The organism is Acidithiobacillus ferrooxidans ATCC 23270, assembly GCF_000021485.1.
Lineage (GTDB): Bacteria > Pseudomonadota > Gammaproteobacteria > Acidithiobacillales > Acidithiobacillaceae > Acidithiobacillus > Acidithiobacillus ferrooxidans.
Window position 1 is genome coordinate 340,001 of the sequence record NC_011761.1, and the last position, 54,902, is coordinate 394,902.

At 62.7% G+C, this 54,902-nt stretch carries 61 protein-coding genes and 1 pseudogene (3 of these 62 only partly in view); 30 read left to right on the forward strand and 32 right to left on the reverse strand.

The window, feature by feature from the left end; genetic code table 11:
* The 7 genes in view from nusA to AFE_RS01880 are tightly spaced (at most 58 nt apart) and all read left to right on the forward strand, a layout consistent with a single transcriptional unit that may run on beyond the window.
* On the forward strand, positions 1–379 hold the end of the coding sequence (nusA, locus tag AFE_RS01850; protein ID WP_009567337.1) for a transcription termination factor NusA. 1,103 nt of this gene lie to the left of the window's left edge; 379 of the gene's 1,482 nt are visible here — the last part of the coding sequence; the start codon falls outside the window, past its left edge; the stop codon is at positions 377–379.
* A gap of 58 nt (positions 380–437) precedes the next feature.
* Positions 438–3,065: a translation initiation factor IF-2 gene (infB, locus tag AFE_RS01855; protein ID WP_012536117.1), complete on the forward strand. Its 2,628-nt coding sequence runs from the start codon at positions 438–440 to the stop codon at positions 3,063–3,065.
* A gap of 7 nt (positions 3,066–3,072) precedes the next feature.
* Positions 3,073–3,459, forward strand: coding sequence for a ribosome-binding factor A (locus AFE_RS01860; RefSeq protein ID WP_012536118.1), 387 nt, complete (start codon positions 3,073–3,075; stop codon positions 3,457–3,459).
* On the forward strand, positions 3,456–4,337 hold the full coding sequence (gene truB, locus AFE_RS01865) for a tRNA pseudouridine(55) synthase TruB (protein ID WP_009567340.1): 882 nt from the start codon (positions 3,456–3,458) through the stop codon (positions 4,335–4,337). Before AFE_RS01860 ends, truB begins: the two co-directional genes overlap by 4 nt.
* Before the next feature lie 38 nt (positions 4,338–4,375).
* Positions 4,376–4,645, forward strand: a complete 270-nt coding sequence (gene rpsO / locus AFE_RS01870) for a 30S ribosomal protein S15 (RefSeq protein ID WP_009567341.1) — start codon at positions 4,376–4,378, stop codon at positions 4,643–4,645.
* Between the two features lie 16 nt (positions 4,646–4,661).
* On the forward strand, positions 4,662–6,734 hold the full coding sequence (gene pnp / locus AFE_RS01875; RefSeq protein ID WP_012606548.1) for a polyribonucleotide nucleotidyltransferase: 2,073 nt from the start codon (positions 4,662–4,664) through the stop codon (positions 6,732–6,734).
* A 42-nt stretch (positions 6,735–6,776) separates the two neighbouring features.
* Positions 6,777–8,063, forward strand: a complete 1,287-nt coding sequence (locus tag AFE_RS01880) for a M16 family metallopeptidase (protein WP_012536119.1) — start codon at positions 6,777–6,779, stop codon at positions 8,061–8,063.
* Between the two features lie 2 nt (positions 8,064–8,065).
* On the opposite strand, the gene gloB is transcribed toward AFE_RS01880, so the two are convergent.
* Positions 8,066–8,818 carry a hydroxyacylglutathione hydrolase gene (gene gloB, locus AFE_RS01885; protein ID WP_009567344.1) on the reverse strand — a complete coding sequence of 251 codons (753 nt, stop codon included), beginning with the start codon at positions 8,816–8,818 and terminating at the stop codon, positions 8,066–8,068.
* Positions 8,819–8,926: 108 nt separating this feature from the next.
* Here gloB and AFE_RS01890 point away from each other — a divergent pair, with 108 nt between their 5' ends.
* The 3 genes from AFE_RS01890 to dnaQ are packed head-to-tail and all read left to right on the forward strand — an operon-like array spanning position 8,927 to position 10,919.
* Positions 8,927–9,724, forward strand: a complete 798-nt coding sequence (locus AFE_RS01890; RefSeq protein WP_009567345.1) for a class I SAM-dependent methyltransferase — start codon at positions 8,927–8,929, stop codon at positions 9,722–9,724.
* Positions 9,706–10,182 (forward strand): ribonuclease HI, encoded by a 477-nt coding sequence (rnhA, locus tag AFE_RS01895; RefSeq protein WP_009567346.1) that lies wholly within the window; start codon positions 9,706–9,708, stop codon positions 10,180–10,182. Before AFE_RS01890 ends, rnhA begins: the two co-directional genes overlap by 19 nt.
* The gene (gene dnaQ, locus AFE_RS01900; protein WP_012536120.1) at positions 10,173–10,919 is read left to right on the forward strand and encodes a DNA polymerase III subunit epsilon; all 747 of its coding nucleotides are present in this window, start codon (positions 10,173–10,175) and stop codon (positions 10,917–10,919) included. Before rnhA ends, dnaQ begins: the two co-directional genes overlap by 10 nt.
* A gap of 4 nt (positions 10,920–10,923) precedes the next feature.
* Here the strand turns inward: dnaQ and AFE_RS01905 are convergent, their stop codons facing one another.
* The 13 genes and pseudogenes from AFE_RS01905 to AFE_RS01960 form a co-directional block, all read right to left on the reverse strand.
* Positions 10,924–11,349 (reverse strand): roadblock/LC7 domain-containing protein, encoded by a 426-nt coding sequence (locus tag AFE_RS01905; protein WP_009562800.1) that lies wholly within the window; start codon positions 11,347–11,349, stop codon positions 10,924–10,926.
* 76 nt (positions 11,350–11,425) lie between these two features.
* Entirely contained in the window at positions 11,426–11,833 is a 408-nt protein-coding gene (gloA, locus tag AFE_RS01910) for a lactoylglutathione lyase (protein WP_009562802.1), read from the reverse strand.
* Positions 11,834–11,843: 10 nt separating this feature from the next.
* Entirely contained in the window at positions 11,844–12,161 is a 318-nt protein-coding gene (locus tag AFE_RS01915) for a pyrimidine/purine nucleoside phosphorylase (RefSeq protein WP_009562805.1), read from the reverse strand.
* A 4-nt stretch (positions 12,162–12,165) separates the two neighbouring features.
* Entirely contained in the window at positions 12,166–13,365 is a 1,200-nt protein-coding gene (locus AFE_RS01920) for an argininosuccinate synthase (protein ID WP_009562807.1), read from the reverse strand.
* Positions 13,366–13,368: 3 nt separating this feature from the next.
* A complete protein-coding gene (gene argF, locus AFE_RS01925) occupies positions 13,369–14,304 on the reverse strand; it encodes an ornithine carbamoyltransferase (RefSeq protein WP_009562810.1) in 936 nt (311 codons plus the stop codon).
* Positions 14,301–15,467, reverse strand: coding sequence for an aspartate aminotransferase family protein (locus AFE_RS01930; protein WP_009562813.1), 1,167 nt, complete (start codon positions 15,465–15,467; stop codon positions 14,301–14,303). The genes argF and AFE_RS01930 overlap by 4 nt, the downstream gene beginning before the upstream one ends.
* Positions 15,467–16,693, reverse strand: a complete 1,227-nt coding sequence (locus tag AFE_RS01935; protein ID WP_009562815.1) for an aspartate kinase — start codon at positions 16,691–16,693, stop codon at positions 15,467–15,469. The genes AFE_RS01930 and AFE_RS01935 overlap by 1 nt, the downstream gene beginning before the upstream one ends.
* A 107-nt stretch (positions 16,694–16,800) precedes the next feature.
* Positions 16,801–17,022, reverse strand: a complete 222-nt coding sequence (locus AFE_RS01940; RefSeq protein WP_012536121.1) for a YgaP family membrane protein — start codon at positions 17,020–17,022, stop codon at positions 16,801–16,803.
* Positions 17,023–17,165: 143 nt separating this feature from the next.
* On the reverse strand, positions 17,166–17,651 hold the full coding sequence (locus tag AFE_RS01945) for a tetratricopeptide repeat protein (RefSeq protein WP_012536122.1): 486 nt from the start codon (positions 17,649–17,651) through the stop codon (positions 17,166–17,168).
* 119 nt (positions 17,652–17,770) lie between these two features.
* Entirely contained in the window at positions 17,771–18,016 is a 246-nt protein-coding gene (locus tag AFE_RS01950) for a hypothetical protein (protein ID WP_009567200.1), read from the reverse strand.
* Between the two features lie 35 nt (positions 18,017–18,051).
* A pseudogene (locus tag AFE_RS15445) lies at positions 18,052–18,246 on the reverse strand (Txe/YoeB family addiction module toxin); the annotation flags it as partial.
* 45 nt (positions 18,247–18,291) lie between these two features.
* On the reverse strand, positions 18,292–18,669 hold the full coding sequence (locus AFE_RS01955) for a type II toxin-antitoxin system VapC family toxin (RefSeq protein ID WP_012536123.1): 378 nt from the start codon (positions 18,667–18,669) through the stop codon (positions 18,292–18,294).
* A 5-nt stretch (positions 18,670–18,674) separates the two neighbouring features.
* Positions 18,675–18,920, reverse strand: coding sequence for a type II toxin-antitoxin system Phd/YefM family antitoxin (locus tag AFE_RS01960; RefSeq protein ID WP_009567197.1), 246 nt, complete (start codon positions 18,918–18,920; stop codon positions 18,675–18,677).
* 558 nt (positions 18,921–19,478) lie between these two features.
* On the opposite strand from AFE_RS01960, the gene AFE_RS01965 reads away from it, so the two are divergent.
* The 4 genes from AFE_RS01965 (at position 19,479) to tal (ending at position 22,001) form a co-directional block, all read left to right on the forward strand.
* Positions 19,479–20,015, forward strand: coding sequence for a prepilin-type N-terminal cleavage/methylation domain-containing protein (locus AFE_RS01965; protein ID WP_012536124.1), 537 nt, complete (start codon positions 19,479–19,481; stop codon positions 20,013–20,015).
* 42 nt (positions 20,016–20,057) lie between these two features.
* Positions 20,058–20,348, forward strand: coding sequence for a hypothetical protein (locus AFE_RS15930; protein ID WP_146235837.1), 291 nt, complete (start codon positions 20,058–20,060; stop codon positions 20,346–20,348).
* Between the two features lie 239 nt (positions 20,349–20,587).
* Positions 20,588–20,803 (forward strand): hypothetical protein, encoded by a 216-nt coding sequence (locus AFE_RS01970; RefSeq protein ID WP_009565218.1) that lies wholly within the window; start codon positions 20,588–20,590, stop codon positions 20,801–20,803.
* Between the two features lie 106 nt (positions 20,804–20,909).
* Positions 20,910–22,001, forward strand: coding sequence for a transaldolase (tal, locus tag AFE_RS01975; protein WP_012536126.1), 1,092 nt, complete (start codon positions 20,910–20,912; stop codon positions 21,999–22,001).
* A 33-nt stretch (positions 22,002–22,034) separates the two neighbouring features.
* Here the strand turns inward: tal and AFE_RS01980 are convergent, their stop codons facing one another.
* Positions 22,035–22,808 carry an enoyl-ACP reductase FabI gene (locus tag AFE_RS01980; RefSeq protein WP_009562995.1) on the reverse strand — a complete coding sequence of 258 codons (774 nt, stop codon included), beginning with the start codon at positions 22,806–22,808 and terminating at the stop codon, positions 22,035–22,037.
* 24 nt (positions 22,809–22,832) lie between these two features.
* The gene (locus tag AFE_RS01985; RefSeq protein ID WP_012536127.1) at positions 22,833–24,671 is read right to left on the reverse strand and encodes a LysM peptidoglycan-binding domain-containing protein; all 1,839 of its coding nucleotides are present in this window, start codon (positions 24,669–24,671) and stop codon (positions 22,833–22,835) included.
* A 224-nt stretch (positions 24,672–24,895) separates the two neighbouring features.
* On the opposite strand from AFE_RS01985, the gene gltX reads away from it, so the two are divergent.
* From gltX to AFE_RS02025, 8 genes are all read left to right on the forward strand, one after another.
* Complete coding sequence (gltX, locus tag AFE_RS01990) at positions 24,896–26,296, forward strand: glutamate--tRNA ligase (protein ID WP_012536128.1); 1,401 nt, start codon at positions 24,896–24,898, stop codon at positions 26,294–26,296.
* Positions 26,297–26,407: 111 nt separating this feature from the next.
* Positions 26,408–28,345: an aconitate hydratase gene (locus AFE_RS01995; protein WP_012536129.1), complete on the forward strand. Its 1,938-nt coding sequence runs from the start codon at positions 26,408–26,410 to the stop codon at positions 28,343–28,345.
* 2 nt (positions 28,346–28,347) lie between these two features.
* A complete protein-coding gene (gene icd / locus AFE_RS02000; RefSeq protein ID WP_012606555.1) occupies positions 28,348–29,634 on the forward strand; it encodes an NADP-dependent isocitrate dehydrogenase in 1,287 nt (428 codons plus the stop codon).
* Between the two features lie 9 nt (positions 29,635–29,643).
* On the forward strand, positions 29,644–30,807 hold the full coding sequence (sucC, locus tag AFE_RS02005) for an ADP-forming succinate--CoA ligase subunit beta (protein ID WP_009564695.1): 1,164 nt from the start codon (positions 29,644–29,646) through the stop codon (positions 30,805–30,807).
* Position 30,808: 1 nt separating this feature from the next.
* Positions 30,809–31,153: a hypothetical protein gene (locus AFE_RS02010; protein WP_009564696.1), complete on the forward strand. Its 345-nt coding sequence runs from the start codon at positions 30,809–30,811 to the stop codon at positions 31,151–31,153.
* Positions 31,150–32,022: a succinate--CoA ligase subunit alpha gene (sucD, locus tag AFE_RS02015; protein WP_012536131.1), complete on the forward strand. Its 873-nt coding sequence runs from the start codon at positions 31,150–31,152 to the stop codon at positions 32,020–32,022. Before AFE_RS02010 ends, sucD begins: the two co-directional genes overlap by 4 nt.
* Positions 32,022–33,671: an NAD+ synthase gene (locus tag AFE_RS02020; RefSeq protein WP_012536132.1), complete on the forward strand. Its 1,650-nt coding sequence runs from the start codon at positions 32,022–32,024 to the stop codon at positions 33,669–33,671. The genes sucD and AFE_RS02020 overlap by 1 nt, the downstream gene beginning before the upstream one ends.
* On the forward strand, positions 33,668–34,006 hold the full coding sequence (locus tag AFE_RS02025) for a P-II family nitrogen regulator (protein WP_009566205.1): 339 nt from the start codon (positions 33,668–33,670) through the stop codon (positions 34,004–34,006). Before AFE_RS02020 ends, AFE_RS02025 begins: the two co-directional genes overlap by 4 nt.
* A 33-nt stretch (positions 34,007–34,039) precedes the next feature.
* On the opposite strand, the gene AFE_RS02030 is transcribed toward AFE_RS02025, so the two are convergent.
* The gene (locus tag AFE_RS02030; protein ID WP_009566207.1) at positions 34,040–34,795 is read right to left on the reverse strand and encodes an outer membrane protein assembly factor BamD; all 756 of its coding nucleotides are present in this window, start codon (positions 34,793–34,795) and stop codon (positions 34,040–34,042) included.
* 28 nt (positions 34,796–34,823) lie between these two features.
* Between AFE_RS02030 and rluD the strand changes: the two genes are divergently transcribed.
* Genes rluD through def form a run of 8 tightly spaced genes read left to right on the forward strand, consistent with a single transcriptional unit; the run spans position 34,824 to position 40,533 of the window.
* Positions 34,824–35,783, forward strand: coding sequence for a 23S rRNA pseudouridine(1911/1915/1917) synthase RluD (rluD, locus tag AFE_RS02035; RefSeq protein ID WP_012606556.1), 960 nt, complete (start codon positions 34,824–34,826; stop codon positions 35,781–35,783).
* On the forward strand, positions 35,773–36,525 hold the full coding sequence (pgeF, locus tag AFE_RS02040; protein ID WP_012536135.1) for a peptidoglycan editing factor PgeF: 753 nt from the start codon (positions 35,773–35,775) through the stop codon (positions 36,523–36,525). The genes rluD and pgeF overlap by 11 nt, the downstream gene beginning before the upstream one ends.
* Before the next feature lies 1 nt (position 36,526).
* Complete coding sequence (locus AFE_RS02045; RefSeq protein WP_009566209.1) at positions 36,527–37,075, forward strand: 1,2-dihydroxy-3-keto-5-methylthiopentene dioxygenase; 549 nt, start codon at positions 36,527–36,529, stop codon at positions 37,073–37,075.
* Complete coding sequence (locus AFE_RS02050) at positions 37,072–38,244, forward strand: RuBisCO large subunit C-terminal-like domain-containing protein (RefSeq protein WP_012536136.1); 1,173 nt, start codon at positions 37,072–37,074, stop codon at positions 38,242–38,244. Before AFE_RS02045 ends, AFE_RS02050 begins: the two co-directional genes overlap by 4 nt.
* On the forward strand, positions 38,244–38,897 hold the full coding sequence (locus tag AFE_RS02055; RefSeq protein ID WP_009566261.1) for an HAD-IB family phosphatase: 654 nt from the start codon (positions 38,244–38,246) through the stop codon (positions 38,895–38,897). Before AFE_RS02050 ends, AFE_RS02055 begins: the two co-directional genes overlap by 1 nt.
* Entirely contained in the window at positions 38,887–39,507 is a 621-nt protein-coding gene (gene mtnB / locus AFE_RS02060) for a methylthioribulose 1-phosphate dehydratase (RefSeq protein WP_012536138.1), read from the forward strand. Before AFE_RS02055 ends, mtnB begins: the two co-directional genes overlap by 11 nt.
* 1 nt (position 39,508) lies before the next feature.
* Positions 39,509–40,030, forward strand: coding sequence for a glycine cleavage system protein R (locus AFE_RS02065; protein WP_009566264.1), 522 nt, complete (start codon positions 39,509–39,511; stop codon positions 40,028–40,030).
* The gene (gene def / locus AFE_RS02070; protein ID WP_009566266.1) at positions 40,030–40,533 is read left to right on the forward strand and encodes a peptide deformylase; all 504 of its coding nucleotides are present in this window, start codon (positions 40,030–40,032) and stop codon (positions 40,531–40,533) included. Before AFE_RS02065 ends, def begins: the two co-directional genes overlap by 1 nt.
* 73 nt (positions 40,534–40,606) lie before the next feature.
* Here def and AFE_RS02075 read toward each other — a convergent pair whose 3' ends face one another.
* Positions 40,607–42,193 carry an APC family permease gene (locus AFE_RS02075; protein ID WP_012536139.1) on the reverse strand — a complete coding sequence of 529 codons (1,587 nt, stop codon included), beginning with the start codon at positions 42,191–42,193 and terminating at the stop codon, positions 40,607–40,609.
* A 163-nt stretch (positions 42,194–42,356) separates the two neighbouring features.
* Positions 42,357–43,496, reverse strand: a complete 1,140-nt coding sequence (gene rfbB, locus AFE_RS02080) for a dTDP-glucose 4,6-dehydratase (RefSeq protein ID WP_009566268.1) — start codon at positions 43,494–43,496, stop codon at positions 42,357–42,359.
* Positions 43,497–43,515: 19 nt separating this feature from the next.
* Positions 43,516–44,385 carry a dTDP-4-dehydrorhamnose reductase gene (rfbD, locus tag AFE_RS02085; protein ID WP_012536140.1) on the reverse strand — a complete coding sequence of 290 codons (870 nt, stop codon included), beginning with the start codon at positions 44,383–44,385 and terminating at the stop codon, positions 43,516–43,518.
* Between the two features lie 29 nt (positions 44,386–44,414).
* The gene (locus AFE_RS02090) at positions 44,415–44,921 is read right to left on the reverse strand and encodes a hypothetical protein (RefSeq protein ID WP_009567321.1); all 507 of its coding nucleotides are present in this window, start codon (positions 44,919–44,921) and stop codon (positions 44,415–44,417) included.
* The gene (locus AFE_RS02095) at positions 44,921–45,253 is read right to left on the reverse strand and encodes a DUF3579 domain-containing protein (protein WP_009567322.1); all 333 of its coding nucleotides are present in this window, start codon (positions 45,251–45,253) and stop codon (positions 44,921–44,923) included. The genes AFE_RS02090 and AFE_RS02095 overlap by 1 nt, the downstream gene beginning before the upstream one ends.
* A gap of 64 nt (positions 45,254–45,317) precedes the next feature.
* Entirely contained in the window at positions 45,318–46,214 is an 897-nt protein-coding gene (gene galU, locus AFE_RS02100; protein ID WP_009567323.1) for a UTP--glucose-1-phosphate uridylyltransferase GalU, read from the reverse strand.
* 77 nt (positions 46,215–46,291) lie between these two features.
* Positions 46,292–46,987, reverse strand: coding sequence for a DUF502 domain-containing protein (locus AFE_RS02105; protein WP_009567324.1), 696 nt, complete (start codon positions 46,985–46,987; stop codon positions 46,292–46,294).
* A 72-nt stretch (positions 46,988–47,059) separates the two neighbouring features.
* Positions 47,060–48,445, reverse strand: a complete 1,386-nt coding sequence (locus AFE_RS02110; RefSeq protein WP_012536141.1) for a sigma-54-dependent transcriptional regulator — start codon at positions 48,443–48,445, stop codon at positions 47,060–47,062.
* A 1-nt stretch (position 48,446) separates the two neighbouring features.
* Positions 48,447–48,953 carry a hypothetical protein gene (locus AFE_RS02115; protein ID WP_009561492.1) on the reverse strand — a complete coding sequence of 169 codons (507 nt, stop codon included), beginning with the start codon at positions 48,951–48,953 and terminating at the stop codon, positions 48,447–48,449.
* On the reverse strand, positions 48,953–50,437 hold the full coding sequence (locus tag AFE_RS02120; protein WP_009561490.1) for a HAMP domain-containing sensor histidine kinase: 1,485 nt from the start codon (positions 50,435–50,437) through the stop codon (positions 48,953–48,955). The genes AFE_RS02115 and AFE_RS02120 overlap by 1 nt, the downstream gene beginning before the upstream one ends.
* Before the next feature lie 162 nt (positions 50,438–50,599).
* Positions 50,600–52,276 carry a DNA repair protein RecN gene (gene recN / locus AFE_RS02125; protein WP_012536142.1) on the reverse strand — a complete coding sequence of 559 codons (1,677 nt, stop codon included), beginning with the start codon at positions 52,274–52,276 and terminating at the stop codon, positions 50,600–50,602.
* Positions 52,276–53,163, reverse strand: coding sequence for an NAD(+)/NADH kinase (locus AFE_RS02130; RefSeq protein ID WP_012606559.1), 888 nt, complete (start codon positions 53,161–53,163; stop codon positions 52,276–52,278). Before AFE_RS02130 ends, recN begins: the two co-directional genes overlap by 1 nt.
* 79 nt (positions 53,164–53,242) lie before the next feature.
* Positions 53,243–53,968: a type III pantothenate kinase gene (locus AFE_RS02135; RefSeq protein WP_009562817.1), complete on the reverse strand. Its 726-nt coding sequence runs from the start codon at positions 53,966–53,968 to the stop codon at positions 53,243–53,245.
* A protein-coding gene (locus AFE_RS02140) for a biotin--[acetyl-CoA-carboxylase] ligase (RefSeq protein WP_012536143.1) crosses the window boundary here: on the reverse strand, positions 53,965–54,902 show its 3' portion. It continues 4 nt past the right edge of the window; 938 of the gene's 942 nt are visible here — the last part of the coding sequence; its start codon lies off the right edge, out of view; its stop codon occupies positions 53,965–53,967. Before AFE_RS02140 ends, AFE_RS02135 begins: the two co-directional genes overlap by 4 nt.
* Positions 54,887–54,902 carry the final stretch of a glutamate-5-semialdehyde dehydrogenase gene (locus AFE_RS02145; RefSeq protein ID WP_012536144.1) on the reverse strand. 1,241 nt of this gene lie beyond the right edge of the window, so the window shows 16 of its 1,257 coding nt (coding positions 1,242–1,257); its start codon lies beyond the right edge, outside the window; it ends in the stop codon at positions 54,887–54,889. Before AFE_RS02145 ends, AFE_RS02140 begins: the two co-directional genes overlap by 20 nt.

A 54,902-nucleotide genomic window follows, 5' to 3' on the forward strand; every position in this document is an offset into this window, starting at 1 on the left:
TGAGGATCTGGCCGCCCTGCTGGTCAGCGAGGGTTTTACCTCCATTGAGGAGGTGGCCTATGTTCCGGTTGCCGAAATGATGGAAATCGATGGTCTGGACGAGAACCTCGTCGGCGAATTGCGGCGCCGTGCGCGTGACGTCCTGCTCAACAAGGCCATTGCCCAGGAAGAACAGGTGGCGCTCAGTGAACCCGCGGAAGATTTGTTGTCCCTGAAAGGTATGGATAAGGGTTTAGCGCACTTACTGGCCAGTAAAGGTGTTGTCACTTCCGAGGACCTGGCGGAACTGGCTGCGAGCGAGCTATGCGAGATGGTCGGTGTGGATGAAGAGCGGGCCAAGGCTCTCATTCTGGAGGCGCGTGCGCCCTGGTTTGCTTGATACAGACCCTGGCCCGGCGATGTATGTCGCGGGGTAGCGGTTTCGGAGAATGAGGATTATGACGGTAACTGTCGCCAATTTTGCTGCTGAATTGGGTGTAACGAATGCTCGGTTGTTGGAGCAGTTGAACGCTGCGGGCATTTCCAAGAATACGGCCGAGGATGTGGTCACTGAGGACGACAAACATCGTCTTCTGGCTTCGTTGCGCAGTGCGCACGGAGAGGGTGGCGGTGAACCGCGCCGTATTACGCTCAACCGCACCAGTACCACCGAAATCAAACAATCCGTAGGCGCAGGCAAGTCGCGCACGGTACAAGTGGAAGTGCGCCGCAAACGGACTTACGTCAAACGGGAAGCGATAGCCGAAGAGGCTACCGAGTCTGTTATACCGGAACAGTTGCCGGCCGATGCTCAGGTGACCACCGCTTTGCTGGAATCCGCGCCAGTCGTGGAAGCGGTCTCCGCAGGCGGGCCCGCGCCGGTTTCTGAGGAGCCGGAGCCGGTGGAGGAGGTTGTCGGTCAGCCGGAGCAGGTGCCGTACGATGTGGCGGCAGCGAGCGGAGAGGTGGCGGTGGTACAAGAGGCGCCACGTTCCGAAGTGAAGCTCGCGGCAGCTCCCTCACGCACCTCCGAGCGACCTGCCCCGGATCGTGGCAGGACATCGACGGCCGGTACGGATCGTGCACGTCCCGCAGCAGCGCCGGCCAGCAGAGCGCCTGCGGCAGCGCCGCCGCCAAAAGGCAAAAAAGCGGGGCCGGCTGGACGCGGCGGCGACGATGACGCCCGCCGTGGCGGTGCTGCTCGGCGGGGCGGGCGGCGTAGTGAAGACGGTGGCAATGCCGATGCTCTGGCACGGCGCCGTAAGTCCGCAGACAAACGAAACCACGGCCGGGGCGGTCCTGCGGTCAGCGAATGGGCGGTGGCACCGGTCATCCGCGAAGTGGCGCTCCCGGAAACGATCACCGTGGGTGAACTGGCCAGCCGGATGGCGATCAAGGCTACCGACGTGATCAAAACGATGATGAAGATGGGGGTGATGGCCACCATCAATCAGGTGATCGATCAGGAAACCGCCGCAATCGTCGTGGAAGAGTTGGGACACAAGGTGAAGCTGGTGGGAATCACCAGCCCTGAGGCTTTTTTGACGGAAGACGGGGCGGCAGAGACGCCGGTCATGGGCCGGCGGCCCCCCGTGGTGACCGTCATGGGGCATGTGGATCATGGTAAAACGTCGTTGTTGGACCGGATTCGCTCTACCCAGGTAGCGAGTGGTGAGGCCGGGGGTATTACCCAGCACATCGGCGCCTACCACGTGGAGACGCCCAAGGGCATGGTGACCTTCCTCGATACGCCTGGCCACGAGGCGTTTACGGCGATGCGGGCCCGCGGCGCGCAGGCGACGGATATCGTCGTGCTGGTGGTGGCGGCCGATGACGGGGTGATGCCCCAGACGATCGAGGCGATTCACCACGCCAAGGCGGCCAAGGTGCCCATCGTGGTGGCCGTCAACAAGATCGATAAGCCCTCCGTGGATCCGGAACGCATACGCCAGGAACTCGCCGGCCATGATGTGGTGCCCGAGGAGTGGGGCGGTGACACGCAATTCGTGAATGTTTCGGCAAAGACCGGGTTGCATATCGACGATCTGCTGGACGCCATTTTGTTGCAGGCGGAGATGCTGGATCTGGATGTTCAGATCAACGGTCCGGCGAAGGGGGTGGTCATCGAGTCCCGGCTGGATCGTGGACGTGGTGTCGTGGCATCGGTGCTGGTCCGTCAGGGCACCCTGCATACGGGTGACATGCTTTTGGCCGGCGCGCAATTTGGACGTGTACGGGCGCTGGTGGATGATGCCGGGCGACCTGCACAATCGGTGGCTCCGGGCATGCCGGCGGAGGTGCTCGGGCTGGGAGATGTCCCCCAGGCTGGTGACGAGGTGGTCGTGGTGGCGGATGAACGCAAGGCTCGCGAAGTGGCGCTCTTTCGCCAGGGCAAGTTCCGTGATGTACGTCTGGCGAAGAGTCAGAAGGCGACGCTGGAGAGCCTGTTCGAAGCGGCAGCGGATGGCCAGTTGCAGCAGTTGAATCTGCTGATCAAGGCGGACGTACAGGGTTCCGCCGAGGCTTTGACCACTACCTTGGAACGCCTTTCCACCTCGGAGGTCAAGGTCAATGTCATCCACTCCGGGGTCGGTGGAATCACGGAGTCCGATGTGAATCTTGCCGCAGCGTCACAGGCGGTCATCATCGGCTTCAACGTGCGTGCGGAAGCTCCCGCGCGGCGCCTGATCGAACATAGTGGGGTGGATGTTCGTTACCACAGTATCATTTATGACGCCGTGGACGAGGTGAAGGCCGCCATGAGTGGTATGCTCGCGCCGGAAATCCGTGAGCGTATTCTGGGTCATGCGCAGGTGCGTGAGATATTCCGGGTGCCCAAGGTGGGCATGGTCGCCGGCTGTATGGTTACCGACGGCCTCCTGCGGCGCAGCGCGAAGGTTCGGGTGATCCGTCAGGATGTGGTCATCCATTCCGGAGAAATGGACTCGCTGCGGCGTTTCAAGGAAGACGTCAAGGAAGTGCGTGAAGGCTTCGAGTGTGGCGTGGGTATCCGCAACTTCAATGACCTGAAGAATGGTGACGTCATCGAGGCGTTTGAAACCACTGAAGTGGCGCGAACGGTCTAGGAGGCAAATGTTGCACAGTTCTCATCGCCCCTACCCACGCGGCGCCAGGGTGGCCCATTTGCTCCGGGAAGAGATAGCGGCGGTGTTGCCGCGTCTGCACGGCATGTCTTCCGGGTTGTCTCCGCTGCCCCCCAGCATCACCATGGTGGATTTGCCGACGGACATGCGCTCGGCGACCGTATATTTTTCGTTGATGGATGGTCCCGACCGGGCCGACACGATACGCGAGGTTCTGCAGGATCATGCCGGCGAGATCCGGCAGTTGCTGGGAAGGCGGTTGGCGTTGAGGCGCATCCCACCCCTGCACTTTGTTTACGACGCGCGTTTTGACCGTGGTGCGGAAATGGCGGAACTCCTGGCCCATCTTCCGCCCGCGCCGGAGGATCTGCCATGAGTTGTCAGCATGGCCTGCTGCTCCTCGACAAGGCGGCGGGTCTGACGTCCAATGCCGCTCTGCAACGGGCCAAACGTCTGCTCGGCCTAAAAAAGGGCGGGCATACGGGAAGTCTTGACCCCATCGCCACCGGACTACTGGTCCTGCTCTTCGGCGAGGCCACCAAAGTCTCTGATTATATTCTCAATGCGGACAAGTCCTATCGGGCGACCCTGCGGCTGGGCCAGACCACGACCACCGGCGACAGCGAAGGCAGTGTGCTGGAAGAACGGCCTGTTGCGGTCAGCGAAGCGCAGGTGCAGGCGGTGCTGCCGCAGTTTCTCGGAGAGATTGCGCAGATTCCGCCCATGTATTCGGCGATCAAGCAGGGGGGTAGGCCGCTTTACGAATTGGCGCGCAAGGGGCTGGAGGTGGAGCGGGCGCCACGCCAGGTACGCATCGATGCCCTCGACCTGGTTTCCCTGGACGGTGACCGCCTGGTGCTGGATGTGCGCTGTTCCAAGGGTACCTATATCCGTAGTCTGGCGGTGGACATCGGTGCGGCACTGGGGTGCGGTGCACATGTGGAAGGATTGCGGCGCACGTCCACCGGTCCTTTCGATGTCGCGCAGGCACTGACCCTGGAAGGGCTCGCCGACGTGCTCGGACGGGGCGTGTGCCCCCTCAAGGCCATGGATCTGGCTCTGGAATATTTACCGGCGGTGACCCTGACGGAGAACACCGCCTATTATCTGCGTCAGGGGCAGGGGGTCGTGGTCGCCCATGCACCTTCTCTCGGGCGCATTCGTCTCTACGGGCCGGGGGAGCAGTTTCTCGGTTTGGGAGAGGTGATGGACGACGGAAAGGTGGCGCCTCGCCGCCTCATGAGCGTAAACTAGGGGTTATTCATTTTCAGAATTTCCGAGGAGTAGGAATTATGGCGTTGTCTCATGATATCAAAGCAGAAGTTGTCCAGGGTTATGCCACCCATGTGGGGGATACGGGTTCTCCGGAAGTGCAGGTTGCCCTGCTGACCACCCGAATCGAAGGGCTGACAGATCATTTCAAGGTGAACAAGCATGACCACCATTCCCGTCAGGGGCTGCTGCGGATGGTCGGCCAGCGCCGCAAGTTGCTGGACTACCTGAAGAAACGGGATGTGAATCGCTATCGCACGCTGATCGAACGTCTGGGTCTGCGCAAGTAAGGAGAGAGTTTTGACCATGATCCGGAAAGAAGTAGATTTTGGCGGCCGCCGCCTGCAACTGGAGACGGGCCGCATGGCGCGTCAGGCGGACGGTGCGGTGCTGGTCTCCAGCGGAGACACGGTCGTTCTGGTGACGGCAGTGGGCCGCCGGGAGATGAAGCCGGGCCAGGATTTCTTTCCGCTGACGGTCAATTATCAGGAGAAGGCCTACGCGGCGGGCAAAATTCCCGGTGGTTTCTTCAAGCGTGAAGGGCGGCCCACGGAAAAGGAGACGCTGACGTCACGCCTGATCGATCGTCCTATCCGGCCGCTTTTCCCCAAGGGCTTCATGAACGAAGTGCAGGTCATCGCTACGGTGGTGTCGGTGGATCGGGATAACGATCCCGATATTCTGGCACTGGTGGGTGCCTCGGCGGCGCTGGCGGTTTCCGGTATTCCGTTCAATGGCCCGATTGGCGCGGCCCGGGTGGCTTACATCGACGGGAAATATGTGCTGAATCCCAGTTACGCGCAACTGACCACTTCGCAACTGGATCTCGTGGTGGCGGGAACCCGGCAGGCCGTACTCATGGTCGAGTCCGAGGCGCAGCAGTTGTCCGAAGAGATCATGCTGGAAGCGGTGATGTTCGGTCACGCGCAGTTCCAGCCCGTCATCGAAACCATCGAAGCGCTGGCGCGGGAGGCCGGCAAACCGCGCTGGGAGTGGGTGGCGCCGGTGGCCGATGAAGCACTGGGTGTGCAGGTGCGCGAGAAAGCCACACCGCTTCTGCAGGAGGCCTATGCGCTGACGGAGAAGCAGGCGCGCAGCAAGCGGCTGGAAGATGTGCAGCAGGCCATGGCGGTCGAGTTTGGCAGTGACGATGCGGGACGCGGAGACATGGTTCGCGGACTGTTGAAAAAAATTGAAACCGGCATCGTGCGAGGACGTATTCTGGATGGCGCGCCCCGCATCGATGGCCGGGACAGCAAGACGGTGCGGCCCATCACCATCGAGGCGGGTGTGTTGCCGCGGACCCATGGTTCGGCGCTCTTCACCCGGGGGGAAACCCAGGCCTTGGTGGTGGCGACTTTGGGTACCAAGGGCGACGAGCAGATCATCGACGCCCTGCAGGGCGAAAGCCGTGACCGCTTTATGCTGCATTACAACTTCCCGCCCTTCTCTACCGGTGAAACGGGTATGGTGGGTTCGCCCAAGCGCCGGGAGATCGGGCACGGGCGCCTGGCGAAGCGGGCGATAGCGGCGGTCCTGCCGACCGACAGCGAATTCCCGTACAGCTTACGGGTTGTTTCTGAGGTACTGGAGTCCAACGGCTCTTCCAGTATGGCGACGGTCTGTGGCGCCTCCTTGGCGCTGATGGACGCGGGCGTACCCCTCAAGGCGCCGGTGGCGGGCGTGGCCATGGGCCTCATCAAGGAAGGAGCGCGTTTTGCCGTCCTCACCGATATCCTGGGCGATGAAGATCATCTGGGCGATATGGATTTCAAGGTGGCGGGCACGGAACAAGGGGTGACCGCCCTGCAGATGGATATCAAGATCGACGGGATTACCCGGGAAATCATGGCGCAGGCGCTCCAGCAGGCGCTGGCGGGACGACTGCATATCCTCGGCCTGATGAATGGCGTGCTGTCCAGGGGCCGTGGCGAGTTGTCCGACTACGCACCGCGCATCATCACCATCCAGATCAATCCGGATCGCATCCGCGACGTCATCGGGCCGGGCGGTAAAGTCATCCGCGCCCTGACCGAAGAAACCGGCGCGACCATCGATATCCAGGACAACGGCACGGTAACCATCGCCTCGGTGGACGGTGAAGCCGGCGCCGCCGCGAAGCGACGTATCGAGTTGCTGACGGCGGATGTGCAAGTCGATACCATTTACGACGGAAAAGTGGCCAAGATCATGGATTTCGGCGCCTTTGTGACGATTCTGCCGGGGCGCGACGGTCTGCTGCACATTTCCCAGATCAGCAACGAACGGGTCAGCGATGTCCACGACCATCTCAAGGAAGGACAGGCGGTGCGTGTCAAGGTTCTGGAAGTGGATCGCCAGGGCAAGATCAAGCTGAGCATGAAGGACATCCCGCAATAATCCATCTACCGCCGACATCCTTATCGACGTCGTTGAGCGCCAATGGCGACACAGGTGGACCGCTACGGTCCACTTTTGTTGTTCCCTCCTGACATGACGCGCGCCGTCGAACCTCTCTGCACGACGCTGGATAACGGTGTGACCGTGATCAGCGAGCGACTGCCCGGACGCCGGAGTGTGGCCTTGTCCCTGACCGTCGGCAACGGCAGCCGGGATCAGGCCCCGGACGAAAACGGCTTTGCCCACCTGCTGGAGCATATGCTCTTCAAAGGCAGCACGGAGCGCGATGGCGATGCGCTCAATGCGGCCATGGAGTCGTTGGGCGGTACCATCAATGCGTTTACAGATCGGGAAAGCACGGTGTTTCACGGGACGGTACTGGCGGAAGATGCCGCCGACGCCTTTACGCTGCTGGCCGAGTTGTTGACGAAGCCGCGCTTCGACCACGCCGACCTGCGCCTGGAAAAGCGCGTGGTTGCCCAGGAAGCGGCCATGGCGGCAGAGGATGTGGAGGATTGGGCTCAGGAGCGCGCCCTCGCGGAAATCTGGGGACCCCATCCCCTGGCCTGGCCGGTACTGGGGAACGCGCAATGCATCCGCTCCGCCAGCCGCAAGCGCCTGCAAGCCTATCACCAGCGGATCCTCGCCGAGTCGCCGCTGATCGTTACCGCCGTCGGAGAAGTGGAGCATGGGGTGCTCTGCGCCTGGGCGGAGGCCGCCTTCGGGGGGCCGCACGGGGGGGCTCGTACGGCAGTGCCCGCCCCCCGTTTTCATGGCGGACAGAAGCGGCTGCGCCGCGCCCAGGCGCAGCAGGCGCACCTGATCTGGATGGCGCCTGGGTGCAGCGTCGCCGCAGAGGACTATCTGGCCCATGTGGTGGCCAACGCCATACTGGGTGGTGGTACGGCTTCCTATCTGTTCCGCGAGTTGCGCGAGAAGCGCGGACTGGCCTACCAGGTATTCTCCCATCTCGATCCCCTCCGTGACTGTGGTGAATGGACGCTCTATGCGGCCACGCCGGGCGCGCAGCACGTTCAGGCGGTAGCAGCGATGGCTGAGGTCCTGGCGACGTTGCTGGAGCATGGACCGACCGCAGCGGATATGATCTGGGCCAAGCGCAGCCTGCGGATTCAGCTCTTGCTCGGGCAGGAGGATGCGGAAATTCGCATGAGCCGCCTGACGCGGCAATGGCTCTATCTGGGGCGTCTGGTTCCGGCGGAAGAGTCTCTCCGGACCCTCGCGGCGGTGGACGCCGACGCCGTCCTGCGGGTTTTGCGCAAGGCCTGGACCGAGCGTTTTGAGTTGATCTGCCTGCCGGCGCGGCGCTGATCTCAGGAAAAGTGGTCTTTCCAGCGGCGCAGGGCGCTGAAGACACGGACGGGGTCGTCCCCCGTAGCGGGATCGAAGGCGTTGGCGCTGCGGATCAGAGCGGGCTCGCGGCACCGCAGAAAAGGGTTGCTGGCGCGTTCCAGGGCCATGTCGGAGGGTAAGGTGGGTTCGTTGCGCGCGCGCTGTGCGATGGCTTCCTTCTGGCGCTGCACTATGACCGGATTGTCCGGGTCGGCCTGGGCCGCGAAGCGCAGATTCGTGAGGGTGTATTCATGGGCGCAGTAGACGGCGGTGTGATCGGGCAGCGCCGCGAGACGTTGCAGACTGTGAAACATCTGCGCTGCGGTACCCTCGAAGAGGCGCCCGCAGCCTGCGGCGAAGAGGGTGTCTCCGCAGAAAAGGACGTTTTCCCACCAATACGCGATATGATCGCGGGTATGGCCGGGTACCTCCAGCACCGTGAGCGTCTCCGCATCCAGCGTCAGGCGACCCTCGGCCACGGCATGGGTCAGTCCCGGAATGCGCCGGTTCGCGCCGTAGACGGGAATACCGAAATACTGCGCCAGCGCTTCCACGCCTCCGGTGTGGTCGGCATGATGGTGGGTACAGAGAATGGCGCTCGGGCGGAGCGTATGTTCCGCGCACCAGTCAAGGACGGGTTCCGCGCAACCGGGGTCGATAATCCACGCCCCTTTGGGCGTTTCGGCGACGTAGATGTAGTTATCCGTAAAGGCAGGAATAAAATGAACGGGCATTTTTGCATCTCCCTTCGGGCAAGGTACCATAGGCCCATTATGGCATTGAATCGGGGTGGTGGACGTTAGTGTTTTCCTTTTTCGCCGCCGCAAGGCCATCGCGCTGATATGCAGCACCCGGGACGCCAAAGTCGGCCGCGGGAACGCCGCGCCGCCATCTGGTGGAATGGCCGCAGCGGCCGCCTCCTGCTCGACCGTGCCCGGGATATGCTGCCGCGCTGGATAGAACGCCTGCAACCGGAGACCATTCTGCAGCTCGGGCAACCCGTTTTCTGGGGACTGCCGCCCGGCCACGAGCATACCTGGGTATTGCTCAATGACGGCTTTGCCCTGCCTTCCGACGAGTATCTGCAGGCCTATGGCGTCTGTGAGGCGATGCCTTTCGCCGCCATGCGTTTCGACCTGGTCATCGTCCCATTCTGTCTGACCCGCATGGCCAATCCGCAGGCGGTGCTGGAGGAGTGCTGGCGGGTCCTGCGTCCCGAAGGCCATGTGCTGATCATGGATTTCAATCCGGGGGGGAGCCTGAGTGTGGTACGCCGTTGGCATCTCTGGCGCAGGGATCGTGCCTGGCCATGGCTGCGCCCCTTCCTGCCTCTGGGACGACTGCGCGGTCTGCTCGAGGAGCAGGGTTTCGTGCTCCGCGAGGGACGTTATTTTCAATATACCGTTCCGGGCCTGCGGCGCAATGCGCAGTGGATGGAGCTGGTGGGTGACCGCTGGTGGCCGGCAGGGGCCAACGCCTATCTGATACTGGCCCAGCGGCGGGATCCCGAGCGGCCGCTGGTGGGCGCGGTCCGGTCGTTCAAGGTGCGTTCCGGGCGTCAGAACGTCCGGTCCGAAGCCCCCGTTGCCTATGTTGGTCCTGATACTGAGAACACCGCCCCATGCCCGAAAAAATCATAGAGCTCTTTACCGATGGCGGGTGCCGCGGTAATCCCGGTATCGGCGCCTGGGGCGTGTGGCTGCGGCTGGCTGGACAGGAGCGGGTCTTGTGGGGCTTCGTCCCGGAAACGACGAACAACCGGATGGAGCTGACGGCGGCTTTGCGCGGTCTGGAGGCGCTCAAGCGACCCAGCGCCGTGCGGGTGATCAGTGATTCCCGTTATCTGCGGGATGGCATGACCCAGTGGCTGGCTGGCTGGCAGCGCCGGGGCTGGCGGACGGCGGGCGGGGACGCGGTCAAAAATCGCGATATCTGGGAGTTGTTGGCGGCGGTGGCCGCCCGCCACCAGGTCCAGTGGGAGTGGGTGAGAGGCCACTCCGGGCATATCGAGAATGAACGGGTGGACGCACTGCTGAATCGGGTCATGGATCAGTATGCGGCGGGCGGGCAGGCGCGGGAGGGCGAGGGATGGCTGTGAGGCAGGTGGTGTTGGATACGGAAACTACGGGCATCGATTGGAAGCAGGGGCACCGGGTGATCGAAATAGGTGCCGTGGAGCTGATCGACCGGCGGGTGACGGAGGCGTATTACCAGCAATACCTCAATCCGCAGCGCAGCAGCGATCCCGAGGCGTTGCGGATACACGGACTGACCGACGAATTTTTGCAGGATCAGCCGGGTTTCGCGGAGGTGGCGGACGCGTTTCTGGAGTTTCTCGGTGACGCGGAGCTGATCATTCACAACGCGCCCTTTGACCTGGGATTCCTGAATCACGAACTGCAACTGGCCGGGAAGGCGCCTTTGCGGCAGGCCGTAATGGATACGCTGGCCGATGCGCGCCGCCGTCATCCCGGTCAGAAAAATGATCTCAACAGCCTATGCCGGCGTTACAGTGTGGAAAACAGCCATCGTGAACTGCACGGGGCCTTGCTGGACACCCGGATACTCGCCGAGGTCTACCTGGCGATGACCGGCGGGCAGGTGGATATGATGGGGATGCTGGGTGCCGCAGGTGGCTCCGCCGCAACGGAGATGCGGTCCGCGGGGGATGACCGTCGGAGCGAGGGCATTCCGGCGGCATTGTCGCGGCCACGTGGCCCATTGCGGGTGATCCGCGCCAGCGCGGAGGAGTGCATGCTCCATCGGCAATATTTGCAGAATATGGGTGGTAACGCGTTATGGGAGCCGGAAAGCGAGGGCATTCCACCGGCTTGACCGGCTAGATCGAGTCTTGCGGAATCCCGACAGGCCCTTCTTCCATAGACCAACCGAAGCCTGGTGTCAGCAGGTCGCTGATGGCGCCTGCCGCCGGAATGCTCCTGAGCAACGCCAGGCTCCATTCCGGACCATCGCCATAGCCGATAACGATCAGCGCCGCATAGTCCCCCGCCTGGATCATGAGGGCGTAGCCATTGTGCCCTTTCATCACCAGTTGTTCCAGATTGCCGAGTTTGAACTCGCGCATCGCACGGTCGGCCAGGGAGGATATGGACGCCATCACCGCACCTGCCCGGTCTTCACTCACCTCTCCGGAAATGGCGGAGGCGAGCATCAGGCCTTCGGTGGAAATGATCGCGGAGGCGTCTATGTCGGCTGAACCGTCGTTCAGTTCAGCGAGAATGGATTGCATCTTTTTCGTGCGCAAAACCCCTCCTGGCGATCTCTGTTAACACCCAAGAACACGGCAAATTTACCGGAGCTCGTATCCTGCTTACCGGCTGTCAGGCCGGATGCTCGGCAAAGTCTGATTTGCGCTCGATCAACTCGATACGGTAGCCGTCAGGGTCTTCCACGAAGGCGATAACGGTGTTGCCGTGCTTCATGGGTCCGGCCTCGCGTACCACCTTCCCGCCCCGCTGGCGGATGCCGTCACAGGCCGCCACGGCATCCTCCACTTCAATGGCGATATGCCCGAAGCCGTCGCCGAGGTCGTACTGTTTCACGCCCCAGTTATAGGTCAGCTCAATGACCGCCCCGGCATTCTCGTTCTGATAACCGACGAAGGCCAGGGTAAATTCGCCCTCGGGATAATCGTTACGGCGCAGGAGCTGCATGCCGAGTACCTCCGTGTAAAAGGCAATGGCGCGATCCAGATCGACGACGCGCAGCATGGTGTGCAGTATGCGCATGAGAATCTCCTTAACTTGAAAGCAGGTAATCCAGAGGTTCCATCACTTCCAGGCGGTAGCTCTGGTTGGCAGGAATGACCATGCTGTCGCCAGCATGCAACTCCTGAACATCGTTGGCCCCCTCGGCATGGTAGTAGGCCATCCCGCTGAGCACCCGGATGGTCTCCGCCACTTCACTGCTCAAAGTATAGACGCCTGGGTGCAGAAGGGTGAGACTGTGCATGCTGCCATCGGCGAGAATGACGCTGCGCTCGCTGCGCCGCCCGTCCAGAGAGATGCGGCTGCTTTTGCCCAGTGCGGTGGCCGGTACCTGCTGGTCGGGAGCCATCGCCTTAACCCTGCAAACGCTTTTCGATGCGCAGACGCAGCGCATTGAGCTTGATGAAGCCCCCGGCATCCTTCTGATTGTAGGCGCCCGCATCATCTTCAAAGGTGGCGATACGTGGGTCAAAGAGACTCTCCTGCGACTGCCGTCCCACCACCATACACCCCCCCTTGTAGAGTTTGAGGCGCACCACGCCGTTGACCAGTCGCTGGCTCTGATCGATGAGCGTCTGCAGGGCGCGGCGCTCCGGACTCCACCAGAAGCCGTTGTAGATGATGCTGGCGTAGCGCGGCATGAGCTCATCCTTGATGTGGGCGACTTCCCGGTCCAGGGTGATGGATTCGATGGCGCGATGGGCCTTGAGCAGAATGGTGCCGCCGGGGGTCTCGTAGCAGCCCCGGGATTTCATGCCGACATAGCGGTTTTCGACGATGTCCAGGCGCCCGATGCCATGCTCGCCGCCAACGGTATTGAGGTGCGCCAGCAACTGCGCGGGATTGAGCGGCTCGCCGTCGATGGCGATGGGGTCGCCGTGGGCGTAGGTGATTTCCAGATAACGGGGCCGGTCTGGCGCCTGCTCCGGCGCCGTGGTCCAGCGCCACATGCCGTCTTCGGCTTCCGCCCAGGGGTCTTCGAGAATGCCGCCTTCATAAGAAATATGCAGCAGGTTGGCATCCATGGAGTAGGGGGATTTCTGGCCATGGCGTTCCACCGGAATGCCACGCTGTTCGGCATAGGCGAGGAGCTTTTCACGGGAGTTCAGATCCCATTCCCGCCAGGGGGCGATGACCTGAATATCGGGGTTGAGGGCGTAGGCCCCCAGCTCAAACCGGACCTGATCGTTGCCCTTGCCGGTGGCCCCATGGGCGACGGCATCGGCACCCACGTCGGCGGCGATTTCCACCATGCGCTTGGCGATGAGGGGCCGGGCGATGGAGGTGCCCAGCAGATACTCGCCCTCGTAGAGGGTGTTGGCGCGGAACATGGGGAACACGTAATCCCGGACGAATTCCTGGCGCAGGTCGTCGATGAAGATTTCCCTGGCGCCGAGCTTCTCGGCCTTGGCGCGCGCCGGTTCCAGTTCTTCACCCTGGCCGATGTCGGCGGTGAAGGTGACCACGTCGCACTGGTACTGGTCCTGCAGCCACTTGAGGATGACCGAGGTATCCAGACCACCGGAATAGGCGAGAACGACTTTCTTGACCATGCGTCAATCTCCTTGCAGTGCGGCCACGGGGCCGATGCCGAATAAAAATTCCATCAGGGCTTTCTGGGCGTGCAGGCGGTTTTCCGCCTCTTCCCAGACGACGGATCGGGGTCCGTCGATGACTTCGGCGCTGACCTCCTCGCCACGGTGGGCGGGGAGGCAGTGCATGAACAAGGCGTCCGGCGCGGCGGCGGCCATGAGCGTGGCGTTGACCTGGAAGGGGGCGAGAATCGCCTTGCGCGCGGCGGCCTCCTCTTCCTGACCCATGCTGGTCCAGACGTCGGTGACAATCAGGTTGGCACCGCGCACCGCGGCCACCGCATCGTGCAAGACCGTGACCTGATCGCCGCCGCTCTGCAGCATCCCGGCGCTGGGCACATACCCCGCCGGGCTGCCGATGCGCAGTCGAAAGTCGAAAACCTGCGCGGCTTCCATCCAGGAGTGGGCCATGTTATTGCTGCCGTCGCCGATATAGGCCACGGTCCTGCCGCGCAGGTCGCCCCAGTGTTCCGTCGCCGTCATCAGGTCGGCGAGGAGCTGACAGGGGTGATGGTCGTCGGAGAGACCGTTGATCACCGGCACCCGCGAAGCGGCGGCGAAGCGGAGGAGGTTGTCGTGACCGAAGGTGCGGATCATCACCATATCGACCATGCGGGAGATGACCTTGGCCGTGTCCTCGACGCTCTCGCCGCGCCCCAGTTGGGTATCTCGCGGCGAAAGGAAAAGGGCGTGGCCGCCCAATTGGGCCATGCCCGTCTCGAAGGATACCCGGGTACGGGTGGAGGATTTCTCGAAGATCATCGCCAGGGTCCGGCCCGCGCAAGGGGCGTAACGTTCGCCGTCCCGCTGGATTTTCTTCAGGGCGATGGCACGTTGCAGGAGCGCCCGCAGTTCGCTGGGGCTGAGGTCGGAGAGGCGCAGAAAGTGACGGACGTTCATGATGCGGATTCCAGAAGGCTGGCCAGGCCAGCGACGAGAAGATCGATTTCTGCCTCTTGCAGAATCAGCGGGGGCAGCAGACGAATGACTTTTTCAGCCGTGACGTTGATGAGCAGGCCAGCCTCCAGGGCGCGCTCCACCAGGCGTTCGGGTTTATGGGCCAGTTCGATGCCCACCATCAGGCCCATGCCGCGTATCTCCAGCACCTCGGGGTGCCCGCCAAGGCGCTTCTGCAGGCGCTGCCGGAGCAGGGCGCCCATCCGCCCGGCGTGGGCGGGGAGGTCTTCTTGCTGCATGGTGTCGAGCACGGCCTGGGCGGCGGCGCAGACCAGCGGCCCACCGCCAAAGGTGGTGCCGTGTTTGCCCGGCCCGAAGAGCGCGGCCGTCGATTGGCCGGCCAGCATGGCGCCGATGGGGACGCCGTTGCCCAGGCCCTTGGCCAGACTGAGCACGTCGGGGCGCAGGCCGGGAATCTGCTGGTAGGCGAAGAAGGCCCCGGTACGGCCGATGCCGGTCTGCACCTCGTCCAGCATCAGGAGCAGACCGTGCGCGTCGCAGACCTCCCTCAGCCCGGTCAGGAAGCCTTCCGGTGCCGGGCGCACCCCACCTTCTCCCTGAAGGGGCTCGGCGAGAATGGCGCATATGCCGGGGTTGGCCTGAACCAGGGCGCGGACGGTGGAAAGATCGCCATAGGGGGCGCGCACGAAACCCGGCAGCAGGGGGCTGAAACCTTCCTGGATGCGGAAATTGCCGGTGGCCGTGAGGGTCGCCAGGGTGCGGCCATGAAAAGCGTTGCTGAATACCAGAATCTGCGGTTCGGCGATGCCCTTGCCATGACCATGGAGGCGGGCGATTTTGATGGCCGCTTCATTGGCCTCTGCGCCGCTGTTGCAGAAAAAGGCCGCATCCATGCCGCTGACGGCGCAGAGGGTATCGGACAGCTTTTCCTGCGCCGGAATACGGTAGAGATTGGAAGTGTGCAACAGTTGCCCAGCCTGGGTCTGCAGGGCGCGGGTGACCGCCGGATGGCTGTGCCCCAGGCCACAGACGGCGATCCCTGCCAGGGCGTCCAGATAACGGCGCCCCTCGGTATCATAGAGCCAGACCCCCTCACCCCTTGCAAAAGCGACCGGTAACCGGGCATAAGTGGACATGAGCGGCATCAGGCTGGCGCCTCCCCGTCCAGGGCGAAAGCCGCGTGCAGCGCCCGCACCGCCAGTTCCAGATATTTTTCTTCGATGACGACGGAAATCTTGATCTCGGAGGTGGAAATCATCTGGATGTTGATGTTTTCCCGCGCCAGGGTTTCAAACATGGTGGCGGCGATGCCGGCATGGGAGCGCATCCCGACGCCTACCACGGAAACCTTGACGATATGGGTGTCGCCCCGCACGTCCTCGGCGCCGAGCACCTGCGCCACGCCCTGGAGAATATCGCGGGACTTGGCGAAATCATTGCGGTCCACCGTGAAGGTGAAGTCGGTCTTGCCCGCCTCCGAGACGTTCTGGAGAATCACGTCCACATTGATATTGGCCGCGGAAATCGGACCCAGAATGGCGGAGGCGATACCCGGATGGTCGGGCACGCCGACCACGGTGATCTTGGCTTCATTGCGGGAGAAGGCGATGCCGGAGACGCGGGGAGCTTCCACAGAATTTTCCTCATTGGTGACCAGAGTGCCGGGGCCATCCTGAAAAGACGACAAGACCCGCACGGGAACATGGTACTTCATGGCGAATTCGACGGAGCGGGTTTGCAGGACCTTGGCACCGAGGCTGGCCATTTCCAGCATTTCTTCAAAGGTGATGCGATCCAGACGGCGCGCCCGGGATTCCACCCGCGGGTCGGTGGTGTAAATGCCGTCCACATCGGTGAAGATGTCGCATTCATCGGCATGCAGGGCGGCCGCCAGGGCCACGGCGGTGGTATCGGAACCGCCGCGACCCAGGGTGGTGATATTGCCATGGGGATCGACCCCCTGGAAACCCGCCACGACCACAATCTTGCCGGCATCCAGTGCCGCGCGGATCTTGTGATCGTCGATGTGCTCGATGCGCGCCCGGTTATGGGCCGAATCGGTCAGGATGGCGACCTGCCCGCCGGTGAACGAAATGGCGGGTTGACCGATACCCTCCAGCGCCATGCTCAGCAGGGCAATGGTCACCTGCTCGCCGGTGCTGAGCAGGGTGTCCAGTTCGCGTTCCGCCGGGGCATCGGCCAGGGCGCGCGCCAGTTGCAGGAGGCGATCCGTCTCGCCCGACATGGCGGAAACCACCACCACCACTTGGTGACCGGCGCGATGACTGGCCGCGACCCGTTCCGCGACGGCCCGGATGCGTTCCACACTGCCCACGGAAGTACCGCCGAATTTCTGTACGATGAGTGCCATTGCTCAGTGGTTTTATGAAAAATTAAGGGCAGATGATAAATCGTTGCGGCGGGGTCTGTACAGGATATGCTGCGGACGCCGTTTGCGGCGCGGCGCCCGTCGTGCGCTCAGCGATCGGCCATGGAGTCTGGCGTCGGTGCGGTTTTGGGCTTTTTGAGCAGGGAATACACCGGACAGTAGCCGATCACGCCGGTGGCGATGAGGAGCAATCCGGAAAAGGTCCATTCCTTGTAAGGGAAGGGATTGACGAAATAGACCAGAAAAATGATGGCGCCGAAGTAGATACGCAGCCAGCGCTCGGTGGTGTTCATGTTTTTGATGATTTTCACGGTTCTGTTCCTCCGTAAATCAGAGAACCATATGTGAATTGCACTATAGGTCTGATCGGGACGCCCTGCAACAGCATCCCCGATTCCGCCAGGGGTCATCCCGGATTGGCCGGACGCGCGGGTCTCCTGTCCCGTTTGTCCGCTTACCCCGGCAGTAGCGCATCTACCCGGTGCTGGGCGACGGCGTGGCCGTGGGCGGCGGCCTCCGAGAGCCACTTCAGGCCTAGTGCCTTGTCCCGGGAAACGCCCTGTCCCTTGAGGTAACAGTTGCCCAGCCAGTCCATGGCGTCCACATGCCCCTGCCGCGCCGCCGCCTCAAACCACCCCGCGGCGATGGAATATTGTCCGGCGGCGTAGAAGCTCAGGCCCAGGGCGTTTTTCGCCGCAGGGTCGCCCTCGTCGGCATGAATGATGTGCTGGACGATCTGCTCGTCCAGCGTCAGGGGGATTCGCCCTTTCAGGCTGTCCAGGGCCACCTTCCAGACGACGTCCGTTGCCCCGCGTCGGCCCGCGCATTGTTCTCCGGTCATGGTACCGTCTTCTATCCATCTCAGGATGGAGCGGGTCGTGACCCCCGCCAGCATCGCGGCGGTGGGGGTGCGGATGGCGGGGTTATCCAGGGTGGGCATCACATCCTCCAATGCGCATGTCGCCGTCTGCGCGGCGCTGCTTGGTAAAGCGCGTCGTCGTGCCCGGCAAATCTGCCGGCAGCACGCCGGACAAAATGATATCGCGGTATATTAGCACATTACGACAACGGTTTCCGCACATTTTTTAGATCTATGGCGAAACGGTGGTGTCTCCGCACCCCCAGCACCCCATCGACAAGCAGATCGCGGCCATCGCGCTCATGCACGGAATGACTGTGGTAACGCGCAACGTGGATGATTTCAGGGGATCGGGCGTAGAGATTCACCATCCATTTCACGAAAATAACCCCGGCCAGCATCGCGGCGGGGGGTGCGGATGGTGGGGGTATCCAGGGGAGGGGCATCGCGTCCTCCAACGGGATCGCCTACCAGCCTACCATCAGTAATGGTGTCGGCAGGAAATAATGATCAGTTCTGCGGTGGTGGTGCGATAGACCAAGCGATGGGTGTCGTCAATGCGCCTGGACCAGTATCCTGAGAGGCTCTCCCGCGGAGGTTCCGGCTTGCCAATCCCGGAATGAGGGCTGCGCAAGCAACCCCGTACCAGCGCATTCACTTTGTTCCGTATCCCAGCGCTGGTTTCTTTTCCGTGGCGACACCAAGCTTGAAACCGCCATCCCTATGTTTTTATGATGGTATCGCTATAACACGCCACCATCGCGTCATGGGTGATCAGTCGCATAGGTTCGACAAGCGCTTGTGCGACCAGAATTCGGTCGAACGGATCGGCGTGATGTGCCGGCAAGTCCTCGACGGCCGCCGCATGCTCGGGCTCGATCGGCAAGAAACGGTAACCAGATTCACCAAAGTAGCGCATCGCCTCCTGGCTGGATACCGGCATGTCGCCGCGTCCAAGACTGCGCTTGATGGCGATCTCCCAGATAGTCGCGGCGCTGATCCAGATCGAAGACTTCGGCAACTCGATCATCTCGCGTGCCTTTTTCGACAGCCTCGGGCTGTCGGTAATCGCCCAAAGGGCGACATGGGTATCCAGCAAGAGATTCAGGATTGCTCACCCAAAAACATGCGGGCCACTTCGGCATTGTGGGTATCGATGCTGTCCGGCACATCGAATTTGCCTTTGGCAACACCGATGCGCTTACCACCTGGCGATGTTTCCATGGGCACGAGCTTAGCTGCTGGACGGCCGTTACGGGCAATAATGATTTCACGCTCCTGCCCCTGCTCGATGGCGTCCACCAAGCGGGACAGCGAGGACTTCGCTTGTAGCATGTTGACTGAGTGCATCCTGTTCTCCAGCTTCGGCAACCCCATCACATTTTCGGCGCGGAGTGGTTGACATTCTCCACGAGACCACACTTAGTCTAGTTTAGCTAACAACCAAACGCAATATGCTTAACCTCGGTCCGCGATCTGCATTCCACAAGCAGATCGCCGTATGTTGTAACCACGTCGCTCACGCGAGGGTGGCGAGAGCCGGAAAGACCTCTGGTTGGAGGGCATCGCAAGCGGGTCGTCGCTCCGGCCAGCACCGCGTCCGCCAATGCGCATGTCGCCGTCTTTACGACGACGGCAGATCGTCATGTCTTCGTGATTTACCGGACATCCATGGCATGTCGTCGACATGACGAGGACATCGACCGAAAATCTGGAGCGCCGGCGCCGCAGAAAGTGCGCATGGGTGGCGGAAACGATCCGGATGTGAATATATTTTATGAAATGTTACAAAGTATTGCGATGGGCGTGTCAAACAATGTAACGCGTCTGGCACGTCTTATGCTTTGCTGATGGTGGTGCGCATCCCTGGGGTGCGACGCTTTTCTTCGAAACACAAGGAGCAGGATCATGAGCATGCTTGTCAAGAAGGCGCAGGCCCGCGCCGAAGCCGGTTTCACCCTCATCGAACTGATGATCGTCATCGCCATCATCGGCATCCTGGCGGCCATCGCCATTCCGCAGTATGAGCAGTACATCGTGACTTCCAAGGCTAGTGGTGTCGTCGCCAACTTTAAAAATGCATTGAGCCAATCTACTGCAGCTGTTGCTGCAGCTCAGGCTGGACAGGTTACCGACTTAAATACCGCACTCAATATTGCCGGATCACAGGACCCGGCCGCAGCGGGTAATCCTGCCTACACGATGGGATCTTCACCAAGTTTCTGCGGACAGGTTGGTGTGGATACAGGAGGTACATTGAACCCGACAGGAACCGTAAATTCTACCTTCACCTCCCAGGCAACTGGAATCATAATTAACGTAGATTCCAAAGATTGTGCTAGCACTAATCTAAAAAATGCGATCAACAGCGCTTTAACCACGACCGGATACACTGCTGCCACGGCGTCGGGGGTCAGCGTGTCCCCCAATGGTGGAGTTAGCTAAGTAACTATGCGCTTGGAGCCTAGCCTTCTAGGCTCCAATTTTATGCCTTGCAGCAGCCTATTTAACAAAAATATATCAAATTTTTTAAATAAACTTGGTAACATCATGACGTATTGTGAAAATAATCAGTCTGTATTTACACTTGTTGGTGTTGAGTTTGTCGCTTCAATTTTAGAAATTAAAGTTATTATGCAGTATATTAAGTATATAGAAAACTCTGGAATTCAAGGTATCGTAACAAGTTTTCGTATCTGTCTTTGTGCCGTAGCCAATGCTACCGCTGCTACTAACGGCGGTCCATTAAACGCTATATATGATACAGTTAATGGCTAGGTGGCTAACAATTGGCAGATCCTGTCTATGGCCGAGATACCTCCGTATTTATCTACTTGGGCGCCGCTCCAGCCCCGCATCGATCATCCTCAGCGCCGGTACGCAAGGCGGCTCCGGATATTTGGGCAATATGGTTGCCGCGGCACTTTATCCGCAGCGGATTTCCCCCGACGGCACCATCAGCGTCACCGTTACCATCACCGACGGCGGCCACATCGCCATCTGAAAGGAGAAGCATCATGAACGACACCGACCGCCAGGCCCGCATCCATCATCTCCAGAACCGGCGCCACGCCCTGCTCCAGCGGCGCGAGCAGCGCGGGGCGCCGGTCGCGTCCATCGACATGGAGCTGAACGTGGTGCGCAGCGAGTTGCAGGCGCTCTATGAAGTCGGGCGGCTGCAGGCGCCGCATCGCGCGACCCAACACGGATTTCCTTTGCAAAGTCGGGGATGACCGTGAATTTGGCCGACAAACCCCTTGCGCAGTCAGCCGGACTCTGTTCTAAACTGAAGCAGAGAGGCATCGGGCAGTTCGGCGGAATCACGTCAGGAGAACCAGCATGGCAACGGATTTACGGGCACTCAGGAAGCAGATCGGGCAAAGCATCTGGCTGGATAATCTGTCGCGCACCCTCATCCGCGACGGCGTTCTGCGGCGTTATATCGACGAGGACGGGATCAGCGGGGTGACGTCCAACCCCAGCATCTTTCAGAAGGCGATTCACTCCAGCTCCTACTATCGGGATGACCTTTGCCGGCCCGCGGACTCCGCGGAACAGTTGTACGAGCGTCTGGTGGTGGAGGATCTGCGTAACGCCTGTGATCTGTTGCGGGCGGTGCATGTGGAAACGGACAGCGACGACGGCTGGGTGAGCTGGGAGGAGTCGCCGCGGCTGGGGCAGGATGAGGCCGCCACGGTGGCCGAGGCGCTACGGCTGCGTGCGCTGGTGCAGCGGGATAACCTGCTGATCAAGGTGCCGGCCACGCCCGCCGGTATCCGCGCCTTCGCAACACTCATCGGTCAGGGGGTGTCGATCAATGTGACCCTGATGTTCGGACTGAAGCATGTTCACGAGGTGTTGGCGGCCTATCAGAAGGGCTTGACGCAGTGGGTGGCGGGCGGTGGTGATCCGCGCAAGGTGAAGGCGGTCGCCAGCCTCTTCCTGTCGCGGGTGGATACGCTGGTCGATCAAAAGCTGGAGGCCATCGGTACGCCGGAGGCGCTGGCGTTGCGGGGCAAGGCGGCGGTGGCGATGGCGAAGTCGGCATACGCCATCTATCAGGACGTTTTTCACGGTGCGGGCTTTGCGGCGTTGCGGGCCGCGGGCGGGCGGCCCCAGTATCTGCTCTGGGCGAGCACCAGCACCAAAAATCCGGCCTACCCAGATTTGCTGTATGTCGAGCAGCTGATGGGGCCGGAAACGATCAACACCCTGCCCGACGACACGCTGGCCCGGCTCCGTGACCACGGCAGCCTGGTGGCCCGGGTCGAAGACGGCAGGGTCGAGGCGCAACGGACCATGGCGCAACTGGCCAGCCTGGGTATCGATATGGACGGCGCCGTCGCGGAGCAGTTGCAGACCGAAGGTCTGGCCGCTTTCGCCAAGAGTTTCGAGGAGATGCTTGCGGAGGTGGGGCGCGCGATGGGGTAAGGTAAGGCGCGCGCGCCGCGTCGACCGATACGCTCAGAAGCCGACGGTGTTGAATCCGGCATCCACGTAGGTGATCTCGCCGGTGATGCCGGAGGCGAGGTCGGAGCAGAGGAAGGCGGCGGCGTTGCCGACTTCTTCCTGCGTCACGTTGCGGCGCAGGGGCGCTTGTTCTGCGTAGTGTTCCAGAATCTTGCGGAAATCACTGATACCGCTGGCCGCGAGGGTGCGGATGGGGCCGGCGGAAACGGCGTTGACGCGGATGCCGTCCGCACCCAGCGAGTAGGCGAGGTAACGGATGCTGGCTTCGAGACTGGCCTTGGCAAGCCCCATCACGTTGTAGTTGGTCATGGCGCGCTGGGCGCCGAGGTAGCTGAGGGCCAGCAAGGCGCCCTGCCGGCCCTGCATGAGCGGGCGCATGGCCCGGGCCATGGCGGTGAAGCTGTAGGAGGATACCTCGTGGGCGATGCGAAAGCCCTCGCGGGTGGTGGCGTCCAGATAGCTGCCGCTGAGTTCCTCTTTGGGCGCGAAGGCGGCACCGTGGACGCCGATGTCGACACTGCCCCAGAGCGCCTCGATCTTCTGCATGGCGGCGGCCAGTTGCGCTTCATCCATCAGGTCGAGTTCCAGCGGCGCCGGCGCCCCGATCTGGGCGGCCAGTTCTTCCACCCGGCTTTTGGTGCGTTCGCCCTGATAGGTGAGCAGCACTTCCGCACCCTGGCGATGCATGGCCTGGGCGATGCCCCAGCAGATGGAGCGGTCATTGGCCACGCCGACGATCAGCGCCTTTTTCCCTACCATGAAACCCATTGCAAAACTCCTATGACAGAATAATCAGCGCGTATAAATGGTGAGGCGTGAGCCCGGTTGAATTTCGCTGGCGGAGGCCAGGCGATTCCATTGAATCAGCGACTTGGGCTGGACATGGAACTGCTGGGCGATCTGCCAGAGCGTGTCGCCCGGACGCACCACGTAAGTCGTCGTTCGCGCCCGGCTGGCGGCGCGTTCCTGCCGGCGGCTGATGGCGGCGACCATGGTTTGTGCCGGGATGTTCAGCACCTGTCCGGGATGGAGGATGGTCCGTTCGGTGAGATGGTTGGCGCGGGCCAGCAGAGAGACGCCCACTCCGGCGCGCCGGGCGATTTGCCAAAGACTTTCACCGGGCCGCACGGTGAGGCGCCGGTTGCCGCGCGCGGCGGTATAGACCTGTGCGGGCCTGCTACCACCGCCACCCGGGATATGCAGGGTTTCACCGATCTGCAGGTCACGCGCGGAACGGATATGGTTCCAGCGCATGAGGTCCTTGACGCTGACGCCGGCCCGCTGCGCGAGCTGGGAGGGCGTGTTGCCGGGACGCACGGTGAGCGCCCGCGCCCGGCTCCGGGCATAGACGGCGTTTTGCAGATGGCCGGATCCACCGGCGCCGTAGACGACCAGGTGTTGCCCGACCTGCAGGTCGCGCGCGGAACGGATGTGATTCCAGCGCTCGAGATTGGTGACGCTGACGCCGGCCCGTTGCGCCAGATGCCAGAGCGTCTCACCGGGGCGAAGCATGACGCGACGGAAGGCCGGGCTGGGCGCTGGCCGCAGCGCAACGACGGGCTGAGCGGCGGCTTCCTGGGGCATGGTCAGCAGCGCGCTCTTCAGGGTGGCGGCCTTGTCTTTGGGCACCACCAGATGGTAGTCGGCCGGGGCGACGCCGTAGCTCAACCCGGCATTGAGGTGCTGCAGTTCGCTGACCGGCATGTTCATCAGGTTCGCCGCCACGTTCAGGGCCACGGATTTGGGCGTGGTCACGACCGCGATGTGTGCCGCGTTGGGAATGGCGGGCAGGGAGACATGGTAGGCCTTGGCATTTTTGATGACCTGCGCCAGGGCGAGGAGTTCGGCAACGTAGTCTTCGGTTTGCTGCGGCAGAGAGAGGTCCCAGAAATCGGTGGGCTTACCCGCCGCGACATTCTGCTGGATAGCGGCGGAAACGGTACCCTGCCCGGCGTTGTAGGAGGCGATGGCGAGGAGCCAGTTGCCGCCGAAATAGTTGTAGAGGTAGGAGAGGTAATCGAGGGCGGCGTTGGTGGAGGCGATGAGACTCAGGCGGGGATCGCCATAGCGGGTGTTTTGCAGGCCGAAATTGCGTGCGGTGCCGGGTATGAATTGCCAGAGGCCCGCCGCGGCCGCCGGGGAGTAGGCCTTGGGGTTGTAACCGCTCTCGATGGCCGGCAGCAGCGCCAGTTCCATGGGCATGCCGCGTTCCGCAACGGCGTTCACCACGTAATACAGAAAGGGGCGGGAGTTGTCGAGGATCTGTTCCAGCTTGCCCTGATGTTGCAGGAACCAGGTACGCCATTTATCCACTTCCAAGCGGGAGACGTCGCTGATGCGCAGGCCGTCGTCGATATGGGTCCAGACATTGCCGGCTCCCGTCTGGTTGCCAAAGGCGCCCGATGCCTCGAACTGCTGCAGGGTGGCCGACAGGCCGGAGACGTTGCCGACCGGCCCCGCTACCGGTTCGCCGCTTTGCAGGTCCACGTTCTGCGCGCCGGCGTTCAGGGCCTGTGCTACGCCGGTCTGGAGGTCACCTTGTTGCAGGCCTATGGTTTGGCTATCCGCCCATGCCATAGGAATGCCGCCGAGTGCCACCAGCGTGGCCATAGCGAGAACTCGCTTCTTCATACTCCCTCCTGGCGGGCCGGAACCACAAGGGGTGCCCCGCAGATATAATCCCTTATACAAGGATATCATTGTAAACATGAGGTTGGCATCAGACTTGCTGACTGCTATCCCGATAGTAAGCAAAATGGATGCCTTCCGTCAAACGATGTTCGTCCCCCCGCAGGATACCGGCGAGTCGGAGAGGCTGTTATCATCGCCCTTTTAGCCGCCTCAGGTTGCGCATCATGTCCGTCCGTACCCGTTTTGCTCCCAGTCCCACCGGTTATCTGCATATCGGCGGTGTCCGCACCGCGCTCTACTCGTGGTTGCACGCGCGTCGGCAGGGTGGGCACTTCATTTTGCGTATCGAGGATACGGACGTGGAGCGTTCGACGCCGGAAGCGACGGTCGCCATTCTGGAGGGGATGGCCTGGCTGGGGCTGGACTGGGACGAGGGACCGTTCTATCAGATGCGGCGCATGGACCGCTACCGGGAAGTGCTGGCGCAGATGCTGGCAGCAGGAACGGCCTACCATTGCTATTGCAGTCGGGAAGAAGTGGAAGCCATGCGCGAGGATCAGCGCCAGCGCGGCGAAAAGCCGCGCTATGACGGCCGCTGTCGGGAGCGCACGACGGTGCCGGAGGGGGTTGCGCCGGTGATCCGCTTCCGCAGCCCGGACGACGGCGAAACGGTGGTGGAAGACCTGATTCACGGTACGGTGCGCTTCCAGAATAGCGAAATGGACGACCTGATCATCGCCCGCTCCGACGGAACGCCGACCTACAATTTCTGCGTGGTGGTGGATGACTGGGATATGGGGATCACCCATGTGATCCGCGGCGACGATCATCTCAACAATACCCCGCGGCAGATGCAGATTCTGCAGGCGCTGGGCGCGCGGGTGCCGGTTTATGCCCATGTGCCGATGATTCTCGGTCCGGACAAGCAGAAGCTGTCCAAGCGTCACGGGGCGGTGAGCGTACTGGAATACCGTGAGCAAGGCTTCTTGCCCGACGCGCTGCTCAATTTTCTGGTGCGGCTGGGCTGGTCCCATGGCGATCAGGAAATCTTCACCCGCGAGGAGATGGTGGAATTTTTCCGCATCGACGCGGTGAACAAGGCGGCATCGGCCTTCAACCCGGAAAAACTCCTGTGGATCAATGCTCAGCATATGCAGCGGCTGACGCCGGAGGGGTTGGCGCAGCATCTGCTGCCTTATCTCAACGCCGTGGGCGTCACCGAGCCTTTGCTGGCGTCCGGGCCGGAGCTCCCGGCGGTGGTGGCGTTGTTGCAGGAACGATCCAAGACCCTGGTGGAGATGGCGGCGGCGGCGGAGATGTTTTATGTGGCGCCGGTGGCCGGTGAACCCAAAGATGTGGAGAAGCATCTGCACGGGCAGAGCGCCTTGCTGGCGACCATGACCCAGGCGCTGGGCGCGTTGCCGAACTGGGAGGCGGCGGCGATTCACAGCGTGATACAGGAACTGGCGGTGACCCATGCCGACGGCAAGATGGGCAAGGTCGCGCAACCCCTGCGGGTGGCGGTGGCCGGGCGGGCGGTGTCACCACCCATCGATGCGACTCTGGCCTTATTGGGTAAGGAAGAGACCTTGGCGCGTCTGCGGCGGGCGGCCGCCTGGATCTAGTCCCCTTTCGCCGTTTAGGGTCTGCGGATACTTGGCGCGGGGCGGTGCTTTTGCGATGATGGAGGCACCCGTTATTCCCGACCGATTTCCCGCAGATCAGGAGAGCAGTTCATGGCCATGAATGTCACCCAAAAAATACTTGCCGCCCATTTGGTCAGTGGCACGCTGGAAGCGGGGAGCCCTATCGCTATCCGTATCGACCAGACCCTGACCCAGGACGCCACGGGGACCATGGCCTATCTGCAATTCGAGGCCCTCGGCCTGCCGCGCGTGCGCACGGAACTCTCGGTGTCCTATGTGGACCACAACATGCTCCAGTCGGGCTTCGAGAACGCCGACGATCATCGTTTTCTGCAAAGCTTTGCCGCGAAATATGGCGTGCATTTCTCGCGTCCCGGCAACGGCATCTGCCATCAGGTGCATCTGGAACGCTTTTCCCGGCCGGGCGGCACCCTGCTGGGCTCCGACTCCCACACGCCGACTTCCGGCGGAGCGGGCATGCTGGCCATTGGTGCGGGCGGTCTCGACATCGCCCTGGCCATGGGCGGGTTGCCTTTCAACCTCAATATGCCGCAGGTGGTCGGGGTCAAGCTGACCGGCCGCTTGCAACCTTTCGTGAGCGCCAAGGACATCATCCTCGAAGTGCTGCGCCACAAGACGGTGAAGGGCGGTGTCGGCAAGGTGTTCGAGTATTTCGGGCCGGGTGTCGCCCACCTCAGTGTGCCGGAGCGGGCGACCATCACCAACATGGGTGCCGAATTGGGCGCCACCACCAGCGTCTTCCCCAGCGACGCCGTGACCCGCCGTTATCTGGCGGCGCAGGGGCGCGATGCCTTCTGGTCGGAGTGGGTGGCGGATGCCGACGCCGACTATGACGAGGTGCTGGAAATCGATCTCGACCAGTTGGAGCCCCTCATCGCCTGTCCGCACAGCCCCGACAACGTCCGGAAAGTGCGCGAGGTGGCGGGCACGCCCGTGGCGCAGGTGGCCATCGGATCCTGCACCAACTCGTCCTATACGGATTTGATGACCGTGGCGAGCATGCTCAAGGGCAAGGTCGTAGCTGACGGCGTCAGCCTGGGGGTGTCGCCTGGCTCCCGTCAGGTGATGGAAATGGTGACCAGGGACGGCGGCCTGCTGGACTTCATCGGGGCCGGGTCGCGCATTCTGGAATCGGCCTGTGGGCCTTGTATCGGCATGGGCTTCGCGCCGCCCACGGAAGGCGTCTCGGTGCGTTCCTTCAACCGCAATTTCTACGGGCGTTCCGGTACCAAGAATGCGGCGGTGTATCTGGCGAGCCCGGAAACCTGTGCCGCCTGCGCCCTGACCGGGGTGATCACCGATCCCCGCGACCTGGGGCTGGCGCCCATTCATGTGCCGGTGCCGGAGCGCTTTCTGGTCGATGACCGGATGGTGCTCGCCCCCGCCGCCGAAGGCAGCCCGGTGGACATCATCCGTGGCCCCAACATCGCCAAACTCCCTACCGGGCAGGCCGCTCCGGCAAGCCTGCAGGGCGAGGTGCTGATTCGTCTGGAAGACGACATCACCACCGACCACATCATGCCGGCCGGAGCCAAGGTGCTGCCGCTGCGCTCCAATCTGCCGGCCATTTCGGAGTTTGTCTTTCATATGGTGGATGAGACCTTCCCGGCCCGCGCCAAGGCGGCCGGGGGCGGCTTTATCGTGGCGGGTCACAATTACGGGCAGGGTTCCAGCCGGGAGCATGCGGCGCTGGCGCCCCGCTATCTGGGCGTGCGCGCGGTGCTGGTCAAGTCCTTTGCGCGCATTCACCTGGCCAATCTCGTCAACTTCGGCATTTTGCCCCTGACTTTCGTGGACGCGGCGGATTATGCCAAGGTGCAGGCGGGGGATCGGCTCAGCCTGGAACTCGGTGGGCTGGCGCTGAACAAGGCACTGACCCTGCGCGACGAAACCGGGGGGTTCGAGATTTCCGTGATGCCGCAGTTGGCGAGCGCCCGAGACCTGGAGTTGATTCTGAAGGGCGGCGCCTTGTCCTGGGCGCGTGAACAATTGGAGAAAGTATCGTGACCATGGCGCATGTTCAGATTCCGGCTCAGGGGAAGCCCATCACCCAGGTGGACGGGGTGCTGCGGGTGCCCGATCAACCGATTATTCCCTTCATCGAGGGTGATGGGATCGGCTGCGATGTCACGCCGGCCATGCGTGGGGTGGTGGATGCCGCGGTGCAGGCCGCTTATGGCGGCCAGCGGCGGATCGCCTGGATGGAGCTTTTTGCCGGGCAGAAGGCGGTGACGCTCTACGGTGCGGGGCAGTATCTTCCCGAAGAAACCATGGCCGCTATCCGCGAGTATAAGATCGCCATCAAGGGGCCGCTGGAAACCCCGGTGGGTGGCGGAATCCGCAGCCTCAATGTGGCGCTGCGCCAGGATCTGGACCTTTACGTCTGCCTGCGGCCGGTGCGTTATTTTGCGGGTACGCCCAGCCCCATGTGCCATCCGGAAAAGGTCGACATGGTCATCTTCCGGGAAAACGCCGAGGACATTTACGCGGGTATCGAGTGGCCGGCGGGCAGTCCGGAAGCCGAAAAAATCATCCGCTTTTTGCAGGAAGAGATGGGGGTCGGCAAAATCCGCTTCCCCGCCAGTTCCGCCATCGGCATCAAGCCGGTGTCGGTGGAGGGTTCGGAGCGTCTGGTGCGCCGCGCCATCCAGTATGCGCTGGAACATGGCAAACCTTCGGTGAGTCTGGTGCACAAGGGCAATATCATGAAGTTCACCGAGGGCGGCTTCCGCGACTGGGGCTACGCCCTGGCCGAGCGGGAGTTCGCCGGACGGGTCTTCACCTGGCGGCAGAAAGCGGCGATTAGCCGGGCGGAGGGCAAGGCGGCGGCGCAGCAGGCCGAGCAGCGGGCCGTCGCCGATGGCAAGCTGATCATCAAGGATGTCATCGCCGACAACTTCCTGCAGCAGATTCTGTTGCGGCCGGAAGATTATTCCGTGGTGGCCACGCTCAACCTCAACGGCGACTATATTTCCGATGCGCTGGCGGCGGAGGTGGGCGGCATCGGCATGGCGCCGGGGGCGAACCTCTCCGATACCCATGCGATTTTTGAGGCCACCCACGGCACGGCGCCGGACATCGCCGGGCAGGGCAGGGCCAATCCCAGTTCGCTGATCTTGTCGGCGGTGATGATGCTGGAGCATCTGGGTTGGGGTGAGGCGGCGACGCGCATCATGGCGGCCGTGAACGCGGCCATCGCCGGCGGCGAAGTGACCGGTGATCTGGCGGCGTTGCGCGGTGACGTGCCTGCCCTCGGTACCGCGGAGTTCAGTGCGGCGCTGATGCGTCGTTTGTGAGGAAACATCATGAATTTGCATGAGTATCAGGCCAAGCGCCTGCTCGCCGAGGAAGGGGTGCCGGTGCCTCGCGCCATTCCCGCCTTCTCGGTACGGGAGGCCGTCAATCAGGCCCGTGAACTGGGTGGTCCGGCCTGGGTCGTCAAAGCACAGGTGCATGCCGGTGGACGCGGCAAGGCCGGTGGCGTGCGGATGGTGGACAGCATTGCCCAGGTGGAAAAGGCGGCGCAGGAGTTGCTGGGCAAACCGCTGGTCACGGCGCAGACCGGTCCGCAGGGGCAGCACGTAGCGGCTTTGCTGATCGAGGAGCCCAGTCGCATCGCCCGCGAGCTTTATCTGGCCTTGATGGTGGACCGGGGGCAGGCGCGGATCACCTTTCTGGCGACCCGTGAAGGCGGTGTGGACATCGAGGAGCTGGCGGCCTCCCGGCCCGAGGCCCTGCACCGGGTCGTGGTCGAGCCCAGTACGGGTTTTCTGCCTTTTCAGGCGCGCCAGCTCGGTTTCCAGTTCGGACTGGACGCCGGCCAGGTGCAGCAACTCACGCGCATCATGCAGGGCATGTATCGCCTGGCGCAACGGCTCGATGCCCTGATGGTGGAAATCAATCCCCTCGCCATCACCGCCGAAGGCAGGCTGCTGGCCCTGGATGCCAAGGTGGTGATGGACGACAACGCCCTGTACCGCCACCCCGAGTCTGATGAACTTTTTGACTCCACCCAGCAGGACGGGCGCGAGATTACGGCGCGGCAGTTCGGACTGAATTACATCTCCCTGGAAGGCAATATCGGCTGCATGGTCAACGGGGCCGGGCTGGCCATGGCGACCATGGACCTGATCAAGCTGCACGGCGGCGAGCCCGCCAACTTTCTGGATGTGGGCGGGGGCGCGGCCGCGGACAAGGTCAACCAGGCCTTCAAACTCATCCTCTCGGACACCCGGGTGAAGGCCATACTGGTCAATATCTTCGGGGGCATCACCCGCTGTGATCTGCTGGCGGAGGGCATCATCCAGGCGGCGGCGGAGGTGGGTCTTCACCTGCCGGTGGTGGTGCGTCTGGAGGGCACCCGGAAGGAGGAGGGCATGGCGTTGTTGCGCGAGAGCGGACTGTCCCTGATCACCGCCGATGGTCTCACCGACGCGGCGATGAAGGCCGTGGCGGCGGCCCAAGGCTGACGTGTCCATCAATATCTTCTGGTTGCAGCGTCTGTGGCCGGTGCTGCGCAATTCCGGCCCGCTGATTTCGCGTCTGGCCGACGCCTATGTGAAGCGCGGCGCGGATCAGAAAAGCGCCGAGGTGATGGCGGAAATGGCCGTGCTGCTCGATCAGATCCTCGACGAGCGGCTCAAGTCCGTGGCGCAGGCGGGCGATGTGCAGGCACTGCAGCAGGATCTGGCGGCCTTGCGGTCCGAGGTCGCCAAAATTCATCCGGCGCCCCGGCGCAATCCCTATGTGCTTCTCCTGCTTCTGGGAGAGGTGTTGATCGTTGTTCTTCTTATCGTGATTCTGGTGCGTCTATGAGCATATTGCTGTCCCGCGACACCCGTGTGATTTGCCAGGGCTTTACCGGCAAGCAGGGGACATTTCACTCGCAGCAGGCCGTGGCTTACGGCACTCGCATGGTGGGCGGCGTGACCCCCGGCAAGGGCGGCAGCCGCCATCTCGATCTGCCGGTGTTTGATACGGTGGCTGACGCCGTGCAGGACACCGGGGCCGAGGCCAGTGTGATCTATGTACCCTCACCCTTTGCCGCTGACGCCATTATCGAGGCGGCTGCCGCCGGTATCCAGCTCATCGTCTGCATCACCGAAGGCATTCCGGTGCATGACATGCTGATGGTCAAGCATTATCTGGCAGGCACGGCGGTACGGCTCATCGGTCCTAACTGCCCGGGGATCATCACGCCCGGACAGTCCAAGATCGGAATCATGCCCGGTGCCATTCACCAGCCCGGACGGGTAGGCATTGTCTCCCGCTCCGGCACCCTCACCTATGAAGCGGTGGAACAGACCACCCGTTTGGGTTTGGGACAGAGTACCTGCGTGGGTATCGGCGGCGATCCGCTGATCGGTATGAGCTTCATCGAGGTCTTGGCGCTTTTTGAGGCGGACCCGCAGACCGAGGTGATCGTCATGGTGGGCGAGATCGGCGGACGCATGGAGGAAGACGCGGCGGGCTTCATCCAGGCGCATGTCCGTAAGCCGGTGGTGGCTTTCGTTGCCGGCTCCACGGCACCCAGGGGCAAGCGCATGGGCCACGCGGGGGCGATCATCGATGGCGGTGCAGGAACGGCGGCGGCCAAATATGCGGTACTGGAAGCGGCGGGCGTCCATTGTGTGCATTCCCCCGCCGATTTGGGCACCCGGGCCGCCGAGGTACTGGGGCGCTGATGCGTATCGCCCTGGCGCAGGTCAACTGCCGGGTCGGCGATGTGGCGGGCAACGCCGATCGTCTGCTGGCCGCCGCCGCCGAGGCGCAGGCGGCTGGCGCCGATCTGCTGCTGACGCCGGAGCTGGCGCTCAGTGGTTACCCTCCCGAAGATCTGCTCCTGCGTAGCGACTTCCTGCAGGACTGCGATGCCGCCATGCAGCGTCTCGCGGCGGCAGCGCCCCTGCCCATGCTGGTGGGCCACCCCCGGCGGGTGCAGGAGCAGCTCTACAACAGCGCCGGTCTGCTGCGTGGGGGTCGTGCCGAGGCCTTTTACCACAAGCATTGTTTGCCGAATTACGCGGTATTCGATGAGGTGCGCTATTTCACGCCGGGGGCGCAGTCGCTGGTGTTCACCTGTGCCGGGATCCGCTGCGGCGTGGCCATCTGCGAAGATGTCTGGTGCGGGCCGGGAGTGGCGCAGGCGGCCCAGGCGCAGGGTGCCGAGTTGCTGCTGGTGCTCAACGCCTCGCCCTATCATCTGAACAAGCAGCGCGTCCGCGAGGATGAGGTGGGCGCCCTGGCGGCCCGCTGTCATCTGCCCATCGTCTATGTGAACCTGGTGGGGGGGCAGGATGAACTGGTCTTCGATGGTCAGTCCTTCGCCGCCGACCGGAACGGGCTGCTGGCCCTGCGCGCCGCCCGCTGCGCCGAAGCGCTGGTGCTGCTGGATGTGGACCGGGATGACGCCGGCATCCGTCTGCAGGCGGACCGGCCATTGCAACCGGTGCCCGACGAGAGCGCGGAAGTCTACGATGTGCTGCGTCTGGGTGTACACGATTATGTGGAAAAAAACGGCTTTCCCGGCGCGGTGCTGGGCCTGTCCGGCGGGGTGGACTCGGCGCTGACCCTGGCGGTGGCGGTGGACGCCCTCGGGGCGGAGCGGGTTCACGCCTTGATCATGCCCTCCCGCTATACGGCGGAGATGAGCATCGCGGACGCCGTGGCCGAGGCCCGGAGCCTGGGGGTGCGCACCGACATCGTCTCCATCGAGGGGCTGTTCCATAGTTATCTGGAGACATTGGCGCCTCTGTTCGCCGGGCGTGCGGCCGACACCACGGAGGAGAATCTGCAGGCGCGCATCCGCGCCGCGTTGCTCATGGCCTATTCCAACAAGTTCGGCCATCTGCTGCTGACCACGGGCAACAAGAGCGAAATCGCCGTCGGCTACGCAACCCTGTATGGTGACATGGCCGGCGGTTTTGCGGTCATCAAGGATTGCCCCAAGACGCTGGTCTATCGCCTCGCCCGCTATCGCAACAGCCTGGGTCCGGTGATCCCGGAGCGGGTGCTGACCCGGCCACCGTCGGCGGAACTGGCGCCGGACCAGCGTGATCAGGACAGTCTGCCGCCTTATGAGGTGCTGGATGCCATCATCGCCGCCTACGTGGAAGAAGACCATAGTGCCGTGGACCTCATCGCCGCCGGTTTTCCGGCGGAAACGGTGATGCGGGTGCTGCGCCTCATCGACCGCGCTGAATATAAACGGCGTCAGGCTGCGCCCGGGGTGCGGATCAGCGCCCGCGCATTCGGCAAGGATCGGCGTTATCCTATCACCAATGGCTACCATTCCTGGGAAGCTGTGTTGTCTGCGCGAGGAGTTGTGCTATGAAGAAGATTGAGGCGATCATCAAGCCGTTCAAACTGGATGATGTGCGCGAGGCCCTTCAGGAGTTGGGGCTGGCCGGCATGACGGTTACCGAGGTCAAGGGTTTCGGCCGTCAGAAGGGGCATACGGAGCTTTATCGCGGCGCCGAGTATGTGGTGGACTTCCTGCCCAAGCTCAAGCTGGAGGTGGTGGTCAGCGACGAGATGGCGGATCGCGCCATCGAAGCCATCGAACAGGCAGCGCGGACCGGCAAGATCGGTGACGGCAAGATTTTCGTGGGTTCGGTGGAGCGGGTGATCCGCATCCGTACCGGAGAAGAGGGCGACGAGGCTGTCTGACCAGGGCGAGGGCGGCAATCGCCCCCAACTGGGTCACCCGGGCTTGGCGCTGCTGCCGAGACCGGCAAGATACTTGCTTCCGGGGTAGTTGTAGGCAAGCACCGCGACGGTGGTCTGCGCCAGTTGCGGCAGGTCCAGGTGCCGGTAGTCCCGTGTCAGATAGTAGAGCGCCTCTTCCCGTGCGGTGCTCAACTGGTAGCGGGTGATCACTGTATTGCAGCGGTTTGCCGAGGCGACATAGGCGTGACGCACATAATAGAACTTGCAGATATCCAGATTGCGCTGGCCAAGGATGTTGATGATCTTGGCCATGCGCAGGCGGGCGTCGGCGGCGTAAACGCTGTGCGGCCAGCGTTTGGCCAGCGTGTCGAGGGTGCTGAAGGCCTCCTCGGCGGGCCGGGGATTTTCCTGCGCGCCCTGAATGGCCTGATAATAGGCGATGCCTTTCAGATACCACGCGTAATCCACATAGGGATTGGCCGGGTGCAGCTTGATGAAGCGTTCGGCCGCTGCCGCTGCCGCCTCGGAATCTCCGCGCTGGTAATAACTATAGGCCGTATCCAGTTGCGCCTGTTCAGCGTAGGGGCCGTAGGGGTAGCGGGTCTCCAGATCTTCAAAAAGCTTGATGGCGGCGGCGTAGTCGCCGCGATCCATGGCGTGTTTGGCGGGCTGAAACAGCGCCCGGGCGGATTCGTGGCTGACGGCAGAGTTGTCAGGGTTGTTCGGAGTGCTGGCGCAACCGGCGATCAGGGCGGCACAGCATAGGGACATCAGTATGCGTTTGCTCATGAAGGACAATAGTCTATAGTGGCGAGCCATGAGCGACGATAGTACGGGACTTCCCATGATTTTGCCAGAGGAGCAGGCCGGCGAGCGCCTCGACACGGTGTTGAGCCAGTTGCTGCCGGAAACCAGCCGCAGTCGTATCCAGGCCCTGCTGCGCGATGGCCGGATTCTGGTGGATGGCACGCCCGAAAAGCCCAGTGCGCGGGTGCGCGGCGGTGAGCAGGTGATGGTCGACTGGCCGCAGATCGAACCCAGCAACTGGCTGGCCGAGGGCCTGCCCCTGCATATTCTGCACGAAGACGCGGATATTCTTGTTTTGCACAAGCCGGCGGGGCAGCTTACCCACCCCGGCGCCGGTCATGCCGACGGCACGCTGGTCAACGGCGTGCTGGCCCATGTGCCGGAGAACGCCTATCTGCCCCGCGGCGGAATCGTCCATCGGCTGGACAAGGACACGACCGGTCTGCTGGTGGTGGCAAAAACGGAAATGGCGCGGCAGTCGCTGATCGATCAGCTCGGTGACCATACCATGCACCGCGAGTATCTCGCGCTGGTGACGGGAGCGATGACGGGAGGTGGCCGGGTGGACGCGCCCATCGGCCGGCACGCTCAGGATCGTCTGCGGATGACGGTGCGTGATGACGGCCGACCGGCGCAGACCGACTATCGGCTGGTGGAGCGCTTCCCCCGTCACAGCTATCTGCGCCTGCGCCTGGCGACGGGCCGCACCCATCAGATTCGTGTGCATATGACGCATATCGGCCACCCGCTGGTGGGCGACCCGGTCTATGGAGGGCGGATGACGGTGCCGAAAGGACTGGATGAGGCTGGGCTGGCCCGCTGGCGGCAGTTCCGTCGCCAGGCGTTGCATGCCTGGCGCCTGCGTCTTTACCATCCCGCAAGCGGAGAACTGATGACCTGGGAAAGCCCGCTGCCCGACGACATGACCGAATTGCTGGCGCTGCTGCGCCATGCGCGTGATGGTGACTGACGAGGCCGGTTATTGGGTGCCGGACTGGCCCGCGCCCCAGGGGGTGCGCGGCGCCGTCACTCTGCGCGGTGGCGGAGTCAGCCGGGGAGCCTACGCCTCCTTCAATCTTGGTGATCATGTGGGCGATGCACCGGAGGCGGTGGCAGGGAATCGGGAACGGCTGCGGGCCGTGCTGAAATTGCCCGGGGAGCCCTGCTGGCTGCGGCAGGTGCATGGCACGGAGGTCGCCACCCTGTCAGCGGCGCCAGCCAGTATCCCGGAGGCGGATGGCGCGGTCACCGGCACGCCGGGTGTGGTGCTGGCGGTGCTCACGGCCGATTGCCTGCCGGTCCTGGCCTGCAGCCGGGATGGCCGGCAGGTCGGCGTTTTTCACGCCGGCTGGCGGGGGCTGCTGGCGGGTATCCTGGAACGCGGCGTGGCTGCCATGCAGGTGGCACCGGAGGAGATTCTGATATACTTGGGACCGGCCATCGGGCCCGAGCATTTCGAGGTCGGTCCGGAAGTCCGGGCGGCTTTTCTGGCGGCGGACGCCGGAGCGGCAGGGGCCTTTCGCCGCGGGCCCGGCGATCGTTGGCTGGCAAATATTTATGAACTGGCGCGGCGGCGTTTACGGGGAGCCGGTGTACGGGCCATTTTTGGCGGTGATCAGTGTACGGTGGCGGACCCCGCGCGTTATTTTTCTTATCGGCGCGATGGCGTTACCGGGCGCATGGCTTCTCTGATCTGGAAGGAGGGCGGTTAGCATGGCGGCTTTGCAATATGCGGAAACGGTGCAGCGGATCACGGATACGGCGCGGATCGCCGCCACGCTGGCGCCCCTGGGCGTTACCTTGCAGGCGATTCCGGTGACCGGGGCGGGGGTCGCGGCGCTGCTGACCGAGCTGCAACCCGATCCGGAGGCACAGGCGGCGTTGCTGACGGCCCTGGATGACGTCTTCCGGCGTTTGCAGCGGGAGAGGGGCTATCAGGAGCGGGATCTGGTGGTGTTGTATCCCGGGCATCCGCAGTTGGCGGAGCTCACCGCCCGTTTCCATCGCGTGCATACCCATGACGATGAAGAGGTGCGCTATATCGTGGACGGGGAAGGCGTTTTCGGCTTCGTTCTGGAAGACGGCGCGCAAGTCGAGCTGACCGTGCATGCAGGGGATTATGTCCATATCCCGGCGGGGGTGGAGCACTGGTTTCGTCTCACGGATGCGCAACGGATCAAGGCGGTGCGCTACTTCAGCGCGCGCGGCGGCTGGACACCGCATTATACCGATCGCGCCATGCGGTCTTTCCCCAACCCATGACGGCGTTCATTGAGGTCGATTACCGGTTTCCCGCCGGGGTGGACGCCCGCTCACAGGCGCAGGCCATCGCCATCGGTCAGACGGCCGGAAGCTGGGATGCACACTTTCAGCACCGGGAGGCGCAGTTGCGCGGCCATCTGGGGAAGGTGGCCGCCATTACCGAACTGGCGGACGGGTGCCATCAGGCCACGGTGCGCTTCCCCGCCGCCAATGTGGATGGCCGCCTCGGCAGCCTGCTCACCATGATTTTCGGCAAATATTCCCTGGCGGGTCCTGCCAAGGTGACGGCAATCCGTTTGCCGGAGCACTTCGGACGCTTGCCGCGCTTCGGGCTGGAGGGCATCCGCGCACGATTGGGGGTGCAGGAACGGCCCTTGGTCATGGCCATTTTCAAGCCGGCGTTGGGGCTGACGGCTGGGGACCACGCCGAAATTCTGGCAAAGGTTGCCGTTGCCGGGCTGGATATCATCAAGGATGACGAAATCCTCCCGGACCTGCCGATGGCGGCGGCCCTGGCGCGCTGGGAGGCTTGTGCACCGGTGATCGAGGCGCGGCGGGATCAGACGGGCCGTGATCTGCTCTACGCGGTGAATCTCTCGGGGGATGCACGCCAGGTGCAAACACTCGCGCTGCAACTGGTGGCCGCCGGCGCCAATGCGCTGCTCCTGAACGTGCTGGCATATGGTTTCCCGGTACTGGAGGCGCTGGTCGCCGATCCGGACATCGACGTGCCGATCTTCGCCCATCCGTCTCTGGCGGGTGCCTGGTGCGGCGCGCCGGATTACGGGTTTTCCTATGGGGCTCTGCTCGGTACGTTGATGGCCTATGGGGGGGCCGATGCGGTGCTCTATCCGGCGCAGTACGGCAGCCTGCCCTTCGCCGCGGCGGACGAATGGGCCATCGTCGAAGCGCTGCGGGCGCGGGGCGTAGCACCGGTGCCTTCATCGGGCGTGCATCCCGGCATGGTCGGGCGCATCCTCGACGACTATGGCGCGGAGGTCATTCTCAATGCGGGGACCGGGATCATGGACCATCCCCAGGGCCCCGCCAGCGGCGTGCTGGCCTTTCGCGAAGCCATCGAGCGCTGGCAGAACGCAGCACCCCGCGCTCTGGAAGATCTGCCCGCGGGGCCCTTGCGGGCAGCGGTGGAAAAATGGGGGCAGGGTTGATGCAACGAGCCATTTTTTGCGACTTCGACGGCACCATCGCCCGGAGCGAAGTTTTCGTGGCGCTCATGCGTCATTTTGCGCCGCAGGCCGCGGCCCGGATACTGCCGGAAATCTACGCGCAGCGTCTGACCCTGCGTGACGGTTTGCCGCAGGTGCTGGGCACCATCCCTTCGTGGCGCTGGCCGGAACTGGAGGATTTCGTGCGGGATACGGAGATCCGTCCGGGACTCGACGGGCTGCTGGCTCATGCCAACCAGGCCAATATTCCTTTTATCGTCGTCACCGGCGGCTTCAGGCGCATGGCCGAGATCGTCCTCGCCCCTTACCGCCAGGAAATTTACGCCATTCATGGCCTCGAGGCGGATACCACGGGCGAATGGCTGCGGGTGTCCTCCCCCTGGCAGGATGATCACGAACTGGTGGCCAAGGCCGCCGTGGTCGCACACTACCATCCCCGGGACGCCGTCTGTATCGGGGATTCCATCACCGATCTGCGGGTCGCCCGGCAGTGTCCTCTGGTCTGTGCGCGGGACCGTCTCGCCGAATATCTGCGCGCCGAGGGGAGAGATTTCCTGCCTTTCGATGATTTCGGGGACGTGAGCGCCGCCCTCGAGCAACGCGGCTGGTGGCGGGAGCCTGCCCATGCAGGATGATCCGCGCACCCATCTCGCTGCGGCGGCCCGCGATTTTTATGCGCGGGGCTGGATGCTGGGCACCGCTGGCAACCTGTCGGCACGCAGCGATACCGATACCTTCTGGATCACCGCCAGCGGCCGCCCCAAGGATCGGTTGGCCGCCGGAGATTTCGTTCTGGTGGATCGGCAGGGTCAGGTGGTGCAGGCCCCACCGGGACGCCAGCCTTCGGCCGAAGCCGCCATCCATGAGACGATCTACCGGCATGTGCCCGACGCCCGGGTCATATTTCACGTCCACTCCATCGAGGCCAATCTCTGCGGACACTTCGCGCGGCAGGGCCGGTTGCGTCTGCCGCCGCTGGAAATGCTCAAAGGTCTGGGCGTGCCCGATGCCGAGCCGCAGGTGGACCTGCCGGTCTTCGCCAATCATCTGAACGTCGCGCGGATTGCCGAAGATATGGACAGGGAGTTTACCGGGGCACTGCCCCGTGTCCCCGGCGCGCTGATTCACCTCCATGGAGTGACGGCCTGGGGCCCGGACTTTCTGGCGGCCAGACACCATCTTGAATTGCTGGAATACTGTTTTCGTTATCTCGTGCAGGCGAAAATCCTCGCCATAGGAGTCTAGGATGAGTCAAGCCCTTCTTACGGTCATCGGCGAAGATCGCCCCGGTATCGTCGCCGCGGTCACCCAGGCCCTGTTCACCGCGGACTGCTCCATCGGCGACGCCTCGATGATGCGTCTCGGCGGTTACTTCACCATCATGCAGATCATCGAATACCCGCGTGATCTGGGCTCCGTGGAAATGGCGCTGGACCCGGCCATCAAACGCCTCAATCTGCGCGTACATCTGGACCCCATCTCCAGTGTCGCGCCGACTGCGGATATGCCGAATACCCGGGTCACGGTCTACGGGGCCGATCATCCGGGCATCGTCGCGGGTGTCACCGGAGCGCTGGCGGCTATCGGGTTCAATGTGATCGACCTGGAAAGCGAGAGCACCGGTAGCCCCGAGCGGCCTCTCTATGTGATGGTCATTCAGGGCTACGCCCCGGAGGGTACGGAAAGCGTCCGCAAGGTCGTAGCGCCGTTGCGCGAAAAGGAAGGGGTGGAAATCGGTGTGCATCCCATCGAGTCGGCGGTGTTTTGATGGCCGTACTTCCGATTCTGACTTATCCGGACTCCCGGCTTCAGCGCAAGGCCGATCCGGTCAGCGTATTCGACGACGATCTGCATCACTTTATCGATGATCTGACGGAGACCATGTATGCCGGCCCAGGGGGAGTGGGTATTGCGGCGCCGCAGGTGGACCGCGCGCAACGTATCGTGATCGTCGATGTGCGCCCTAAACTGGGAGACGACTGCCATGGGCTCATGGTGCTGATCAATCCGGAACTGGCGGCGTGGGAGGGCATGGTGGTGGGCCGGGAAGGCTGCATGTCGGTGCCGGATTTCACGGGCAATGTCATTCGCGCGGAACGCATACAGGTGCAGGCCCAGGATGTCCTGGGACGGGAGCGGAGTTACGAGTGCGAAGGCTTCGAGGCCAGAGCGGTCCAGCATGAAATGGATCATCTCGACGGCCTTCTGTTTCTCGACCGGCTGGTCTCACGGAAGGTCGATCTGTTCCGGCGCAAAAATTACAGGAAGTAGACGGGCAACCACGCTACCTTTTGCGCTGCTCGTGCCGGAACACCCGCCGGGAATGGTGGTGTTTCGTGCGAAGCTACAGTTCCACTCCTTCTTTGTTCATGACCGAGAAATACTCGGATATCTGGCTGTCGGGCACCGTCACCTTCAACGCCCAGACCATGGAGATGAGCGCCAGCACTGCAACGGCCGCCATGGACCCGTAAAAGGGAATGACTCCCTGGCCCCCCAATACCTTGGGTCCAAACCAGGAAAGCACCCAGAGCCCCAAAAAATAAGGGAATATCCAGGTGATATGCTTGAACCCCAAGGGAGTGCCATCACGGCTGCCGCGAATCCTGTATACGATGCCATATAGGATCAGGATGGCGAACAGCGTGCCGAAGATGTAAGTCAGCGCCTTGAAACCGCCCCAGTAGGCCACGAGTGAAGAAAGGATAAACGCAATGGGCGCGATGATCTGCGCGCCCCACAAGCGGAAAGGTCTTTCCAGCTCAGGCATGGAACGGCGCAATTGCAGTAGGACGATAGGTCCGATACCGTAGGTGATCACCGAGATGGTAGTGATAAAACCCACTAGTTTCTGCCAGGAAGGAAAGGGTAGGAAGTAGATGCACCCGATCACATAGGCGACGATGATCCCCACCCAGGGTACCCCCCCTTCGGTGATCCGGGTAAAGAAGCTGGGGCCTGCCCCGACTTCGCCATTGGCGACCACGGCGCGGGCCGCAGATGTGGCATATACCAGAGCGGTGCCTCCCGGAGAGATCAACGCGTCGGCATAAATCAGGACAGCCAGCCAGCCTATTCCCAAAAGAGAGGCAATGGCGGCAAAAGGACCAAATACCCCGGAAAAACTCAGTTTGGTCCAGCCTTGGGTCAGTTGTGACGGGGGCACGCTGACCAAAAAGGCCCATTGCAGACCGACGTAAATGATCGCCCCGATCACGATGGCACCAATTACCGCCAGAGGGATATGTTTGCCAGGTTCGCGGCTTTCACCACCCAGTTCGATCGCCTGTCGAAAACCCAGGTAGCTGAAGACAATGCCCGATGATGCGACGGCAACGAACATGCCATGCACGTTTTCATGCCAGTGAAGGACATGCAAATTTTCGGGATGATAGGAGAATGCGACAAGGACGATCATGGTAAGGACGGGCACGGCCAGTTTCCACCAGCCCAGTCCGGTAAAAATGTTGGCTATCCGGCGAATACCTAAAAAATTGAGCAGGAACATGAACCCCAGAAGCACTACGGAGCTGATGAGTCCCGGACCGCTCAGCAGGCCGGTGTCGCCTGCCAGCAGTCCGGGAATATAATTGTTGGCATAGGTCAGTACGGCGACCACTTCCACTGGAGCAATAGCGATATAGAACATAAACAATAGCCATGCCCAGATCTTACCGAGCAGATTGCCATGTACTACGTTGGCAATATGTGTCGCGGCACCTGCCTTTGGAAATAAAGGTCCGACCTCGGCATAAGTCAGGCCGAGAAACAAAATGGTGATGGCGCCAATCAGCCATGAATAAATACTGAGGGGTCCGGCCACCTGCGCTGCAGCCAGCGGACCAAATAGCCAGCCGGAACCGATGATTCCTCCCAGACTGGCGAAAATGAGCCCTGAAAATCCTACCTCTCTCTTTAGCTTCCCGGCCATGATCGATTGCCTCTTTGAAAGGTTTTTTCTGCACCAATACGGTGCTCTTTCAGCACAAAATGGGGTGCCATGCCAAACGCCTTCCAAATGAAGGATTCCATGAGTTCATTTTTTGCATACGTCCCGGGGCAAGGTAGAGGCCATAAGGCAGGAACCTTGGCGGCTACGCTTTCAGTGCCCCGTACTGCACATCCAGCCATTCCCGATAACTCCCATCCATGATTTTCTGCCACCACTGCGGATGCTCCAGATACCAGCGGATGGTCTGACGGATGCCGGTGGGGAAGTCTACGGCAGGTTTGAATCCAAGCTCACGGGTGATTTTGGTGGCGTCGATGGCGTAGCGGCGGTCATGGCCGGGCCGGTCACGGACATGCTGGATGAGATCGGCACTTTTCCGCCCCTGCGCCGCCGCCGAATGGGGAAAGGCTTGCAGCCATCGCGGATCTTCGGCGAAGAGTTCGTCCATGATTTCGCCGATGAGCCGCACGATGTCGATGTTGGCCCACTCGTTGCAGCCGCCGATGTTATAACTTTCCCCTTCCCGTCCCTGTTCCAGGATCGTCGCGATACCCCGGCAATGGTCTTCCACATAGAGCCAGTCACGGATCTGCCGGCCATCGCCATAGATCGGCAGGGGCTTGTTGTGAAGGATGTTGACGATGATGAGGGGAATCAGTTTCTCGGGAAAGTGATAGGGCCCGTAGTTGTTGGAGCAGTTGCTGGTGGTGGTGCTGAGCCCGTAGGTGTGCCGATAGGCGCGGACCAGATGGTCCGCTCCTGCCTTGCTGGCGGCGTAGGGGGAGTTGGGGGCGTAAGGAGTCTCTTCGTGAAAGGCGGGATCCTGCGGGCCGAGGGTGCCGTATACCTCATCGGTGGAAATATGGTGAAAGCGGTGGGGTATCCATCCCTGCGGCCCGTCCAGCCAGACCGCCCTGGCGATGCGCAACAGATTGTGGGTACCGAGGATGTTGGTCTGGATGAATGCGTCGGGATCGTGGATGGAGCGGTCCACATGGCTCTCGGCGGCGAAGTGGACGATGACGTTGAGGTGATGGTCGGTCATGACCCGCTCTACCAGCAGGGCATCATTGATGTCGCCCTGTACGAAGCGGAAACCACTGTGCTGTTCCAGCCCTTCCAGATTATGACGGTTGCCGGCGTAGGTGAGGGCGTCCAGGGCGATGAGCGTGGCGCGGGGATGTTGCTGCAGCCAGTAGTGGCAGAAGTTGGCGCCGATGAAGCCGGCGGCTCCGGTCACCAGCAGGCGTTTTTCGACGATGGAGTCAGTGGTAACGGACATTGGGCGTTCCTTGAAAGGGTCAGATGACTTCGGGCTCGGTCAGCATCCGGCGCAACGCTGTGCGCCAATGGGGCGCAGCGCCCAGCGCGGTGTAACTGGCGGTTTTGTCCAGTATGGCACAGGCGGGACGGCGGGCGGGGGTGGGGTAGGCACTGGTGGGGATCATTTCGATGGGAATGGCGCGGTGCAATCGCCCGGCGGCCACTGCTTCTTCCTGGATGGCCACGGCAAAATCATACCAGGACGCCACCCCGGCATCGGTCCAGTGCTGAATACCGGTAAAGCCGGGGTGATCCAGGGTACTCCAGATGGCGCGGGCGAGGCCCGCCGCCCAGGTCGGGGTGCCGATCTGGTCTCCCACCACCCGCAACACGTCCCGCTCGGCCATGAGACGCAGCATGGTTTTGACGAAGTTGCTGCCGTGGGCGCTATAGACCCAGGCGGTACGCAGGATGAGTGCGGTATCACCGAGAATGGCCTGTACCTGCCGCTCACCGTCGGCCTTGCTGGCACCATAAACGCCAAGGGGCGCCAGGGGCGCCTCCGGCGGGTACGGCGTGGCCTGGGCACCATCAAAGACAAAATCGGTAGAAAGGTGGATCAGGCGGGCGCCGCAGGCCTGGGCGGCCAGGGCGCAGTGGGCCGCCCCATCGCGGTTCACGGCATAAGCGCGTGCGGATTCCGACTCGGCGCGGTCCACGGCGGTGTAAGCGGCGGCATTGATGATGGCGTCAGGTCGGAAGGATTCCGCCATCCCGAGAACCTGGGCGGCATCCAGAATGTCGAGATCCGGGCGTCCCAGCGCGCGCAGTTCCACCGACGCAGGTCGGCTGCGTTGCAGTTCCCAGCCAACCTGACCCTGAGCGCCGAGCAGCAGTACACGATACATGTCAGTTTCTCCGGGCTTGCATCGCCCACTCAGTCTGCGCGCCCGACAGGGGCGTAGAGGTATTCATAAAAGTTGTCCATGGCGATGCCCTGGGTGTCATAGCCGGTGACTCGAATGATATCACCACGGACTCCTATGGCGACCATACAGGCATGCTGTGCCGGGAGCGCACCGGCGGCGACGAAAGACGGACCACCATGGCCACAGGCGTTGCCGGGATATTCCCGATTCAAACGCGAGATCAGCGTCCCTGCCATCTGCCGGGCTTGTTGCGATGAAGCGGCGGCGAAGGCACGTTCGTTGCGCCAGGTGTTTACTATGGTTTGGCGTTCCTGCGCACTGGTCGCCTGGGACAACGCTTCCCGATGCAGTTGATCCAGCGTCTGCAAGGCGATATAGAGGTCCGCACGCGCACCGCTTTGCTGGTCGATGATGTGCACACTCAGGGCGATGGTAAGGGCGCCATAGACGGCAATGACGATGCCGAGTATCCAGGCGAAACGCAGACGGGCGGATGCCGATGGACGGTCTGCCATCAGGGGCGCCGGCGCCGTGTCCCGCGGGGTCGTCGGGCGGGTTGCGGCGCCAGGCGATCGGAGATGCTGCCATCTTCGTGCCGCACCTGCAGGCGATTCTCGGCGGCGAAACGCATGATTTCTGCAAAGGCCGCCGGGCGAATCTCTTCGAGGCTTTCGTCCATGATGATCGCCGCATTGCCGTTGATGGTGGCGGGTTCGATGAGAGGCAGGTAGTGAATTTTGTGATCCGCGCCGAAATGCGCCAGCCCGACTCCTTCGATGAGCATCTCCGCCCAGGCCGATGGGCGGAATTTGCCGCCATTTTCGGTGATTCCGTCGATGATGATCATGGATGCAAGCGCTCCTCGGGGAAACGGGCGATGATAGCGCCCATTCCGGAGAGAATGAAGGGGGTCACGAAAGGGTCTCGGCCGACGCCTGGGGCTCGCAAATGCTGTCCATGTACCGGGTGAAATCGGCGCCTACCTCGGGGTGGAGTTTGCCGAAGGCGATGGTTGCCTTCAGATAGCCGAGCTTGTCGCCGCAGTCAAAGCGCTGCCCGGAAAAAAGATAGGCCAGCACCTGCCGTTCATTCAACAGGTGAGCGATGGCGTCCGTCAGTTGAATCTCACCGCCCGCGCCCTGCTGGGTCTGCTCCAGAAAGTGGAATATCCGCGCGGGGAGGATGTAGCGTCCCACCACTCCCAGATTGGAGGGGGCGTCCTCGGGTTTGGGCTTTTCGACGATGCCGCTGACCTGGTAGATACGATCATCCCAGGGCCGCGCATCGACTACGCCATAGCGGGTGGAATGTTCTCGCGGGATTTCTTCGACGCCGAGGATGCCTGTCTGATAGCGGCGATACTGTTCCACCATTTGCGCAAGCACAGGAGACTCGCTCAGCATAAGATCGTCCGCCAGCAAGACCGCAAAGGGTTCGTCACCCACCACCGGACGGGCCATCAGCACGGCATGTCCGAGGCCGAGAGGGTAGGGCTGGCGCAGAAAAATGGTACTGACGTGGCTGGGCAGAATGCCCTGTACCTGCTTCAGCAAATCCGCCTTGCCGCGTTTTTCCAGCTCGATTTCCAGTTCGTAGGAAACGTCGAAGTGGTCTTCGATGGCACGCTTGCCACGTCCGCTGATGAAAATGAGTTGATCGCAGCCTGCAGCGATGGCTTCCTCCACAGCATACTGAATGAGCGGCTTGTCCACTATCGGCATCATTTCCTTGGCGCTCGCCTTGGTGGCCGGGAGAAAACGGGTGCCCAGACCGGCCACGGGGAATACTGCCTTGCGCACTTCAGCCATACTTCGTCTCCTTATGCTGTGCCAAGAGTATAACGAAAACTGCAGGTTTGCCGCAAAGTACCTGACAAACAGGGCCGTTATCGGTCCGGTTCCGGATGACGGCCTGCCGCCGGTCTGGCTGATTCAGAGCCGCCGCCAGGCTTTTCGCGGATGGCTTTTCCGCCGCCCACCCCGCCCGCCATGGCGAAGCGCAGGGCCTGTTGCGGGGTGAGGTCGGGCAGGGGGATGACTTTGTCGCGTGGCACGAGGCAGGTAAAGCCGCCGATGCCGTAGCTCATGGGGATAAATACCGCGACGCAATCCTCGGGCAGGTGCGGCAACTCGCTGAGGGCGTCGCGCGTGATCAGACCGATGATATAGCCCATGTCACCACCCTGGCGCACCAGCACGGCGCTGCGGAAACCGCGGTCCGTTCCGCCAAACAGCAGGCCTACCGTTTCGTGAATGGTGCTGTAGAGGCTGTGCAATACGGGAATGCGCCCGAGCACGGCGTTCAGTTTTTCAAAAATCCAGGCGGTCAGGACGTGGGAGGCGAGGAAGCCGACACCGAGAATGATCAGCAGCGTCAGCAACAGGCCCAGACCGGGGATGTCGATACCAAAAATCGCTCTGATCGGCGCCTCGAAAAGATTGTTCAGCCAGCCGCCAATCCACAGCACCACGTAAACCGTCAGCCCGATAGGCAGCGAGATGAGTAAACCCTGAACGAACCAGCGGCGCAGGTGAATGCGCTGGAAGAGGGATTTCTCGCTGGCGGGAACGGGTAGTGTCATTGGGCTGTTGACGGAGTCAAAGTGGGCTCAGTGTAGCAAGATCGGCGATGGGGGCAAAGCACCGGTCTGACGCTATTCCTCATCCCGGTCCTCGGGATTCTTGAAAAGTTGCGGAGCCAGACTGTGCTTACGCATCAGCTTGTAAAGATCCGTCCGGTGTCGGCCGGCAATGCGTGCGGCACGGGAGATGTTGCCATCCGTCGCGCGTAGCAGGTTTTCCAGGTAGCCGCGCTCAAAGGCCGCCTTGGCGTCCTGCAGGGGAGGAAAGGCGCTCTGGCCACCCTGGCGGCCGTTGTCAGGGATGGCGTCGGCGGCGACCCAGCCTTTTTCGGTGACGGCCGCGGCAAAGGTGACGGCATTCTCCAATTCCCGGACGTTGCCGGGCCAGGATCGTTGCATCAGCTTGTCGAGGGCCTCGGGACTGAAACCCAGGATATCCCGGTTCATGCGCTGACTCTCGCGGTCCAGAAAGTGCTGGGCCAGCAGCGGGATGTCTTCCGCCCTTTCGCTCAGGCTGGGGACCCGCAGCGGGATGACATGCAGGCGATAGTAAAGATCCTCGCGGAAGGTGCCGTCGGCGGTGAGGGCGTGAATGTCCTGATGGGTGGCACTGATGACCCGCAGGTCGACGGAAATTTCCGTTTTGGCGCCGACGGGGCGCAAGGAACCTTCCTGAAGGACGCGGAGCAATTTGACCTGCAGAGTGAGAGGCAGGTCGGCGATTTCGTCGAGGAACAGAGTGCCGCCGCTGGCGCTGCGGATCAATCCGGTGTGATCCTGGGTGGCGCCGGTGAAGGCGCCCTTGACATGGCCGAAGAGTTCGCTCTCCGCCAGCCCGGCGGGGATGGCACCGCAATTGACCGCAACGAACGGGCCGTCACGGCGTGGGCTGGCGTCGTGGATGGCACGAGCGACCCGTTCTTTGCCGGATCCGCTTTCTCCGGAAAGGAAAACGCTGGCTTTCGAGTTGGCAACGCACGCCAGCTCATCCACCAGCGCCGCCATGGCGGGGCTACGATGGAGGATGCTCTGCCCGGCCTGTTGCCGCAACGCCGCCCGGAGCTTGCGGGTTTCCTGCCCGGCGTGGCGCTGCGCCAGGGCGGCGGTGGTCAACTCCTGGAGCTCTTCATTGCTGAAGGGTTTGCTCAGATATCCGAAAGCCTGGGCACGCATGGCTGCCACGGCGTTGGGGATGCTGCCGTGGGCGGTGAGGAGGATAACGGGGAGGTCGGGATCGAGGGCCTGCACCGTCTCCAGCACGGCCATTCCATCCATGCCGGGCATGCGCAGATCGGTGATGACCAGATCCGGTCTGGCCGTCTGCAACGTCTGCATGCCCTGCACGGGATCACTGCTGGCCAGGACGTGGTATCCCTCACTTTCCAGCCAGAGGCCGAGCAGGCGCAGAAAGTCGGGATCATCGTCGATGGTCAGGATGATGGGAGCTGGTCTGGGCATGTCAGGGCTGCCTGAGAACATGGTGGTCAAGGGATTTTTCGGCATGGTCGTGAAGGAGGTTTTCCAGGCGGTCCAGGCGCGCCTGCACGACAGCGGATTGTGCCTGCACCTTTTTAAGCCGGGCAACGCACGCATCCCCACCAGCCCTGCGCTCCTGCAGGGCGTGTACGACGCGACGCAGGGAAAGCGTGCCGGCGCCCACTTCGTTATTCTGGGCGGCCAGATCCAGTTCCCTCGCGGCGTTTCCCAGTGCGGAGGTGTCCAGGGGGCCGTGGGTCAGATAAACCTCGGCCAATGCCGCATGGATGCGCGCGCATGCGGTGGATGCGGGCAATCCGCAATGGGCGAGATCGCTGAGCAGTGTATTACGTGTCATGCCGGAAGAGGCCAGGCGGGACGGCGGGGCGACGGGCGTGGCTGCCTGCGGCGTGAGCTGTGCGCAGGCAGCCAGCGCTGCGGCGAGGCCAGGCGCGGCGAGGATCGGAAAGAACCGGGCGAACCAGCGCATCAGACCGTTCCGGTATTGCGTGCGGCGGGCAGCCAGATCTCGGCGCAGAGACCGCCTCCGGGGCGATTGTGCATGCGGATCCAGCCGCCCTGGGCGCCCACGAGTTCGCGGGTGATGGCAAGCCCCAGACCCGTGCCGCGGGGCAGGCGGTTGCTGACCGGCACCTGATAGAAGCGTTCAAAGACCCGTTCCAGCAAGGCATCGGGAATGCCGGGACCATTGTCGCTGACGCAAAAAAGGGTACCCCCCTGCTGCGCCGTCGCGCGAACCTTGATCTGCCCGCCCGCCGGACTGTACTTGTGGGCGTTGCTGACCAGATTGGTGAGGATCTGGCGCAGTCTCTGGGGATCGGCATAGACGCCGAGTCCCTCCGACCCGACACAGTCCAGTATTTGATTTTTTTTATCGGTCAGCGGTTGCATGCGTTTTTGCAGGTCGAGCAGCACGTCGGCGACAGCGATGTCCTGTGGTGAGAAGTCCAGGGAACGCGCTTGCAGGGCATGCATATCCAGCATTTCCTGGATGGCGGCGTACAACTCCTTGACCTGGCGGACGATGATTTCGAGCACTTCGCGCTGTCGCGGCAAGAGCGGACCGATGCGTTCACTGAGCAGGAGCTCGCTACCGGAGCGGGCCGACGCCAGCGGAGTGATCAGCTCGTGAGACACCTGGCTGAGAAATTCATGCCGCAAACGTTCCTCTTCCTGCAGTCGTGTCTGCATGCTCTCGATGCTCCGGGCGAGATCGCGGAGCTCCTGGGGACCTTCGCTGGCGACATTCGTCAGTTTGCCCGCGCCAATATCCTCGACGGCACGACGAAAAGCCTTGAGGGGCCGGGTCAGGGCGCTGGCTACTCGCCAGGGGATGAGTACGCTGAGCAACGCGGTGATGAAGACCAGTGCATAGAGGAGCTGCACGGCACGGGTTCGTGCCGCCGCCGCCGCCGCGCCCTGGCGGATAAGGAGGGTGGTCATCGCCAGATGTACAGCCTCGAACTTTTCTTCGACGGCGGCTTTGCTCGCCGCCTCGGCCACGCTGTCACCGGTGGTCTGCGCATAGGCGGCCAGACTGCTTTGCAACTGCTGTATGGCCGCAGTGAGGGCGGGGTGGTCGTGAGTGGCGCGTTGCAGTGTCTGCAGGTCACGCTCCTCGCTGGTCACCAGTTGGACGAAGGTCTTTTCATAGCCCGCCTGCGGCAGCACCTGGGCAAGCCGACGAAAAAATTCCGCCTGATGCTGGGTGTTTTTAATCTGCAGCAGTTGTTTTTGCAGGGGCAACCCGACCTGGACGAGGGTATCGCTGCTGTTGCCGAGGGTGTGAATGGAGCGAACCGCGACGTAGACCACACCGCCCACCAGCAACAGTATCGCCAAAGCGACCACCAGTACCCGCCGCGGAATGGAGTCGGCTCTGTGATCTTCTACGCGCGTCGGAACGGTTGACTCGCGATCTGCGCTGTGTCCTTCCATGAAATCGGCCGCCATCGGTTCTCCGGCACGGGACGCGCATTTGCGCGCCCGGAATATCCCTTGATAGCCAGAGTGTAAGCGACCCTGGCGTCAAGGCCTAGTGTAGGCCATTGGCTACGCTTGAACACCCTCTTGAACGGGGGCGGGTGGGCGTTGTGCCGGGTTGGGCCGCCGGGCTCAGGATTCGGCGCCGGCCAGCAAGGCAGCGGCCGCCTGGGTAACCGCATCATTGATTTCAATGCCACCCAGCATGCGGGCGATTTCCTGGCGGCGATCGGTATCGCCCAGGGTACGAACCTTGCTGAGGGTCTGACCGTCGACGACCTGTTTTTCCACCCGGAGGTGCTGGTGCCCCTGGGCCGCCACCTGCGCCAGATGGGTGACGCAGAGGACTTGCTGACGGGCGCCGAGACGGCGCAGCAGGCGTCCGACCCGTTCGGCGACGGCACCGCCGATGCCCACGTCCACTTCGTCGAAAATCAGGGTGTCGATGCGTTCCGGCGCGGCAAGGATGACCTGCAGCGCAAGGCCGATGCGTGACAGTTCGCCGCCGGAGGCAACTCGGGCCAGGGGTTGGGCGGGATGGCCGGGGTTGGCGGTAATCCAGATTTCCACCTGATCCCACCCGGTATCCCGCCATTGTTTTTCGGCTTCGGGATGGCTGTACAGGCGTAGCTCGATAGCGGCGTGGGGCATGCCCAGTTGCTGGATCTGCGCGATGATGGCCTGGGCCAGCGCGTCCTGCTGCCGCTGGCGTGCGTCGCTGAGGACAGCGCAATCCTCGACGTACGCCGCACGCGCCTGGACCAACTCGCGCTCGGCGGCGCGGCGGGCCGCGTCCAAATCTTCGCTGCTCAGCAATTCCCGGCGCAGCGACTCCCGCTTGGCGAGCAGGCCGGCCATATCGCAGTGGTGCTTGCGTTGCAGATCCTGCAGGAGTTGCAGGCGCTGCGCGATACTTTCGAGCCGTTCCGGATCGGCCTCCAGGTCGGTGGCATAGGCGCGCAGGCCAGTAATGGCTTCTTCGATCTGAATCATGGCCGAGTTGAGCAGTTCATCGCAGTCCGTCAGGCGGGAATCGTGGGCGCGGGCGGCATGCACATGGCGTTGCGCTTCGGCGATGGCACGACTGGCAGCGTTGTCTTCTCCATCCAGTCGGGCGAGAGCGGCCAGTACGTCTTCCCGCAACTTTTCCACGGCGCCGAGGCGCTGCTCTTCGGCGCGCAGGTTTTCCCATTCATCGGCCTGCAAGTCGGCGGCTTCCAGCTCGGTGAACAGAAAGCGCTGCCAGTCTTCCTGCTCGTGTTGCCTGCCCTGCTGTTCCTGTAACGCGGCACAGCGCTGGGCGGCCTGGCGCCATTGCCGATAGCGGTCGGCAACGGCGCTCAGGGTGGTCTCCAATCCGGCGAAACGATCCAGCAGAAACAGTTGGCGCTCCGGCTGGAGCAGGCTTTGGTGAGCATGCTGGCCGAGGAGTTCGACCAAGGTTTCACCGAATTCCCTGAGTTGGCCGTTGGTGACACTGCAACCGTTGATGAAGGCACGGCTGCGGCCGTTGCGTTGAATGATGCGGCGCAGGAGGCAGACATCCTCGTCCTCGATTTCCTGTTCGCGCAGCCACCGACGCGCGGGGTGTTCCGGGCTGAGGCCGAATTCGGCACTGATTTCCGCCTGCTCGGCACCATGGCGGATGTCTTCAGCGTGGCCTTTGTCGCCGAGGAGCAGGGCGATGGCATCCACCAGAATGGACTTGCCCGCTCCGGTCTCTCCGGTGAGCACCGTCAGCCCCGCCGCAAAGTCGATGCTGACCGCGTCGATCAGGGCAAAGTCGCGCACCTGGAGGTTGAGGAGCATCAGTCTGTTCCGGGGGAGTCGGCCCAGTGCAGCTTGCCGCGCAGGATCTGGAAGAAGTTTTCTTCCTCGGGGTGGATGAAACGGGCCGCGCAGGAGGCTCGGCGGATGACGATTTCGTCGCCGATTTCCAGAGGGACGCTGCAGTGGCTGTCCAGGCTGAGCGCGGCGGACTGGCGGCTGGCGGTGAGACGGGCCACGATTTCCACCGAATCCGCCACCGCCAGGGGCCGCGCCGTGAGGGTGTGCGGGCAGATGAGGACGAGGAGGAGCGCCGCGAGGGTGGGCGTGAGGATGGGCCCGCCCGCCGACATGGCGTAGGCCGTGGAGCCGGTAGGTGTGGCGATGATGAGACCGTCGGCGCGCTGGGTATAGACGAAACGGCCGTCCATCTGCACCTGCAGTTCAATCATGCTCTCGCCGCCGCCCTTGTGGATAAAGACTTCGTTGACGGCGAGGCCGGTATGGACACGCTCCTCACTACGCCATAGCTCGGCATGGAGGATACTGCGCAGGTCCTGCTGGTAATGCCCCTCCAGAATGGGTGGCAAGGCCTCGCTGATCTGGTGGATGGAGAGGTCGGCGAGAAAGCCGAGACGCCCCTGATTGATGCCGAGGATAGGGATGCCGCTTTGTGCGGTCTGGCGCGCGGTCCCTAACAGGGTACCATCTCCGCCAAGGGCGATGACGAGGTCCGAACCGGCATCCGCTTCCGCGAAGGAAAGCAGCGGCAGCCCCAGGCTGTCGCCGATATCCGCAGCACTTTGGCTTTCCAGAAAGGTGGGCATGTCTCGCGCCAGCAAAAAATCCCGCAGTTGTCGCAACCCAGGGAGAACCGAGGGATCATGGTATTTGCTGACGAGCAAGACGCGCTGAAAGGGTTGGGTCATGGGGGTAGCGTACATGGGGGAACAGCTTGCGCCAAGTGGCTGCGGCCATTTTTGCACGGGCCGGTCTCGGGGACGGGTGTCATCCCCGTATCCACAGATAAAAGCCGCGCAGAAGCAGATGGGGCTGGTACAGGCTACCAGCGATGCCGGGTTGCCAACGTTCGGCATCGCCACCGGTGATCAGTATCCGTGCCTGGGGGCTGTACTGGCGAAAGTCGGTAATGGCGCCGCGCAGGGCATCGGCAAAGAGGTGGATGACCCCGGCCTGAATGGCGTTGCTGGTGTCATTGCCCAGCATTTCCGCTGGGGCGTTCAGGACGACTTCAGGAAGGAGTGCCGTGCCTTCATGCAGACCGCGCAGGCTCATGGCGATACCCGGCAGAATGCGTCCGCCCCGGAAATGTCCGCCAGCCAGCAGGTCGATGGTGATGGCGGTGCCCATGTCGATGACGATGCTGTCCTGGCCGGGGTAGTCCATGGCGGCGGCGAGCAGGCAGCAACGGCGGTCAAAGCCGAGGCTTTCCGGCGGATGATAGTCGTGCGGCACGGCGCGGCGAAAAAAGCCGGGGTCGGGTTCGCGGACCTCTGCCGTGGCCAAGGCTTCCCGCCAGGCGGCAAGCGCCGCAGGTACGACGCCGCCCAGCGCGACGGGTTCCCGGTTCGGCGCGCTGAGCCATGTCAAGCCGGGCTGCTGCAGGATTTCCGTGGGTGGCAGCGAAGTGGCCACGCTGACGCTGTCGAAATGCACGCCATCGTGGGTGTGTGCCAGCAGGGTGCGGGTATTGCCGACGGCGATGAAGATCATGGATGCTGGGGCCGCAGGCTGACGTCACCGGCACTCAGCCAGATCATACCCGTATCCGCACAGGATACCTGCAGGCGCCCGTCCGGGCCGAGGCCCAACACCCGGGCCTCGCGCACGCCCTGCGCGTCACTGATCTGAACGCGCTGCCCGGTCAGGCGATCCGCCTTCTCCCACAGGGGCAGGAAAGGCGTGAAACCCTCGTCCGCAAAGCGCGCGAAGTCTTCCCGCCAGTGGCGGAGAATGGCACCGGCGAGGGTGCTGCGGGTGACCCTGATGTCGAGATCGGCAAGGCTCACGGCAGTGGCGGGCAGACCGGGATCGTCGTGGATGTTGAGTCCCAAACCCACCACCAGCCGGGTTTCCCCATCTCCGCGCGGGCGGGCTTCGACCAGAATGCCCCCCAGCTTGCGCCCTTCCACCCAAAGATCGTTGGGCCACTTGACCCAAAGACTCGGCAGGCGCGCCTGCAGCAGGGTGAACACGGACAGGGCGGCAACGATGGTTAGTGCCGCATTGACCGGGCTGTGCTGAGTCCAGCCATAACTCAGATAGAGATGACGCCCGAAAGGTGAAGACCACCGGTGCCCGCGACGTCCGCGTCCGGCCCACTGGCTTTCGGTGAGGCAGACGTCCATGCCGGCATCCTGCAGGATCTCGGCATTGGTGGAGGCGCAGCACAACGGCAGATGGATATGCGCCGGGTCGATGCCGCCGATGTCGGCAATTTCCCGGGCGGAGAGGGGCGCGGCGGGATGTTCCAGTTGCACGCCGCCATCTCGCGCATACAGGGGGAATCCCCATTCGCCGGCCTCCGCGAGCAGCGCAGACGGAAGCCCGCTTGAATCATCGGTAGGCCAGGCGTGGGGCAAGCCGTCCGCCACGGTCGCCAATAGGGCCTGCAATGCCGTCGATGGAGCTTCAGGAGCGGATATGG

Bases quoted from the DNA above. Each gene is read 5' to 3' on its own strand.
- infB (WP_012536117.1), top strand. From the start codon at position 438: ATGACGGTAACTGTCGCCAATTTTGCTGCTGAATTGGGTGTAACGAAT.
- AFE_RS01860 (WP_012536118.1), top strand. From the start codon at position 3,073: ATGTTGCACAGTTCTCATCGCCCCTACCCACGCGGCGCCAGGGTGGCC.
- truB (WP_009567340.1), top strand. From the start codon at position 3,456: ATGAGTTGTCAGCATGGCCTGCTGCTCCTCGACAAGGCGGCGGGTCTG.
- rpsO (WP_009567341.1), top strand. From the start codon at position 4,376: ATGGCGTTGTCTCATGATATCAAAGCAGAAGTTGTCCAGGGTTATGCC.
- pnp (WP_012606548.1), top strand. From the start codon at position 4,662: ATGATCCGGAAAGAAGTAGATTTTGGCGGCCGCCGCCTGCAACTGGAG.
- AFE_RS01880 (WP_012536119.1), top strand. From the start codon at position 6,777: ATGGCGACACAGGTGGACCGCTACGGTCCACTTTTGTTGTTCCCTCCT.
- gloB (WP_009567344.1), bottom strand. From the start codon at position 8,818: ATGCCCGTTCATTTTATTCCTGCCTTTACGGATAACTACATCTACGTC.
- AFE_RS01890 (WP_009567345.1), top strand. From the start codon at position 8,927: ATGCAGCACCCGGGACGCCAAAGTCGGCCGCGGGAACGCCGCGCCGCC.
- rnhA (WP_009567346.1), top strand. From the start codon at position 9,706: ATGCCCGAAAAAATCATAGAGCTCTTTACCGATGGCGGGTGCCGCGGT.
- dnaQ (WP_012536120.1), top strand. From the start codon at position 10,173: ATGGCTGTGAGGCAGGTGGTGTTGGATACGGAAACTACGGGCATCGAT.
- gloA (WP_009562802.1), bottom strand. From the start codon at position 11,833: ATGCGCATACTGCACACCATGCTGCGCGTCGTCGATCTGGATCGCGCC.
- AFE_RS01915 (WP_009562805.1), bottom strand. From the start codon at position 12,161: ATGGCTCCCGACCAGCAGGTACCGGCCACCGCACTGGGCAAAAGCAGC.
- AFE_RS01920 (WP_009562807.1), bottom strand. From the start codon at position 13,365: ATGGTCAAGAAAGTCGTTCTCGCCTATTCCGGTGGTCTGGATACCTCG.
- argF (WP_009562810.1), bottom strand. From the start codon at position 14,304: ATGAACGTCCGTCACTTTCTGCGCCTCTCCGACCTCAGCCCCAGCGAA.
- AFE_RS01930 (WP_009562813.1), bottom strand. From the start codon at position 15,467: ATGCCGCTCATGTCCACTTATGCCCGGTTACCGGTCGCTTTTGCAAGG.
- AFE_RS01935 (WP_009562815.1), bottom strand. From the start codon at position 16,693: ATGGCACTCATCGTACAGAAATTCGGCGGTACTTCCGTGGGCAGTGTG.
- AFE_RS01945 (WP_012536122.1), bottom strand. From the start codon at position 17,651: ATGCCCACCCTGGATAACCCCGCCATCCGCACCCCCACCGCCGCGATG.
- AFE_RS01950 (WP_009567200.1), bottom strand. From the start codon at position 18,016: ATGCCCCTCCCCTGGATACCCCCACCATCCGCACCCCCCGCCGCGATG.
- AFE_RS01960 (WP_009567197.1), bottom strand. From the start codon at position 18,920: ATGCACTCAGTCAACATGCTACAAGCGAAGTCCTCGCTGTCCCGCTTG.
- AFE_RS01965 (WP_012536124.1), top strand. From the start codon at position 19,479: ATGAGCATGCTTGTCAAGAAGGCGCAGGCCCGCGCCGAAGCCGGTTTC.
- AFE_RS15930 (WP_146235837.1), top strand. From the start codon at position 20,058: ATGCCTTGCAGCAGCCTATTTAACAAAAATATATCAAATTTTTTAAAT.
- AFE_RS01970 (WP_009565218.1), top strand. From the start codon at position 20,588: ATGAACGACACCGACCGCCAGGCCCGCATCCATCATCTCCAGAACCGG.
- tal (WP_012536126.1), top strand. From the start codon at position 20,910: ATGGCAACGGATTTACGGGCACTCAGGAAGCAGATCGGGCAAAGCATC.
- AFE_RS01980 (WP_009562995.1), bottom strand. From the start codon at position 22,808: ATGGGTTTCATGGTAGGGAAAAAGGCGCTGATCGTCGGCGTGGCCAAT.
- AFE_RS01985 (WP_012536127.1), bottom strand. From the start codon at position 24,671: ATGAAGAAGCGAGTTCTCGCTATGGCCACGCTGGTGGCACTCGGCGGC.
- gltX (WP_012536128.1), top strand. From the start codon at position 24,896: ATGTCCGTCCGTACCCGTTTTGCTCCCAGTCCCACCGGTTATCTGCAT.
- AFE_RS01995 (WP_012536129.1), top strand. From the start codon at position 26,408: ATGGCCATGAATGTCACCCAAAAAATACTTGCCGCCCATTTGGTCAGT.
- icd (WP_012606555.1), top strand. From the start codon at position 28,348: ATGGCGCATGTTCAGATTCCGGCTCAGGGGAAGCCCATCACCCAGGTG.
- sucC (WP_009564695.1), top strand. From the start codon at position 29,644: ATGAATTTGCATGAGTATCAGGCCAAGCGCCTGCTCGCCGAGGAAGGG.
- sucD (WP_012536131.1), top strand. From the start codon at position 31,150: ATGAGCATATTGCTGTCCCGCGACACCCGTGTGATTTGCCAGGGCTTT.
- AFE_RS02020 (WP_012536132.1), top strand. From the start codon at position 32,022: ATGCGTATCGCCCTGGCGCAGGTCAACTGCCGGGTCGGCGATGTGGCG.
- AFE_RS02025 (WP_009566205.1), top strand. From the start codon at position 33,668: ATGAAGAAGATTGAGGCGATCATCAAGCCGTTCAAACTGGATGATGTG.
- AFE_RS02030 (WP_009566207.1), bottom strand. From the start codon at position 34,795: ATGAGCAAACGCATACTGATGTCCCTATGCTGTGCCGCCCTGATCGCC.
- rluD (WP_012606556.1), top strand. From the start codon at position 34,824: ATGAGCGACGATAGTACGGGACTTCCCATGATTTTGCCAGAGGAGCAG.
- pgeF (WP_012536135.1), top strand. From the start codon at position 35,773: ATGGTGACTGACGAGGCCGGTTATTGGGTGCCGGACTGGCCCGCGCCC.
- AFE_RS02045 (WP_009566209.1), top strand. From the start codon at position 36,527: ATGGCGGCTTTGCAATATGCGGAAACGGTGCAGCGGATCACGGATACG.
- AFE_RS02050 (WP_012536136.1), top strand. From the start codon at position 37,072: ATGACGGCGTTCATTGAGGTCGATTACCGGTTTCCCGCCGGGGTGGAC.
- AFE_RS02055 (WP_009566261.1), top strand. From the start codon at position 38,244: ATGCAACGAGCCATTTTTTGCGACTTCGACGGCACCATCGCCCGGAGC.
- mtnB (WP_012536138.1), top strand. From the start codon at position 38,887: ATGCAGGATGATCCGCGCACCCATCTCGCTGCGGCGGCCCGCGATTTT.
- AFE_RS02065 (WP_009566264.1), top strand. From the start codon at position 39,509: ATGAGTCAAGCCCTTCTTACGGTCATCGGCGAAGATCGCCCCGGTATC.
- def (WP_009566266.1), top strand. From the start codon at position 40,030: ATGGCCGTACTTCCGATTCTGACTTATCCGGACTCCCGGCTTCAGCGC.
- AFE_RS02075 (WP_012536139.1), bottom strand. From the start codon at position 42,193: ATGGCCGGGAAGCTAAAGAGAGAGGTAGGATTTTCAGGGCTCATTTTC.
- rfbB (WP_009566268.1), bottom strand. From the start codon at position 43,496: ATGTCCGTTACCACTGACTCCATCGTCGAAAAACGCCTGCTGGTGACC.
- rfbD (WP_012536140.1), bottom strand. From the start codon at position 44,385: ATGTATCGTGTACTGCTGCTCGGCGCTCAGGGTCAGGTTGGCTGGGAA.
- AFE_RS02090 (WP_009567321.1), bottom strand. From the start codon at position 44,921: ATGGCAGACCGTCCATCGGCATCCGCCCGTCTGCGTTTCGCCTGGATA.
- AFE_RS02095 (WP_009567322.1), bottom strand. From the start codon at position 45,253: ATGATCATCATCGACGGAATCACCGAAAATGGCGGCAAATTCCGCCCA.
- galU (WP_009567323.1), bottom strand. From the start codon at position 46,214: ATGGCTGAAGTGCGCAAGGCAGTATTCCCCGTGGCCGGTCTGGGCACC.
- AFE_RS02105 (WP_009567324.1), bottom strand. From the start codon at position 46,987: ATGACACTACCCGTTCCCGCCAGCGAGAAATCCCTCTTCCAGCGCATT.
- AFE_RS02110 (WP_012536141.1), bottom strand. From the start codon at position 48,445: ATGCCCAGACCAGCTCCCATCATCCTGACCATCGACGATGATCCCGAC.
- AFE_RS02115 (WP_009561492.1), bottom strand. From the start codon at position 48,953: ATGCGCTGGTTCGCCCGGTTCTTTCCGATCCTCGCCGCGCCTGGCCTC.
- AFE_RS02120 (WP_009561490.1), bottom strand. From the start codon at position 50,437: ATGGCGGCCGATTTCATGGAAGGACACAGCGCAGATCGCGAGTCAACC.
- recN (WP_012536142.1), bottom strand. From the start codon at position 52,276: ATGCTCCTCAACCTCCAGGTGCGCGACTTTGCCCTGATCGACGCGGTC.
- AFE_RS02130 (WP_012606559.1), bottom strand. From the start codon at position 53,163: ATGACCCAACCCTTTCAGCGCGTCTTGCTCGTCAGCAAATACCATGAT.
- AFE_RS02135 (WP_009562817.1), bottom strand. From the start codon at position 53,968: ATGATCTTCATCGCCGTCGGCAATACCCGCACCCTGCTGGCACACACC.